Below are 55894 nucleotides of genomic sequence, written 5' to 3'. Positions count from 1 at the left end.
GCGCTCTCGGGCAGCACACAGACTTCGCCCGCGTTCTGGGTGAGCCCGCAAAACGGCGTGGAATATCCGCTCACGGTGCAAACACCGCAGTATCGCGAAACCTCCATGAACGAGGTGATGGGTACGCCTGTTTCCGCGCGCACGACGAACCCCAATGCGCCGCTGCAACTCGTGAGCAACCTCGTGCAGCTCAATCCGCATAGCGGGCCGGCCATCGTCACGCACTACAACATTCGTCCTGTGATAGACCTGCTCGTGAGCGTGGAGGGCAGCGACCTGGGCTCCGTGGGCGTGAACATCAACGACATCATCCGGCATGTCCAGGCGCATGCGCCGCGCGGCACGACTATCACCATGCGCGGGCAGATCGGCACAATGCGTTCGTCGTACGTGGGCTTGGGCGTCGGCATCGCGATGGCGGTGGTGCTCGTGTATCTGCTGATCGTCGTGAACTTCCAGTCGTGGGCCGATCCGCTCATCATCATCAGCGCGCTGCCCGCCGCGCTCGCGGGCATTGCGTGGATGCTGTTCATCACCGGCACGCATCTGAGCGTGCCCGCGCTCACCGGCGCGATCATGACCGTGGGCGTCGCGACCGCGAATAGTATTCTCGTGGTCTCGTTCGCGCGGCAGCGTCTTGCCGCCGGCGCGACGCCGCTCGCCGCCGCGCTCGAAGCGGGCGCCACCCGCATACGCCCCGTGCTCATGACGGCGTTCGCCATGATGATCGGCATGGTGCCGATGGCGCTCGGCCTCGGCGAAGGCGCGGAGCAGAATGCGCCGCTCGGGCGCGCGGTGATAGGTGGCCTGCTGTTCGCTACGGTCTCCACGCTATTGTTCGTACCTCTGATGTTTGCGACCGTGCATACCCGGCTCGCCCACCGCGCCGCCGCGAAACGCGAGCGCGAGGCGCAGCGCCGCGGCGCACGGGGCGATACCCGTTAAGTCATTATGGCCGAAGACATGAACGAACCTCACCACCATTCATCTCTCGACATTGCCGTGGGCGGCGAGCAGGGCATCGACCTGCCGGCGCGCGGCCAGGCGGGCAAGCGCGCACGCTTTGCGCTGATCGTGGTCGCGCTGCTGCTGGCTGCGGGCGCCACGCGCACGATCGTGTCGAACCTCATGAACGCCCACCATCTCGCCGACGTCACAAAGCAGAACGCGAAGCAGTATGTGAGCGTCGTGCAACCGGTGGCCGCGGGCGCGGACGGCCGCATCGTGCTGCCGGGCACGCTGCGCGGCTTTGTCGAAGCGCCGATCTACTCGCGTGCGAACGGCTACGTGCGGCGCTGGTACGCCGATATCGGCGCGCACGTGCAACAAGGGCAGTTGCTAGCCGAGATCGATACGCCCGAGATCGATCAGGAACTCGCCCAGGCGCAGGCGCAGCGCGATCAGGCCGCCTCGACGCTCGCGCTCGCGAAGACCTCGTTCGATCGCGCGCAGCAATTGCGCCAGCGCGATGCGGTCTCGCAGCAGGAACTCGACGACCGCCAGGGCGCCTTCAACACGGATCAGGCGAATCTCGCCGCCGCCGATGCGAACGTGCGCCGCCTCACGGAGATGAAGTCGTTCCAGCGCATCGTCGCGCCGATAACGGGCGTCATCACGCAGCGCAACGTCGATATTGGCGACCTCGTGAACGCGGGCAACGGCGGGGCGGGTCATGCGCTCTTTTCGATTGCGCAGTCCGACCCGCTGCGCCTCTACCTCGACGTGCCGCAGACCTACGCGCAGCAGGTAGCGGTCGGCCAGCACGTGAGCGTGACCGAGCAGGAGTTGCCGGGCGTGACGTTCGACGGCACCGTCACGCGCACGGCGCAGGCCATCAACGTGGCCACGCGCACGCTGCAGGCCGAAATCTCGCTGCCTAATCACGACGGCAAGCTGCTGCCAGGCGCCTACGTGCAGGCCGCCTTGCAGACCGACGCCAAAGGCTTGCTCACGGTGCCCGGCAACACGCTGCTGTTCCGCTCGGAAGGCCCGCGTCTTGCCGTAGTCGGCGCGGATGGCAAGATCAGGCTCAAGGCGGTGGAAATCGCGCAGGACCTCGGGCAGACGCTCGAAATCAGCCGCGGGCTCGCGCCGACCGATCGTGTCGTGCTCAACCCGAGCGACTCGATCGCGGATGGCGACAGCGTCGTCGTGGTAGCGCCGAACAAGACGGAAGCGGCGCACGAGGCCGCCAGGCGGAGCGCGACGTGACGATGCGGCAGAACACGCGGCAACGGCCGCTCGCTTACGTCACGGCGCTCGGCGCGCTCGGTCTCGCGGCTTGCACCGTAGGCCCTGACTATCACGCACCGCAAACGCAAAGTCCCGCGGCTTGGCGCGTCGATTCCGCCGATTCATACTGGCACGCGGCGCAGCCTTCGCATGCGCCGCTCGATCCGCTGTGGTGGAAGGCATTCGGCGACGCCGAGCTCGACAATCTGGAAACCGCGGCGCTCGCCGAGAACCAGACGCTGCGCGTGGCCGCCGCGCACTACGCGCAGGCTCGCGCGACGCTCGCTTCGGTGTCGTCGCAGCAAGGCCCGCAGGTCGGGCTCGACGCGGGCCTCGCGCGGGAGCGCATTTCCGCGAACCGGCCGCTCACGAACTACGGGACGCCCAACACGTCGACGGTGCAGAACCAGGTGAGCGTCGGCGCGACCGTGAGCTACGAGCTGGACCTGTTCGGGCGCATCCGGCGCATCGTGGAGTCGGCGCAGGCGTCGACGCAGCAGGCCGGCGACGATCTCGCCAACGCGCGCCTCGTGCTCACCGCCGAACTCGCCACCGACTATTTCGCCATGCGCGAACTCGACAACGAGATCGACGTGGTGAACCGCTCGGCGCAACTGCAGCAAAAGGCCCTCGATTTCGTGATCGCGCAGCACGATCTCGGCGCGGTTTCCGGTCTGGAACTGCTACAGCAAAAAGCCCAGCTCGCGGCCACGCAAACTCAGGTGCATCTGCTCGAAAACCAGCGGCAGCAGGAGCAGAACGCCATTGCAGTGCTGGTCGGCAAGCCCGCGCCGGAATTCACGATTGCGCAGAAGCTCACGCCACTGCCGGTGCCCGCGCTACCCACGGGGCTGCCGAGCGAGCTGTTGCAGCGGCGGCCCGACGTGGCCTCGGCGGAGCGCGCGATGGCCGCGGCCAATGCGCAGATCGGCGTGGCGCGCTCTGCTTACTTTCCGGATATCACGCTTTCGCCCACATTCGGGTGGGAATCGACGCGTTTTGGCGGCCTTTTTTCCGTGCCGAGCCTCATGTGGTCGGTGGGCGCGACGGCCAGCGAGGTGCTGTTAGACGGCGGCAAACGCGCGGCGGGCGTGGATTTCGCGCAGGCAGGCTACGAGTCGGCGCAGGCCTCTTATCGTCAGACCGTGCTCACCGCGTTCCAGGAGGTGCAAAATGCGGTAACCGGCCTTTCGGTGCTGGAGCGCGCCTCGACCGATGGCCAGGCGGCCGTGGACGACGCACGCAAGTCCTTCGAACTCGCCAACGACCGCTATCAGGGCGGGCTCGTCGCGTTCATCGACGTGCTCAACGCGGAGCAGCAGTTGCTTGCCAGCGAGCGCCAGGAAGTGCAGATTCACGGCCAGCAGGTCGCCACGGTAGTCTTTCTCGCGAAGGCGCTGGGCGGCGGCTGGAGCGCCGGCGATCGCGAGACGGCATGCAGCGCGGGCACCTGCCGCGAAGTGCCGAAGGCCGAGGGCAGAAGCTGAGCCCCATGCAAGGGCTGAAAGCGTGGATACAAGCGGCACGAGAGGGCTTGAGCGGGCCCGGCACCAGGGCATATAAAAGCGCGCAACGGCGGTCGCGGGCCGCATCGGCCGGCACCGCCAGGTCAGCGCGCCAAGAGGAGGGCGGGCATGAAAGTATTGGTTATCGAAGACGAACGCAAGGTCGTGGACTACTTGCGTAGCGGACTCACGGAGCAGGGCTGGGTCGTGGACGTCGCCATGGACGGCGAGGAAGGCGCGTGGATGGCCACGGAATACGACTTCGACGTGATCGTGCTCGACGTCATGCTACCGAAGCTCGACGGCTTCGGCGTGCTGCGCGCGGTGCGCACGAAGAAGGACACGCCGGTGATCATGCTGACGGCGCGCGATCGCGTGGACGATCGCGTGCATGGCCTGCGCGACGGCGCCGACGACTATCTCACGAAGCCGTTCTCGTTCCTCGAACTCGTCGAGCGGCTGCGCGCGCTCACGCGGCGCGCACGCACGCAGGAATCCACGCTGATTTCGGTGGGCGATCTGCAGGTGGACCTCATCAGCCGCCGCGCGACGCGCGACGGCGTGCGCCTCGATCTCACGGCGAAGGAATTCCAGCTGCTTTCGGTGCTCGCGCGGCGGCGCGGCGAGATTCTCTCGAAGACGCTCATCACCGAGCTGGTCTGGGACGTGAATTTCGAAAGCAATGCGAACGTCGTGGAAACGGCGATCAAGCGGCTGCGCGCCAAGCTCGACGGCCCGCACGCGGCGAAACTGCTGCACACCATACGCGGCATGGGCTACGTGCTCGAAATGCGCGAGGAAGGAGGCCAGACGTCATGAAACGCTCGATCTCGCTGCGGCTTTCGGCGATGTTCGCAGCGGTGTCGCTCATCGTGTTCACGCTCACGGGCGCGGGCCTCTTTTTCCTGATGCAGCGTCAGCTCTTCAACGAGCTGCGCGAAACGCTCGACACGCGCGCGCGCATCGCGAGCCTCATCGTTGCGCACGCACCGGACGTGCAGAAGTGGGCCTTCGTGCAGGAAAAGCTGCGCGACCTCTCGCCTGCGGATAGCCGTATGCACTACTACGTCGAAGGCCCGGATCCGCGCTTTCGTTTCGGTACGCCCATCGTCGGCAAGGTCACCGGTGACGTGGGCCCCAATCATCTGCTCGTGCGCCCGCCGGGTTGCAGCTACGACGTCATTACGACGACCTTTATCGTGCCCGCAAGCGGTGACCGGCCCCAGGTGAAACTCATGGTCGGCAGCGACTGTGTGCGCACCGAAGGCATGCTGCGGCGCTTTGGTATTGCGCTTGGCGTGCTGATCGCGCTGTCCACCATCGCGGTCGCGCTGCTGAGCCGCGCGGTGACGCGCTTCGGTCTTGCGCCGCTCACGCGGCTCTCGCGCGAGGCCTCGCAGTTGAGCCCGTCGAACCGGCGCCAGCGCCTGCATGCGGAAGAACTGCCCGAGGAACTGCACGAGCTCGCCACGTCGTTCAATGGAGCGCTCGAACGCCTCGACAAGGCCTACGAGCGGCTCGAATCGTTCAACGCCGACGTGGCGCACGAGCTGCGCACACCGGTGAGCATCCTGATTGGCCAGACCCAGGTGGCGCTCACGCGCGACCGTTCAGTCGAGCAGCTGCAACAGACGCTGCAATCGAATCTTGAGGAATTCGAACGATTGCGCGTGATCGTGAACGACATGCTGTTCCTCTCGCGCAGCGATCGCGGCGAACGCGCGACGGACCTCACGGAAGTGTCGTTGCGCGCGGAGATCGAACGCATGCTCGATTTTCTGGAGATGCCTCTCGAAGAGGCGCAACTGCGGGTGGAAGTGCAAGGCGATGCGCGCGCATGGGTGAATACGTCGCTGATCGGCCGAGCCATGAGCAATCTGTTCGTCAACGCGATCCAGCATTCGCAGCCCGGTACGACGCTGCGCGCCACGGTCGCGCCGCAGAACGGTCACGTCGAGATCGCCGTTTCGAATCCCGGCGAGCCGCTCGATCCGGTGACGCGCGAGCATATTTTCGACCGCTTCTACCGCATTCAGGAGGCTCGCTCGAACAGCCACGAAAATCACGGGCTCGGGCTGTCGATCGTCAAGGCCGTGGCGGAAATGCACGGCGGCACGGTGTTCGTGCGCAGTGCAGACGGCGTCAACACGTTCGGGTTTTCGGTGGCCGTGGACGGCGCAGAAGCACCCGAAGCGCCCGTTGCAGGGATTGCACGCCAGGGCCGCGCCGGCGTGCCGCTGCACGTTTCGCCCTAGCGCCGCACTGATGCGGCCCGGAAGCGGCGCTTACACGGGCTCGTCTTCCACGGGGGTGCTTTCGTTTTCGATGTAGTGCTGGTCCTTGCGCAGCAAGTCCCAGCAACTGATGAAAAGCGCAGCGACGAGCGGCCCGATCACGAAGCCGTTAATGCCGATGAGCGAAATGCCGCCGAGCGTCGAGATCAACACGACCCAGTCGGGCAGGCGCGTGTCCTTGCCCACGAGCAGGGGGCGCAGCACGTTGTCCACGGTGCCGATCACGACGGAGCCGAAGACGATCAGCCCGACGCCCTTCGCCACCGCGCCTGTGGAGAGGAAGTAGATCGCTATGGGTCCCCACACGAGCGCCGCGCCCACGGCGGGCAACAGCGAGAGCAGCATCATCACGAAGCCCCACAGCAGCGCGCCCTGAATTCCGAGCACCCAGAGCGCGATGCCGCCCAGGCCGCCCTGCACGACAGCCACGGCCACGTTGCCCTTCACCGTTGCGCGGATCACCGTCGTGAACTTGCGCATGAGATGCAGCTTGTGCTGTTCGTCGAGCGGAATGGCGTCGCGCACGAGCCGCGAAATTTCCCGGCCGTCGCGCACGAGGAAAAAGAACAGATAGAGCATCACGCCGAAACTCACCAGAAATTGCAGCGTGTTCTGCCCGAAGGAGAAAGCACGCGTGGCGACGAACTGGCTGATCTCTGCGGCGCCCGCCGAAAGTCGCTGCTGCAGCCCGGGCAGATCCATGAGGTCGTAGCGCGCTAGCAGGTTCTGAATCGACTCGGGCATGGCATGGACGATCTGCGTGAAGTAGGCGCCGAAGTCGAGGCTGCCGCTTCGCACCCCCTGATATGCCAAGGCGACCTGCTGCACCAGCGTGGCCGTCACCAGCGTGAGCGGAAAGATCACGATGACGAGGCAGATGGTGAGCGTAATGAGCGCGGCGATATTGCGCCGCCGCCCGAGCCGGGCAACGAGCCGGCGCTGCACTGGCTGGAAGATCAATGCGAGTATGGCGCCCCAGAGCACCGTGCTGAAGAACGGCGCGAGGATGAAGCAAAGCGCGATGGACACCGTGAACAACAGCAAATAGAACGATGTCTGGTGAAGCTGCTTGTTGCCTTCCATGTGCGATGGATTCCAGTTAAAGCGGCAGGCGGACGAACGGCGGCATCGTCCGATGATACCGGCAAGGCCGCGCGGGCCGTCGGGCGCAGCGCGCCCAGGGGTTCACTGTGCGCCCACCAGCCGCACGCGCGTGATTTCCGAAGGCGCGCCAAGGCGCTTGGGCGGCCCCCAGTAGCCCGTGCCGCGGCTCGTGTAGACCCACAGGCTGCCGAGCTTTTCGAGGCCCGCAGTGAACGGCTGCTGCAGCCGCACGAGAAAATTCCACGGGAAAATCTGGCCGCCGTGCGTGTGGCCGGAGAGTTGCAGCGTAAAGCCCGCGTCGACGGCGGCGTGGGCCGTGCGCGGCTGGTGCGCGAGCAGCACGCGCGTGTTGACGTCGGCGGGCGCGCCGCGCAGCGCTTCGGCCGGATCGCTGCGGTGCGCGGGATCGAACTGGCCGCCCGTGTAGTCGGTCACGCCGGCCAGCACGAGCCGCGCGCCGCCATGCTCGATCACCACATGCTGGTTCATCAGCACCGTGAGGCCGATGCGGCGGAACTCGGCAATCCAGGCGTCCGCGCCCGAGTAGTACTCGTGGTTGCCGGTCACGAGATACACGCCGTGATGCGCGTTGAGCTTGCCGAGCGGCGCGGTGTGCGCGGCGAGGTGCGCCACGCTGCCGTCCACCACGTCGCCCGTGATAGCGACCACGTCGGCGTCGAGCTGGTTCACGGCGCGCACGATGGCATCGACGTAGCCGTGCTTGATCGTCGGGCCGACATGGATGTCGCTCAGTTGCACGATCGTGAAGCCGTCGAGCGCGGCGGGCAGGCCGCGAATCGGCACCTCGACGTTGCGCACGCGCGCACGCCGCCGCGCGTTGAAGAAGCCGAACCCGGAGGAGAGGAACGCAAGCGCGATCACCGCGGCGGCGCTCACGGTGCGCCAGCCGGCGAGATCGATGGCTTTGGGCCACAGTGCCTCCACGGTCATGGCCGAGGCGAGCACGATGTCGCGCGCGATCGTCAGCATGAGCAGCGACGAGAAGAAGCCCATGGCGAGCATGCCGATCCAGGCGAGGCGGTCGCCGAGCGGCTGGCGCTTGAAGCGCCGCGCGAGCATGCCGGGCGGGATGAACAGCACCGAGAGCACGAGCCACAGCACGGCCAGCCATTTGCCGACGGTGGGCACCGGCAGGTCGGGAATCAGGCGAAAGCCGACATAAGCATGCAGCAGCACGCCGATGGCAATGAAGCGGACCAGAAACGAGAGTCGGGGCATGGCGGCGCAAACGGAGGGGAGCGGACCGACGCGGGCTGCCGCGCAGGGCACGGCGCGCTGCAGCAAAGTCCAATCGTCGAGGCCCGCTCGAAAATCCGGTGGAAAAGTCAGCACAGTAGGCTGCGTTGCATTTTACCGGCGCAGCAGACTTCGTGCCGTTCGGTGCGGCCGTTTCCCAAGATGCACGCCGCGATGCATCACGAAAGAGCCTACCGATTGCGCATGACATACATGCATGCGTGTATGCATGGGCCTTGACGCTCTATCGGCCGTGCTGTGGCGGTGCGGCATTTCCCTCGATTGCCAGCGTGCTCCCGCTCGTCGCACTATGTTCTCGTGGGGCCGGGCACACTCTATTAAACGTCCATTGAATCGGCCCTCGCGGTGGACTATGCTCGTAATGAGGCCCGCGCGGTTCGGGCGCTCTGGGGGAGACGGATCATGAAAGGTATCCGGCCGGTCGCACATGGGCTGCATGAGGGTCTGCATGGTCGTCACGTCGGGCACGAGGGCAGCCATGTCATGCTGCCGATGGTCGTTCTCTCGATCATGGCCATCGCGCTGTATATCGCGGTCAAGAACATCGATATTCTCGAAATTGGCCGAAGCGCGTTATTCGACGTCGTGATGGTGTTCGTCGCGCTCGGTATTGCGGGCATGTTCGGCGTACTGGGCGCCTGGCTGCGATCTCGCACCACCGACGAACCCGCCGAAGGCTTCTGCTTCGTCGGCGCGCTCATCGGCGCCGCGGTGTTCTACATCGCATTGCTCACCTGATTCGCTTGTTTGCGGTTTCGGTTGATTCGCTATCCTGCGAGAAGCGAGGGTGCGCGGCGGCCGGGTCCGCGCCATGCGAAACTGTCTGCTTTCCCGTTCGATTGAAGCACTCCCGATGTTCGATCTTTTCGACGATACGCCTGCCCCGGACGTGGCATGGCATCCGTCATGGCTCGCGCCGGAGGCGGCCGCCGAGGCGCTCGCGCGCATCATCGCCGAGGCCGACTGGCGCCAGGAACGCATTCGCACTCCCGGCGGCTGGGTAGACCAGCCGCGCCTCACGGCCTGGCAGGGCGACGAGGGTGCGGTGTACATCTACTCAGGCATCCGAAACGTCCCGCAGCCGTGGACCAGCCAGGTAGCCGAACTGCGCGACGCCATTTCGGCGCTTTGCGGCGTGCGCTTCAACAGCGTGCTGCTCAATCGTTACCGCACGGGCACGGACAGCATGGGCTGGCATGCGGACCACGAACCTGAACTCGGCCCCGAGCCGGTGATTGCCTCGCTGAGCCTCGGCGCGACGCGGCGTTTCGACTTGCGCCACAACGCGACGGGCGTGGTGCGTTCTTTTCAGTTGACGAGTGGCAGTCTGCTCGTGATGCAGGGCAAGACTCAGGCCCAATGGCGGCACCGCGTGCCAAAGGAGCCTGCGGTGAGTGGCGAGCGCGTGAACCTCACGTTTCGTGTGGTAACGCCCGATTTGCGGAAATAGACCACTGAATCGCGGAAAATAAGTGCCAATTCGCTGATTTTCGATGCGGCGGCCATGCGCGCGAGCGGCTTCGCGCAAAAAATCAAATAAGAATTTATGCGCATAAACGCCGAATTCGGCATTTGCGCTGCGATCAGGCGTCCTCGCCGAGCCGGCGCCGCACGATCGCGACAAGACGCTCCAGCGGCAAACCCGAGCCCGCGAGCGCGGTCACCTCGGGATACTGCTCGCGCGCGATGTCCGTGAGCACCTGGCCGGGCGGCGCTTCGACCAGCACGCTGGCGCCCGACTCGATCATGACCGTGAGCGCGTCGTACCAGCGCACCGTGTAGCGCATATTGGTGGCGAGATCGGTGCGGATGGCGTCGGCGTGGTAGAGCGGCCTGCCGCCGCGATTGTCGACATACACACTACGCGGCGTACGAAACGGCATGTCGCGCGCCCACTCCGTGAGCGTATCGGCGGCATCGGCCAATAGTTCGCAATGCGAAGGAACTGCCACTGCGAGCCGTTGCGCCTTGCGCGCGCCAGCGGCGAGCGCGCGGGCCGCGAAGGCTTCGAGCGCGCCATCGGCGCCGGCTACGATGATCTGGCGCGGCGCGTTGACGTTCGCCACGTACACTTGCTCGCCGCTGTCGCGTGCATGCGCATCCGCGAGCGCTTCGACCTGCGTCTCGCTCAGCCCCGCGATGGCCGTGAGGCCATAGCCCGAGGGCCATGCACTTTCCATCAGCTCGGCGCGTTTGCGTACCATATGCAGCGCGTCGCCAAACGCCAGGGCCTCGCAGCTTACTGCGGCCGCATAGGCGCCTACGGAAAGCCCTGCGCTGAATTGCGGCGTGAGTCCTTCGTGCGCGAGCGCGCGCGCCACGGCCACGCCCGCGACCGTGAGGCCGATCTGAACGGCAACCGTAGAGCGCAAGGCGTCGTCGCTATCGAGCGTAAGGATGTCAAAGCCGAGTGCCGCCGACGCCTCGTCGAGCGTCGCCCGCACGGCGTCGTGCTGCGGCAGCTTGTGGAGGAAGCCTGCGTTTTGCGCGCCTTGGCCGGGAAAGAGCAGGGCGAGCGTCATGCTGCTCGCCACGGATCGGCGACGAGTTGCGCGCCGCTGGAAGCGCGCGCCAGCACGCGCGGCTTGTGCGCCGCGAGTTCGGCGAGCGCGACCCCGCCCGCGGGCGTTTCGAGTTGCGCGTCGATGCGCGTGCCCGAGCGGCTGGCGGCTTGCGCGAGCGCCTGCGCCAGCGAATCGATCGCCGCGCGTGAGATGCGTTGCGGCAGGCGAATCAGGATGTCGAGATCGCTCGATGCCGTGAGCGTGGGAACGCCCGTGGCGAGTTCGAAACCGGCGCTGCCGGTGGGGCCCCAAACGAAATTGCGCAACGGCGCGGCGCTAGTGCGCAGGGTAGCCAGCGCGATGAATGCGGGCAGTGCGCGGCGTGCGCGAAGCGGTTCGACGCCGAGCAGATCCTCCGGACCGGAAGATGATTCGATATCCTCAGTATGGAGCCATGTGCCGAAACGCTCGGAACGTACGCCGCCGCGCACGCCCACCGCCACGAACCCCGCCGCCGCGCGCGTGCGCCGCACGACCACCCAGGGCGCGCGGGCAAGCGCGGCGCGTACCCAATCCGGCTCGTCGCCTGACGGGGTATGGCGCGCGACGCGCAGCAGGTCGTGCGCGCGCCAGCGTGCGTCGTCCATGCGCGGCTCATCCGCAGCGAACGGCGCGGCGGCGCAGACTCGCATCAGCTAGCGTCCCACTGTTGCGCCAGGCGCTTGCGCACCTCGATCGACGCCGCACGCGTGCGCTGCGCCGACTCGCCTTGCAGACGATGCGCGAGCCCGCTCGTGTCGCCGCGTGCTTCCCGCACCTTCTGTGCGAGCACATCGCGCACACGTGCGATCTGCGCAACGCTCGGCGCGTCCGCATCGACGCCTTCGATCAGCTCGTCGAGCAAACCTAGCTTGGCGAACGAAGCCATCGAATATGACATCGGTACGATCTTTTCGCCCAGCTCGTCGAGCTCCTCTACGCTGCGCCGCGTGACGCGCGCCGCCGCTTCCTTGCCCATGGCGTGGACCATCGTGCCGGGCGCATCGAGCGCGACGATGCGATTGGCCTGATAGCCGTGAGCGAGAAACGCGCCCGACATGGCGGGTCCGACGATCAGCGCCACCACGGGATGCCCCGCGAGCCGCGCGCTTGCGTAGGCGTCCACGGCCGAGGCGCAGGCGAGGTGAATGCCGAGCATCTCCTCGCGATAGCCGTAGGCCTGGCTTTTCACATCGACGATCGCGATGATGGGGCGGCGCTTGCCGCTCGCCGCGTCTTCGGCAATCGCTTCGCGCACCGCCTTCGCAAGACGCCAGCCCTGTTCGAGGCCCACCACGTTCTCGCGCGCACGCGGAAAGCGGTTCGCGGGATCGGGTGCGACAGTGATGAAGCGCGCGGTCTCGTCGTCGAGCGGCGCGTCGGCGTATCGCACGCACGCGCCTTGTGTGTCTACGCCCGCGAGGGCGCGCAGCCAGCGTACGCCGCGGCTCGTCGTCGTGTCGTTCATGCGTTTTCTCCGCGCAGGTTCAGGGGCGAAGCGGCGAACACCGCACGCATCGTTTCTGGGGTGACGCTGGCGGGATCAATCTGCGCGAGTTTCGCGAGCGTGGCATCCACATCCGCCGAGCGCGGCGTGAGCGGTGCGCCTTGTGCAAACGCCGCGCGCACGGCGGCGCGCACGTCATCCACGGCGTCTTCGACGAGCGCATCGGCGAAACCTGTTTGCGCGCGCTGCTCGCCGCCGATCAACTGCCACACCTGGCGACGGTCGCTCGAATCGAGTTCCTCGATGCCGGCTTCCTGCTCGATCACCTCCGGGCCATTCATGCCGAGGCGGCCTTGCTTCGTCATCACGAGCGTCGAACACAGGGCCGCCGCGAGCGACATGCCGCCAAAACAGCCGACCATGCCCGCGATCACGCCGACCACGGGCACATGAGCGCGCAAGGCGACGATGGCCGACTGGATCTCCGCGATCACGGCGAGGCCGAGATTGGCCTCCTGCAAGCGCACGCCCCCGGTCTCGAACAGGATGACGGGCCGCACGATCTTGCCGCGCTCGCAGTCGGCGAGCGCCAGTTCGAGTGCGGCGGCGATCTTGCTGCCCGACACTTCGCCGATGCTGCCGCCCTGGAATGCCGATTCGATCGCGGCGACGACGGCGGGCTCGCCGTCGATGGTGCCGCGCGCGATCACCGCGCCGTCGTCAGCCTGGCAGACGATGCCCTGCAACGGCAGCCACGGCGATTCGATACGGTCGAAGGGCCCAAGCAGTTCGCGGAACGTGCCCGCGTCCAGCACGGCGGCCGCGCGTTCGCGCGCGCTCAATTCGATGAAGCTTTCGCGCAGCAGTGCGCCGGGCGTCAGTTGATTCGTGCTGCTCATGACTTCGCCTCCTGCGCGGCTTCGACGGCCTCCGCGAGACGTAGCGCCACCACGCCGGGTGTGGCGCCGAAGTCGTTGATCTCGATGAGCGCCGCGCCGTCGTAGCGCGTGAAGAAGCGGTCGAGCACGCTCTTCCAGATGTGGCTATAGCCGTCCACGCTCGTATGCACGACCACGCGCGCCTGCATGTCGCTCGCGGGCTGCAGCAGCACCTCGAGATCGCCCGAGCCCACCACGCCTACGTGTGCGCGCGTCGTCACGGCGCGTTGCGCCGGATAGTCGAATGTCAGTTGTTCCATGAAACCGTCCTCCCGCCCATGCGGTGCTGAACCAGTCTGTCGATGAAGAGCGTCGCGGCGAGCAGATCGGCCGCGCCACCCGGCGATGCGTTGAGCGCGAGCAACGCGCGTTCGAGCGCATCGAACGCGGCGCGGCCGGCTTGCGTGGCAAGGCCGCCCGCGTCGCGTACGCGCTGCGCGCCCGCTTGCGCGGCCTCGCGCCCGGCGAGCCCCGCGCGGTGCAGCACGCAGGTGTCGTCGAGGGAGGCCATGATCGCGAGCAGGGCATCCACGCGTGCGTGGGCTTCGTCATGGCCCTGCGCGCGGGCGGCGTGCAGGGCGGGCAGGCCCACGCGGACGACGTGCGGAAAGCCGTCTTGCGCTTCGCTGCGCGCGCCGCCCACGTTGTAGCGCTGACGCACGCGCTCGCCGTTGCTTTGCGCGGGCTGCGCGAGCAGGTCGTCGTAGTGCGCGATCTGCGCAGCCGTTTCGCAGATGTGCGCCGCATGGGCACACTCTGTGTCGCTGCTTTGCGGCGTATGCACGATCGCCGCGGCCGCCACCAGCAGCCCGACGATCCAGATCGCGCCGCGATGTGCGTTGCTGCCTTGCGTCGCGCGCATCATGGCGGCTTCGCCGGCGCGGCCGATGCGCGCGAGATCGGTGCGCAGCGCCGTGCCCGGCGCTGCGCCGCGCGAGGCGCGCGCGAGTGCTTCGAACGTAGGCTCGAGCGCGTGCGCCGAGCGCAGCATCGTCGCGAGATCGAGATCGCTGTGCGCGCCACTCCCGCGCGCGTCCACGAGCGCGGGCTTGGGCGTGAGGCGCGCTTCTTCGATCAGCGCGTCCCGGGCGAAGCGGGCGAGTTGCGCGTCGGGGGAGGACAGCCGCGCGTCGCCCGCGTACGGAACCCGCCGCGCGAGACCCGCCGAGCCTTCGGCAAGCGCCGTAAAAGCAAGCGTACGCATTGCGCTTACCAGCTACGGAAACGGGCGGGCGGCGCATAGAGGCCGCCCGACCACGTCACCAGATCGTCGATGCTGCGCGCCGCGAGCAGCGAGCGCTTGGCCTCGCCGCGCAAGATGCCGAGATCCTCGGGGAACTGCACGATGCCGCGGCGGCGCAATTCGTCGGTTTTCTGCTGCTGTGCGCGCAGGCCGATGGGCGTCACGCCCGCCACGGCTGCGAGCGCGGCGCGGCGCTCGTCGATGCCCTCTGCGCGATGCAGGTGCGCAATGCCCTCTTCGGTCACGACATGGCTCACGTCGTCGCCATAGATCATCACGGGCGCGACAGGCATGCCGCTCTTCTGGCCTACGGCGATGGCGTCGAGTTCGTCGACGAAGGTCGGCTCGCCGCCTTTCTTCCACGTTTCCGCCAGTTGCACAACGAGCTTGTGGCCGCGCGAAACCGGGCCGTTGTCCTTGAGCAGCTTGAGCCACGCTTCGCTCGCATGGCGCCGTCCGCGCGGATCGTGGCCCATGTTCGGCGCGCCGCCAAAGCCTGCGAGCCGGCCGCGCGTGACGGTGGACGAATTCGCGTACGCGTCGATCTGCAGCGTCGAGCCGATGAAGAGATCCACTGCATATTGCCCCGCGAGCTGGCACAGCACGCGGTTCGAGCGCAGGCTGCCGTCGCTGCCGGTGAAGAACACATCGGGCCGCGCGGCGATATAGGCTTCCATGCCCACTTCGCTGCCGAAGCAATGCACGCTCTCCACCCAGCCCGATTCGATCGCGGGAATCAGCGTGGGGTGCGGATTGAGCGTCCAGTTGCGGCAGATCTTGCCCCTGAGGCCCAGCGATTCGCCGTACGTGGGGAGCAGCAATTCGATCGCGGCGGTGTCGAAGCCGATACCGTGATTGAGCGCGGCGATGCCATAGGGCGCGTAAATGCCCTTGATGACCATCATCGCGGTGAGCACCTGCAAGTCGCCGATGTGACGCGGATCGCGCGTAAAGAGCGGCTCGACCGCGAACGGGCGGTCGGCCTGCACGACCACGTCGACCCACGAGCCCGGAATGTCCACGCGCGGCAGTTCATCGACAATTTCGTTAACCTGAACGATCACGATGCCTTGACTGAACGCGGCGGCCTCGGCGATGGTCGGCGTGTCTTCGGTGTTCGGGCCGGTGTAGAGATTCCCGTGGCGGTCGGCTTTCTCCGCGCACAGTAGCGCGACCTGGGGAATCAGGTCGACGAACATGCGCGCGTACAGCTCGACATAGGTATGGATCGCGCCCACTTCGAGCTGACCGTCTTCGAGCAGTTGCGCCACGCGCAGGCTCTGCGGCCCCGCGAACGCGAAGTCCACGCGGTGCGCGATGCCGCGCTCGAACAGCGTCAGATGCTCGGGGCGGCTGATGCTCGAAATGAGCAGGTGAACGTTGTTGACCTTGGCCGGATCGGCCTTGGCCAGCGAGCGCGAGAGGAAGTCGGCCTGCTTCTGGTTGTCGCCTTCGAGCGCGACGCGGTCGCCCGGGCGGATCAGCAGTTCGAGCGCATCGGTCATGCGCGAGGCGGGCAGGACGCCGTCCTCGAGCCAGCCCGAAACGGCGGCAAGGCGGCGGGCCTTTTCGTCGCGGCGCGTGGTCCACGAGCGCGGCGCGAGGTCAGGCGAGGTTGGCGTATCAGCTTGAGGCTTCATCGGCGGTTCGGCTCCGTGAGCGGGAAGAGGCGGCGCGCGGCTTTGCGGCGGCAGTATGCACCGAAGGCGGCGCTGGGGTTGCCACTGCAGGCAGCGCGGCGCGCTCGGTCAGGAAACGGTAGATGAGTTCGCCCGTGCCGAGCAGGTGCTTGGCCACGAGTTTTTGCGCAGTGGGCACGTCGCCGCGCTTTACCGCGGCGAGAATTTCGGTGTGCTCACTATCGGATTCGCCCTTGTATTCGGGGAAGCCGAATTTCAGGCGCAGATAGCGTTCGCCGCGGCGATGGAGCGCAGCGAGCATCTCCATCAACTGCGGGCGGCCGGCGGGCGCATAGAGGCTCATATGAAAGGCCTCGTTGCGCGCGACATAAAGCGACGGATCGCGCTCGCGCTTCGCCGCGGCGGCCAGCGCGGTCACTTCGCGCAGCGTGGCGCTCGTGTGGTTCGGAATGGCGAGGCCGAGCGCGAGGCTTTCGAGCGCGGAGCGGATCTCGTAGATCTCGCGCGCTTCGTCGGCGGAGAGCGGGGCGACGCTCGCGCCCTTGTTTACCTCGATCTTCGCCCAGCCTTCGCTCGCGAGCTGGCGCAGCGCCTCGCGCACGGGGATCGCGCTGACCGAGAAATGCCGCGCGATCGCGTCCTGGCGCAGCGGCGCATTGGGCGCGAGCTTGCCCTCGACGATCGCGCTGCGCAGGGCGTCGGCGATCATGCGCGAGGTGCTGGTGCGGGGCGCTGCCGCGCCTTCCAGGGGAAAACCATTCGTTGCGTCGCTCATGAGATCAAATATTATATATAAAACGACCGGGGCGAAAGCCTCCAAAACCCGCAACACAGAAACACCAGATTCACTATAGACGGGTAAGAAGAACGGGGGCTTACAGGGAGTTCCTGAAGAGGGCCGGCACTGCCGCGGCCTGCATTTCCGCGTTTCGCGGCGCGCGTGCGCAACCTGCTGCGTGGGCTGGCGAGGCATCAATGGAGAGAGGAGCATCATGAATTCGATCACCGAGTCCGCGCGGCGAACTCGCACCAAGACACCGCTCAACCGGTCGCAGATCGCCGGTTTCTGGGGCGCCTGGGCAGGCTGGACGCTCGACGGGATGGACTCGTTCATCTACGCACTCGTGCTCACGCCCGCGCTCACGGAGCTGCTGCCGCGTTCGGGCTATGAGGCGAGCGCGGCGAACATCGGGCTTGCCGGCTCGATCCTGTTCGCGCTCTTCCTCGTCGGCTGGGGGCTGTCGTTCATCTGGGGGCCGCTCGCGGACCGCTTCGGGCGCACGCGCGTGCTGGCCGGCACTATCTTCATGTTTGCGATCTTCACGGGACTTTCGGCCACCGCGCAGAGCGTGTGGTCGCTCGGCATCTATCGCTTTCTGGCGGGCGTGGGCATCGGCGGGGAGTGGGCGCTTGCGGGCACTTACGTGGCCGAATCGTGGCCGGAGGATCGCCGCAAGATGGGCGCGGGCTATCTGCAGACCGGCTACTACGCGGGCTTCTTCATTGCGGCCGCGCTCAACTACACGGTCGGCGTGCATTTCGGCTGGCGCGCCATGTTCCTCACGGGCGCGGTGCCGGTAGTGGTGGCCATTCTCGTGCTCACGCGCGTGGAGGAGCCGGCCACGTGGCAGAAGTCGGAGGCGAGCCATGTGCACCGCGGCCGCCCGCTGCGTGAAATCTTCGGCGACGTGTACCGCCTGCGCACCGTGGTGGCGTGCGCGTTGCTGACCATCGCGATCATCGGGCTGTGGGCAGGCGCGGTTTATGAACCGTCCGCCGTGATCCAGCTGGCGACGAAGGCGGGCGCGAACAAGGCCGAGGCGATCCGCACGGCGTCTATCGCTACGGGCATCCTGTCGATCGGCACGATCCTGGGTTGCCTCGCATTGCCGCCCATGGCCGAGCGCATCGGCCGCAGGTGGACGCTCGCCGTCTATTTCACGGGCATGGCCGTAACGATCGCGGCGAGCTTCGGCTGGGCGTTCTATCTGGAGAACGGACTCGTGCCGTTCATCGCGCTGCTCTTCGTGCTGGGCTTCTTCGGCGGCAACTTCGCGCTGTTCAGCCTCTGGCTGCCCGAACAGTTCGAAACGCGTGTGCGCGCTACGGCGTTCGCGTTCTGTACGTCATTTGGCCGCTTCGTGGGTGCGGGCGTGAACTTCCTGCTTGGCGCGGCCGTGCTGCGTATGCACACGCTCGGCGTGCCGGTGGCGCTCACGGCGCTAGCCTTCGTTCTGGGACTCCTTATCATTCCGTTTGCGCCGGAAACGAAGGGTCAAACGCTGCCTTCCTGATCCCGATATGCGGCGCGTTGGCTAGCGCCGCGCCTTCACGAGCCTCGGCGGCAGCAGGCGCCAGCCGAGATTGACCCCGAGGCTCGCCGCCACGATCAGCGCCATGCCCGCAAGCTGCGGCACACTCAGCGCGCGACCGTAGACGATCGCATCGACGGCGATCGCGGTGAGCGGATACACGAACAGCAGCACGGCGATCACGGGTGTCGTCAACATCGGCAGTGCGCCGTAGATCAGCACGTACGAAAGCCCCGTGTGCAGCACCCCCATGCCCACGAGCCAGCCCCATTGCGTGGCGGAAATATGCGCGAGTTCGAGCGGCGCAAAAAACGGTGCGATGAGCGGCAGGCACACGGAGCCCACCACGCATTGCGTCAGCGTGAGCAGGTGCGGGCGAAAGTTGCGCAGGCTCTTGGCGATCAGCGTGACGCTCGCATAGAGCACCGAGCCGCCCAGCGACTCGCCAATGCCGATCATGTAGCTCGTGCGATCGGCCACATGAGTTTCCGCGAGCACACCGGAAGCGAGCACGAGCCCCACGAACGCAATGCCGATCCAGCCCAGCCGGTCGGCGCCGAGCCGCTCATGAAAGAGCGCCGCGCCCATCAGCACGACCCAGAACGGCTGCACATGGAACACGACCGTCGAAACGGCGATGCTCGTGCGATGGATCGCGTCGAAGAAAGCCACCCACTGCGTGACCATCAGCACACCTGAAATCACCGCGAGCGCGAACGTGCGGCGCGTGAACTGCCGCGGCGAGAGCCAGCCTTTGTACGCGCAGTACCCGGCGAGCGCGAGCATGCCGAAAAAGCAGCGGAAGAACACGAGCGTGAGGGCGCCGAGGCGCGCCTCCTCGACGAATACGCCGATCGTGCCCATCAGGAGGCCGCCGCCCGCGAGCATGAGGACGCCTTGCTGGCGGTTGCCGTGATGTTCGGATTGCATGGCAGGACGGGGAAAATCGAAAGGGGACAGCTTAAGTATTCGCCAGTTGCGGGGCGCGGGCAAACGAATTAAATTGAAGAATTCCATCAACTCAGCTTATGAATCGGCGTAGAGCCGGCTGAAACCCGTTTCCCCGCCAATGAACTCCGAATTCGACATCGATTTGCTGCGTACCTTCGCCGCCGTCGCAGACGCGGGCAGCTTCACGAAGGGCGCCGTGGCCGTGCATCGATCGCAGGCGGCCGTGAGCATGCAGATCAAGCGGCTCGAGCAGATGCTCGGCACCACGCTATTTACGCGCGACACGCGCAATCTCGCGCTCACGCGGCCGGGCAACACGCTGCTGGAATATGCGCGGCGCGCGCTCGATCTGCAGGAGGAGGCGTGGGCGGCGCTGGTGCGGCCCGAGGTGACGGGGCGCGTGGTGCTCGGCGCGCCCGACGACTATATGGCGTCGCTGCTCTCACCGGTGTTGCGGCGTTTTTCGACGCTTTATCCGCATGTGGAGATCGAGATCGTCTGTGCGCAGAGCGTCGCGCTGGGGCCGATGCTGGCGGACAACAAGATCGATATCGCGTTCGTCACGCGCGACCGCAAGATGCGCGGCGAGTTCGTACGCGCCGAGGAGATGGTCTGGGTGGGGTCCGCCACCGACCCCGCGCCGCTTGCCATGTCGCCGCTGCCGGTGGGGCTCTACGAACATGGCAGCGTGGCGCGCGCGCATACCGTGGCGGCGCTCGACGCCGCGCATATCCGCTACCGCGCCGCGTATAGCAGCGCGAGTTTGATGGGCTTGACGGCGACGGTGGAGGCGGGCATTGCGATCGTCGCGCTCACGCGTTGCAGCGTGCCCGCGCGTTTCGCGATCCTCGGCGAGGCGCAGGGCCTGCCGAAGATCGAGCCGCTGGAAATCGTGGTGGCGCGCAGCGTCAAATCGAACCGGCCGACTTGCGACTACCTCGCGCAGCAGATGGTGCAGGACCTTTCAGTACCGCGTCAGCGCGGATAGACGCTCACTTCGCCGCCCACCGCGAGCCGCACGCGCTCGCCTTCGCGTGGCGTGCGATAACCGGGCACGCGCGCACGGACCGTTGCGTGCGCATCGATCAGTTGCAGCGTGAGCGCGGCATCCTGACCCTGGAAGGTGATGGCCTGCACCACCGCTTCGAGCGCGCCGTCGCGCTGGGCGGTTTCGGGGAGCACGTCGATCTGCTCGGGGCGCAGCATCACGTCCACGGCGCCTTCTGCCGCGTGCTGGTCTTGCTGGATCGGCAGCGCGCCGAGCACGCAATGCGCTCGCCCATTGGCCACCGTCCCCGGCAGCAGCACCGCCTCGCCGATGAAGGCCGCGAGTTCGCGCGTGGCCGGGCGGCGATACAGCGTTTGCGGCGGCCCGCTCTGCAGCAGCTTGCCGCGCCACAGTACGGCGACCTCGTGGCCGAGCGAGAGCGCCTCAGCCTGGTCGTGCGTGACGAGCACGGCGGTCGCGCCGGCGGCGGCGAGCGCGCGCGCCACGGCTTCGCGCGTTTCGACGCGCAGCGCGGCGTCGAGCGACGAGAACGGCTCGTCGAGCATCACGAGGCCGGGGGAGGGTGCGAGCGCGCGGGCGAGCGCCACGCGCTGCTGCTGCCCACCCGAAAGTTGTTGCGGCGCGCGCGATGCATAGGATTCCGGAAGACCGACGAGTTCGAGCAATTCGGCCACGCGATGCTGCGCGCGCCGCTGCGCACGCGGCAGGCCGAACACGATGTTCTCGGCGACGGTGAGATGCGGAAAGAGCGCCCCCTCTTGCGGCACGTAGCCGATATGACGCTGCTCGGTCGGCAGATGCAGGCGATCGCCGGCGACGCGGCGGCCGTCGATCTCGATCGTGCCAGCGTCGGCGCGCTCGAAGCCGCACAGCACGCGCAGCAGCGTGGTCTTGCCGCTGCCCGAAGGCCCGAGCAGCGCGACGAGCGAACCCGAGCGCACGGAAAGGTCGATGCCGTGCAGGACCGGATGGCCGTCGAAGGCCTTCTGTAGGCCGGAAATGCGAAGTGTGCTCATGGGGCTAACTTGGGGCTAACTTGGGGCTAACTGAGGCTCAGGCGTCGTCGGGCGGCGCGTTGATCGTATCGACCGGCATGTTGACCGTTGCATGGCCCGCGAGCGCGGAGCGGCCCGCAAACGCGAACAGCAGGCCCGAAGCGGCGAGAGAAAGCGCGGTGAGCAGCGCGGCATAGGGCGCGGCAGCCGCGAAGGCGAGCGTCGACGTGTCGGTCCAGACCTGCGTGGCGAGCGTGTGCGTGCCAATCGGCGCGAGCAGCAGCGTGGCGTTCAGTTCGGTGACCACCGAGATGAACACCATCGAGGCCGCCGCGCCGAGGCCGGGACCCGCGAGCGGCAGCACGACGCGGCGCAGCGTGGCGAACCATCCCAGGCCGAGCGCGCGCGCCGTGTCTTCGAGGCGCTGCTGCGCCTGCAGGAGCGCCGCGCGCACGCTCACGAGCGCCAGCGGCAGGCAGAGGATCGCGTAGGCCGTAATCAGCAGCGTGGTGCCCTGGTAGAGCGGTTCGAGCGCTCGCACAGCGAGCGAGACGATGGCAAGCGCGATGACGAGACTGGGCACGCCCTGGGCGATGAAGGCGGTGCGTTCGAGAAACGTCGCGGCGCGGCCGGGATAGCGTGCAAGCAGGTACGCGAGCGGCAGCGCGAGCAGTGTGGTGAAAAACGCGGCGGTAAGGCCGAGGCGCAGCGAGGCGAACGTGGTCGAAACCAGCAACTCCGGCGAGACTTCGGCGGGCGTGATGGCCGCCGCGCCGGGCTGCGTGAGCCAGTAGCCGATCATCGCGAGTGGCACGCCGAGCGTCGCCACATTGAGCGCGACGAAGGCCGCCGCCACAGGCCAGCGCCAGCGGCCGAGCGCATGGCGCACGCTCGCGCGGCGCGCGCCGCGATCCACACGCTCGTAGCGCGCGCGCCCGCGCACGCGGAACTCGAGCACGAGGCATACAAGGCAGAGCAGGATCAGCACGCAGGCCAGCAGCGAGGCGCCGCCGCCATCGAAGCTCGTGCGGTATTCCGCGTAGATCTCCGTGGTGAAGGTGCGAAAGCGCAGCAGCGTGAATGCGCCGAATTCGGAGAGCACGCCAAGCGCGACGAGCAGCATCGAGCCGAACAGTGCGGGTCGCAATTGCGGCAGCACGACGCGCACGAAAACGGCCCAGCGATTGCAGCCGAGCGCGCGCGCTGATTCTTCGAGCGCGGGGTCGAGGCCGCGTAGCGCGGCGGCCGCGGGCAGGTAGACGAGCGGGAAGTAGGCCGTCGTGATGACGATGAACGCGCCGAGAAAGTCCTGCAAATCGAGGCTCAACGAGACCCAGGCGTAGCTCGTGACAAACGCGGGCATGGCGAGCGGCGCCGCGGCGAGCAGCGCCCAGGCGCGCCGCCCCGGCACGTCGGTTCGCTCGACGAGCCACGCCACCGCTGTGCCGAGCACGGCGCAAGCGAGCGTGGCCGAAACGGTAATCGACAGCGTGTTGACGAGCAACTCGCCAACCAGCGGCCGGAAGATCAGCTCGGCGGCGTCGGCGAGGCCGAAGGACAGCGCGCGCCAGAACGTCAGCGCGAGCGGCAGCAGCACCAGCAGCGGGCCGAGCGCGGCGGCGGCGAAGAGCGCGCGCGGCGCACGCCGCCGCGCGCGCAGGGGAGGGCCCCCCGCGGCATCGACTTGATGAGACTCTGGCACGGCCTGCGCCGTCGTAACTGCTTCGCTCACGATCTTGCTTCGTACTCCATGCCGATCACAGCAGGCCAGCCTGACGCAGCAGCTTGCCCGCCTGGCTGTCGTCGCCGAGCTGCTGGATGGTCAGCGCGGGCGGCTTCAGCTGGTCGAACGGCTTGTTGATGGGATCGCTCGCCACACCGGGCCGCAGCGGGTACTCGAAGCTGATGTGGTTCTGCGCCATCAGCTTCTGCGCGCGCTCGCTCACGAGATAGGCGAGGAACTTCTGTGCCCCGTCCACATTGTGCGCGGACTTCATTACGGCGGCACCCGAAACATTGACGAGCGCGCCCACGTCGCCATCGGCGAAATGCGCGACGGCACTCTGCGTTTTCTTGTCGCCGATCTCGGCGTGCAGGCGGTCCCAATAGTAGTTGTTGATGATGCCGGTGGCGACCGCGCCGCGATTCACGGCGGCGACCACGCCTTCGTCGTCGTCGAAGATCTGCGAGTTGGTTTTCAGACCCTTGAGCCATTCGAGCGTGGCGGCTTCGCCCTTCACGGCGAGCACGGCGTCGACGAGCGGCAGGAAGTCGGCGTCGCTCGGCGCGAGGCCGACCTTGCCTTTCCACTCGGGTCTGGCGAGATCGAAAATCGACTTCGGCAATTGCGCGGGCTGGACCTTGGCCGTGTTGTACGCGAGCACGTTCTCGCGCGCGGTCACGCCCACCCATTGCCCTTGCGGCGAGTTGAAGCGTTCGGGCACGACCGCGAGCGTCGCTTTCTGCACGGGGGCGAGCAGCCCCTTTTCTTCCAGCAGCATCAGTTCAGGCGAGTTCTCCGTGAAGTAGACGTCGGCGGGCGTCTTCTCGCCTTCGGCGACGAGTTGCGCAGCGAGCGCCGGGCCTTCGCCGCTGCGGATCTTCACGTCGATGCCGGTCTGCTGCTGAAAGTCCTTCGCGAGCTGGTTCACGACCTGCTCGTGCTGTGCGTTGTAGAGCGTGATCGAGGCCGCGTGCGCGGCGAGCGGCAGCATGCCGGCAAGCGCGAGCGAGAGGGCGGCGGCGCGCAGCGGCGCGCGCATCATGGAAATTTTCATATTGCTTCGTTGTCCGTTGTTATCTGTGAATCTCAGGCGCTGAACAGCTCCGCGCCGATGAACGAGCCCGCTTTCGCGCCGGGCGGGCATGCGAAGACTGCGCTGCCCACGTGCGTCGTGAACTGGTTCATCATGTCGAACTTCGCGAGGCGCTCGTTGATCGGAATGAAGCCCGTACGCGGGTCGCCCTGGTGGGCGATGAAGATGAGCCCCGCGTCATATTCGGTTTCCTGGCGCCACGGCGGCCAGCGCTCGATATAGAAGTCCGTGCTGTCGTTGTACGAATACGAGCGGCGCAGGATCTGCGCGCCGTTGTTCGATGCGCGGTTCGAGAGACGCACGTGCGAGTTCTCGGGAATCTGCGGATTGCCGTCCTTATCTTGCGCGTTGAGATCGACGTTGTCGAACTCTTTCTTCTGGCCGAGAGGCGCGCCGCTGTACTTGTGGCGGCCGAACACCTGCTCCTGGAAGCCCAGTTCCATCTGGTCCCAGTGCTCCAGCGTAATGCGGATGCGGCGTACCACCGTATAGGTGCCGCCCTGCATCCACGGCGCGTCGGCGGCGGTCGCCCAGACGAACTGGTTCATCGCCTTCGGGTCCGTGGTCGGCGGGTTGTTCGTGCCGTCCTTGAAGCCCATGAGGTTGCGCGGCGTCTGCGCGCGCGGGCCCGAGAGAAAGCCCGCCTGGCCCCAGCGCATCGTCAGGATGCCATACCCCTGGCGCGCGAGCTGGCGCACCGCGTGGAAGGCGACTTGCGCGTCGTTGGCGCACGCCTGCACGAAGAGATCGCCGCCGGTCTTTTGAGCGATCAGCTGGTCGCCGTTGAAGCGCGGCAGGTCGACGAGCGCGGCGGGGCGCTTGTGCGCGAGACCGTAGCGGTCCTTGTCCTGCGACGTGAAGAGGCCGGGGCCGAAGCCGAAGGTGACCGTGAGGCCCGCCGGGCCGAGACCCAGCACGTCGCCGGAGTCGGCCGCGGGGTGGTCGTCGCCAGAATAGTCGAGCGCGGCAGCGGGATGCGCCTGGCTCATGCGCGCCGCGGACTCGGTCCACTTGCGCAGCAAGTTGATGACGTCGTCGCGCGAGATCGTCGTGAGATCAAAGGCCGCGACATACGTGTGCGCCTGCTGCGGCGTCACGATGCCGCCCTGGTGCTCGCCGTAGAACGGCTCGACGGCGAGCATCGGGTCGGCGGACATCGCGTGGTGCTTTGCCTCGGCGGCCTGAGCGAGGCCGCTCGTGGCCGCGCCCGCGCCGAGGCTCGCACCGAGCGCGGCGCCGGCTTTCAGGAAGCCGCGACGCGCAGGGCGCGATGGTTGGTTAGGGGTATCGTCGGAGGACATGATTATTTAGCCAGCACGAGAGTGTTTACGTCGTCTTCCACGTAGTAGAAGCCGTCGCCTGCCGGGGTCAGCGCGATGCCGAACAGGTCGCCGTTGCCCGGAGGCGTTTGCGCCTTGTCGGTATCGATCCAGCGCGCGTAGAGCTGCTTTGCCGCGGCCGGGTCGATCTCGACGACCTGGCCGTTCAAGGCATTCGTCACGAGCAGGTGGCCCTGCGGCGTGGTGATCATGGCGAGCGGACGGTGCAGCAGGCCGTCGGCGGTGAGCTGGCGGCCCACGCCCGCGCTGGTGTCGCGCGTGAGCGGGTCTTCGATCACGTTGATGCGGTTGCCGATCGCGTCGGACACGTAGAGCAGCTTGTCGTCCGCCGAAAGCGCGAGGCCGGTCGGGCCGACGAGGAACACGCCTTTGTCCGCCTGCGCGCCGAAACCGCTCGCCACCACGGTCTCGCTCTTCAGGACCGGCGCCTGGCCGCTCTGGAGGTCGAGGTCGAGCCGCAGCACCGTGGCCTGCTTGAAAACGGGCGGATTGCCGTCCGCGCCGCCCACGCCGAAGCCCGCGTTGCTCACGAACAGCGTGGCCTGGTCGCCATTGTCGACCACAGCCATGTTGCCCCACGGATCATTGATATTCGGACTGCTGATGACCTTGGCAATCTTGCCGCTGCTGTCGAGCACGATCATGCAGCCCGCACCCTTGGTGTTGGTCGTGCCGTCGTTGCTCGGCGTGCTGCCCACGATGACCCAGCCCGATTTGAGCATCGTCATCGCGGTCGAAAGCCCAACGCCGCCCGGGCATTCCTTGAGATCACGCGGAATCGTCGCGAACAGCGTCATCTGCTTCGTGTCGGGGTGATAGTCGACGATCGTGCTGCCGGTGCCCTGCAGATTGGCCGCGTTGTTGAAGTTGTCGACCAGCACGTCGCCTTCCTTCACCGAGCCGGAGGAGACCGGCGCGACGAAGATCGCATACGGGTTCTGATCGCCGTTGTCGGGCACGGTGTTGATGAGCGTGGTGTGGTGCTTGACGGTCTCGAGCAGGCCCTGCGGGTCGGCGCGAGCGGCGAGCGGGGCACCGGCGAGCGCCGCCGCGGCGGCAAGCGCGAGCGCGGAGCGGACCGCGTGGGCCGTGCATTGCAGGAGCGTGCGCGTAGCGTGTTTCATACTGAATCTCCGTGCCTCGCGCGGCCGGCGCGCACGCTGGCAGGAAAACGCGAGGACTTGGTGTTGGACATGGTGTCGATTGCGAGGCTTAGAACGTGATGTTGGTCCGCACGCCAATTACGAACGTGTTGCGCAGCGGCGCGGTCGGATCCTGCGGATTCTGGCCGGCACCCGCATTGAACGTGTATTGCGCGTCCGCCTGGAGAATCCACCACGGCGTGACCTGATACTGATAGGTGGCTTCGAGTGCGGTTTCCTGCGTGCGCACGCCGTAAGGACCGCCGGTGAACATCTGTTGATCGAGGTCGAGGTTGTGCACGTTATTGCCGACCTTGATGTAGGTGGCGGCAAGGCCCACGCTGTCGTTATCGCGGCCCTTGAACGGCGCCTTCATCACGATGCCGAGGTTGGCCGCGAGGCTCACGAGATTGCGGTCGCCGGGCGCACCCATCACGCGTGCGAATACGCCGATGCTGCGCGGCTCGTCCGGGTCGGGACGCCAGATCATCTGGTCCGCCACCGCATAGAAGCTGTAGTTGCCCTGGTGCTGCGCCGGAATGCCGGTCGAAGCCGGATTCGCGAGCGAAAGGCCTGTGTTGTCGAAACGCTGGTCGGCGAACGAGTTGTTGTTGTACCAGAACCCAACCTTGTAGGTGCCGGGCAGGCCGTGATTGTCTGCACTGACGAGCTCGCCTTCTGACGGCTGGTTGATGGCGTATTGCAGCTCGCCGATCCACAACGTGCCGTTGTGCAGATTGAAGTTCGTCCCACTAAGGTTATTCGGATCGTTGCCGAGCGGATCGCCCGAGAACACGCCTGCGAGTGCCGTCAACGAAGGCGTGATCTGCCCACGCACGCGCACGCCTAGACCGGCGAGCGGGTAGGCGGGGCCGCCCGAGGGCATGTCGTACGAAGGCAGCGCCGGCCAACCGAACATCGTGTTGATGAAGAGCGCCCCGTACTGGCTCACGATGAATTCCTGATCGAGACTCTGCTGACCGATCTTCACGTCGAGGCGCTTGTTGAAGAACGATTGCTGGTACCACAGCTCCCACAGGCGCGTGGTCGGCGTGGCTTCGATGCCGCTTGCCGTGTTCAGCGTCCCGAGGTTCGACGTGCTCAGGTTGGTGCCGTGGATCTGCAGGGCGCTCACATTGAAGAGGCCGCCCGGAATGCCGAGAGCCTTGCTCGTATCGACCTGAACCGTCGCCGTCGTGAGGCCGTCGTACGCACCGCCCGTCTTGAGACCGCCGCGCAGGTTCGCGAGGTACTCGCTCGTCTCCGTGAGCTGGAATGTGACGCCGTATTTGCCGAGCCACGGCCGCAGGCCGCCCATGTCGCCGAGCATGTTCTGGCGCGTCCAGAAGCCGGTCCAGAAGTTCGACGGCTGCGCCTGAATGGCCAGGTCGGCTTCCGGCGCCTCAGGCGCGGCGTCGGGGTTCGCGTTGCTCTGTGCGCGTGCGGCTCCGCACGCGAAAGTCGCGCTCGCGGCAAGCACGGCAATGGCGCGCAAGGCCGGTGCGCGCCGCCGCGCCGGCCGGCCCGGCGCTGCTCCGCGCGAGCAGGCCAGCGCGCGCACGCGGACGGTTCGGGTCAATTCCATCGTATTCCTTACTTATTGAAAGTTTGCTTGATTGATCGCATTGGCGCTTATTATTCGCAAGCCGCTGAATACCCGATATCTCCAGACGGCGCCATCGTACTCACAGTGAATGCGAGCGTCAACAAAAACGAGAATGATTCGCAACTGTTTTACGCTTGCTTTACGCCGGATCACAGACATCCTTGCGAAGTGCGTTCATTCGCGCATTCACACATTACAGGTTGTTAGTTTTGGAGAACCAGTCAGGCGAATGAAGTCGCTTATCATCACGTTGCGTGACCGCGCGTTCCGCCGCTCGAACTTCCAGGCAAACTGGCTCCATGACCGACATTTCCCCAAGCTACGAACTCGATCTCGACTCGTACTTCGACCGCATCCGTTATCGCGGTCCGCGCGCGGCGACACTCGCCGTGCTGCGCGAGCTGCAGCGACTGCATCCGCTTGCGATTCCGTTCGAGAATCTCGATCCTCTCGCGGGGCGGCGCGTGTCGATCAAACTGCCGGACATCGTCGCGAAGCTCGTGACGCAACGGCGCGGCGGCTACTGCTTCGAGCACAACACCTTGCTCGCGCACGTGCTCATGCAACTTGGTTTTACGGTGACCCCGCTCGCCGCACGCGTGCTGTACGGGCGTGAGCCCGGCGCGCGCACGCCGCGCACGCATATGCTGCTGCGCGTGGAGGCGCAGGGCGATGCGTGGCTCGTCGACGGGGGCTTCGGTGCTGCGACGCTGCGCGCGCCGCTCTCGTTCTCGACAGGGGCGGAGCAGCCGACGCCGCACGAACCGGCGCGGCTCGTGACGTTGTCGCCGAACGAGCGCAAGCTGCAATTGCACGATGGCGAGAAGTGGTTCGATCTCTATCGCTTTGAATTGACGCCTGCGGAGTGGGTCGATTACGAAGTGGCGAACTGGTACACCTCGGCGTCGCCCGAGTCGTTTTTCACGTTCAGCCTGATCGCGTGCATCGCGCGCGAAGGCGGCCGTGCGATCCTGTTCAATGAGCGCTTTACCGAGCGCGACGCACAAGGCCAGGTGAGCGAGGAGCGTACGCTCGCAAATGGAGCGGAACTCGCGCAGTGTCTGCGCGAACGCTTCGGCATCGATCTCGCGCGCGGCGACGCGGCGCAGCGTATCGATGCCGACGCGCTATATGCGCGCATGACGTCGCACAGCGCCACGCAGTAGGCGCGAGCGAACGCGAGTCAGCGTCCCCGCGCGCAAGGAGGGCATCATGACTGAGCTGAAAATGACGAAAGCGCTGATGGCGAAGCTGTTCGTGCAAGTCGTGGTCTGGTTCGGATTGATGGGCGTGCTGTTATTCGTTTCGGCGGGCACGCTGGCGTGGACGGCGGCGTGGCTCTGGCTCATCGAGTGGGCGTTGTGCGGCGTGTGGATCGGCCTGTGGCTCGGGCGCGAAGATCCGGGCCTCCTGGTCGAGCGGCTCGCGCCGTTTGCGCAACGTACGCAGCAACCGTGGGACCGCGTGTTCATGCTGTGCGTCTCGGTGGGTTTTTGCGCGTGGCTGTGCCTGATGGGAATCGACGCCGTGCGCATGGGCTGGTCGCGCGTGCCGCTGTGGCTCAGCGTGCTCGGCGCCATCTTCATCTTCGTCGACATCTACGCGACGCGCGCCGTCTTCGCCGCGAACCGCTTTGCGGCGCCCGTGGTTAAGATTCAGAGCGAACGCGGGCACACAGTCAGCGACACCGGCCCGTATGCGTACGTGCGTCACCCGATGTATGGCTTCGCGCTGCTCTTTCTCGTCGGCACGCCGCTCATGCTCGGTTCGTGGTGGGGGCTCGCTTGCGTGCCCGTGATGGTCGTGGGGATCGGCTATCGCGCAGTGCGCGAAGAACAAACGCTGGCGGAGAATCTGCCCGGCTACCGCGAGTATCTGGCGCGTGTGCGTTATCGCTTCGTGCCGGGCATCTGGTAGTGCGAGATCAGTTCGGGGAGGGCGAAGCCAGGGCTTGCGCGTAACGGCGATAAAGCCAGGCGAGTGCCGTGGTGGTGAGCAGCGCAAATACGATATTGCCGATGCTCTGACCTATGGCGAGCGCGGTTAGCCAACCCGGCTGCCGCACGGTCTCAGGCGTGACGCCCGCGAGGCCCATGCCGATCAGCACGATCAGGCCGCACACCGCAATGGGCAGCGCGGCGACGAAGGTGACGCCAAAGAGGCTCCAGAAGTGCCCGCGGCTGTCGCGCCATGCGGCGCCGAAGGCGATCTTGCTGCCGACGGCGAGCGCCGGAAAGAGCAGCGAGAGGCGCACAGCCACGAACATCCAGATCGCGACGACCACCAGAAAGAGGAACGCGGCGCCGCCCTGGTATTGCGGCCGCAGCACGACCCACAGCAACAGCGCGAATGCGCCGAGCGCGACCGCCAGAATGAAGCCAACCGCAAAAATACGCAGGAACGGTTTCGCCCCTGCCGGCATGAGCGGCGCGCTGCGCTCGCCTAGCAGCACGAAGCGCGAGATCTTGAGCGTGAACCAGAGGTAGAGAAGCGAATTCAGGAGCGAGGCGAGATTGCCGAGCAAATTGAGCCCGGCGGAGGGGGCCGCGCCTTCGGCCGCCACGGGCCGCCCGGCGAGCCCGAACCAGCCGAGCGCCGCGTAGATCACAAACGTCACCGCAATCAGAACCGGCATTTGCACGGCGGCCTGCCAGGCGCTCGCCCATGCGCGCTTGACGCATTCCATGAAGGTCATCTGTTGCATGAGGTTTTCGCACGGGTGACAAAGAGCCTACAGTCTAACGCGGCGCCGTGAAATCGAGCGCGCTCGTGCGATTGCGCTTGTGCACATCACTTCACGGCGAACAGCGTGAGGTTCATGAAAACCTTGAAGACGAATCCGAGCGACACGGCCGCGCCCACGCCCGCACACCAGAGGACTACGAACCAGAGCCAGCCGGGCAGCGCGCGGCGCGCAGTGTTAGTGGTAGTGATGGGTGTCGCCATGACGCACCTTGCCTCTAAAGACCCAGTATCCGAGCATTGTGTACGCGAGGATGATCGGCAGTATGAACGCTGCGCCAGCGAGCGTGAACATCTGGCTCTCGCGCGGCGCGGCCGCTTCCCACAGGGTGAGGCCCTGCGGAATCGCGTACGGCCACAGGCTCACGAGCAGCCCCGCATAGCCGAGCAGCACGAGCCCGATGGCCGCGATGAAGGGCGTCTTGTGATGGCGCGCATGCACGGCCCAGCGCATCCATGCGGCGCAGGCGAGCACGAGCAGCGGCACCGGCGCCAGACGCCAGAAGAGGCCCGAGCGGAACCAGCGTTCGGCAATGGCCGGGTCCTGCAGCGGCGTCCACAGGCTGACGAGCGCGATGAAGCCGAGCAGCATGACCGTGAGCGGCCAGACGAGCTTGCGCAGGCGGCGCTGCAGGTCGCCCTCGGTCTTCGCGACGAGCCAGCAGCAGCCGAGCAGCGCATAGGTCGCGACGAGGCCGAAACCGGAGAGCAGGCTGAAGGGCGTGAGCCAGCCGAAGGCGTCGCCGGCGAACTGGCCGCCGTCCATTGGAATGCCTTGCAGGAATGCGCCGAGCGCGATCCCCTGGAAAAACGCCGCGCCCGTCGAGCCGCCGATGAACGCGAGGTCCCACAAATGCTTCGTGCGATTGGCCTTGGCGCGAATCTCGAACGACACGCCGCGGAAGATCAGGCACGCGAGCATGAACACGAGCGGCAGGTAGAGTGCGGAGAGCACGGTCGAATACACCACGGGGAACACGGCGAAGAGTCCTGCGCCGCCGAGCACGAGCCAGGTCTCGTTGCCGTCCCAAACGGGGGCGACGGTGTTCATCATGAGATCGCGCTCGTCCTCGTCGGGAAAGAGCGGAAACACGATGCCGATGCCGAGATCGAAGCCGTCCAGCACCACGTAGAGAAGAACGCCGAGCGCGATGATCGCGGCCCAGATGACGGTGACATCCATTTGCTTTCTAGCCTCGTAACGATGAATGCGGAGAGCCTCAGGCGTCGATCAGCTGATCGGCGGCGGACATGGGGCGGCGTGCGGTCTGACTCATGGCGAGCGCAGGGTGGGCCATGCGCGGTTCACGTGGCTCGCGGGGCGCATCCGGCTTCGGGTCGGGCAGTGCGGGACCCTTGCGCAGAAGCTTGAGCAGGTAGTAGATGCCCGTGCCGAACACGAGGAAATACACCGCCACGAATGCCATCAGCGAAATGCCCACCTGCTGGGCGGTGAGCGGCGACACTGCCTGCGCCGTGCGCATCACGCCGTAGACCACCCAGGGCTGACGTCCGGCTTCGGTCGTGACCCAGCCCGCCAGCAGCGTGATGAAGCCCGTCGGTCCCATTAGGAGCACGAAGCGCTGGAAACCGCGCGATTCGTAGAGCGTGCCGCGGCGGCGCAGCACCCAACCGATCACGCCGAGCAGAATCATCAGGATGCCTAAGCCGACCATCACGCGGAAGCTCCAGAACAGCAGCGGCGAATTGGGCCGCTCGTCGGCGGGGAAGGACTTGAGTCCCTTGATCTCGCCGTCCCAGCTATGCGTGAGGATCAGGCTGCCCAGATGCGGAATGGAAACGGCGTAGCGCGTCGTCTCGGCCTGCATGTCGGGAATGCCGAACAGATTGAGCGCGGTGCCGCCTTGTTCGGTGTCCCAGATGCCTTCGATCGCGGCGATCTTGGCGGGCTGGTATTCGCGCGTATTCAGGCCGTGCGCATCGCCCACGAAGGCTTGCACCGGCGCGAGCACGAGCAGCAGGCCGAGCGCCATCGAGAACATCTTCTTGATGGCGGGGTCGCGCCGCCCCTTGAGCAGATGCCATGCGCCGCTCGCAGCCACCACGAGCGCGGCCACGATGAACGCGGCGATCGCCATGTGCGCAAGACGATATGGGAACGACGGATTGAAGATGATCTTGAACCAGTCCACCGGTACGACATGGCCATCGACGATCTTGAAGCCTTGCGGCGTCTGCATCCAGCTATTCGAGGCGAGGATCCAGAACGTGGAGATGAGCGTGCCGATGGCGACCATCAGCGTCGCGCCGAAGTGGGCGCGCGGGCTCACGCGGTTCCAGCCGAACAGCATGATGCCGAGGAAGCCCGCTTCCAGAAAGAACGCGGTCATGACTTCGTACATCAGCAGCGGTCCGGTGATGGGGCCCGCGAACGACGAAAAGCCCGACCAGTTGGTGCCGAACTCGTAGCTCATGACGACGCCGGACACGACGCCCATGCCGAAGGCCACGGCGAAGACCTTCGACCAGAACAGGCAGAGGTCCTTGTAGAACGGCTGGCGCGTTTTGAGCCAGCAGGCTTCGAGCACGGCGATGAAGCTCGCGAGGCCGATGGAGAGCGCCGGAAAGACGATGTGAAACGAAACGGTGAAGGCGAACTGCAGCCGGGCCAGGTCGAAGGCGGAAAGTGACGTGTGCATGTACGTGCCTGTTGCTTGCTTACCGGGAAAAGCGCGGAAGAAACGTCGCACGGCGAGGCAGTGGGGGCGCTGCGCTTCTCGTGCGATGGACGTAAGCGTAGGGGAACGGCGAAGGTTTTGCTGCGCTGCGACGTGCGCCAGCGTGTCGCAGTCGTCAATATCAAAGGGATGAAAATCTGCGCTAAAGCATTGATGCAGATCAATTTAGATTAAGCACTCGTTGCGCAGCGGGGATGTGCGCAGAGCGTCGCGATGCGTCAATACACCGCGCTGCCGCATCGGGTGCGGCAACGTGCCTCGGCGTGCGACGTCAGGATTCGTGCGGGGGAGAGTTCAGGCGCGCCTGGCGGCGCGAGCGACGCGTACGGCGCCAGGCGGAAAAGATCAGGAATGCGATGGAAATGGCGTCAGCGCGGATCGCTCCACAGCTTGCCGGCCGTCGCCCAGTTTTCCGGCTTCACGTCGTGGAAGATGATGTCGACGGATTGCGGCTCGACGCCGAGCACCTTGCAGGTGGTCTCGGTCAGGGCGGCGGCGAGCTGGCGTTTTTGTTCGACGCTGCGTCCTTCGAACATTTCGATGTGGAATGTCGGCATGCGGGTCTCCTTGAGAAAGTGAGTGAAGCGATGGATGGGCGCGATCAGTCGCGGTACGACGAATCGATGCGATCGAGCTTGCGCAACAGCGCGGGCCATTCGAGCACGCCTTCGATCGCGCCGCCGTCGCGCAACTGCTCGGCCGTGCGTTCGGCTACCCCGGGCGGCGGCACGACGAGCGGCGCGCCGCCGGCCTGCGCCTGCAGCTGGATTTCGCAGGCCTTGATGAGCGTCGCCATCAGCACGTAGGCTTCGGCCACTGTGCGGCCGGTGGTGAGCGTGCCGTGATTGCGCAGCAGCATGGCCGGGTGCGCGCCGAGGCTTGCCGTGAGGCGCGTGCCTTCGGCAGGCGTGAAGGCGAGGCCTTCATAGTCGTGCCACGCGAGCTGGCCGTAAAAACGCAGCGCGTGCTGCGAGGCGGGCAGGAGGCCGTCGCGCTGGATCGATACGGCAATGCCCGCCGTATTGTGCAGATGCATCACGCACACGGCGTCGGGCCGCGCAAGATGCACGGCCGCGTGCAGCGCGAAGCCGGTGGCGTTCACGGGGTGCTCGCTTGCGCCGACGATACGGCCTTCGGTGTCGATCTTCACGAGGTTCGAGGCACGCACTTCGTCGAAGGCGAGGCCGAACGGATTGATTAGAAAGCGGCCCGCCTCGCCCGGTACGGCGGCGGAAACATGCGTGTAGATCAGGTCGTCCCAGCCGTTGAGTGCGATGAGGCGGTAAGCGGCGGCGAGATCGACGCGCAGTTGCTGCTCGGCGGCGGAGCGCGGCGCGGTCTCGGCGCAGGTGCTCGTCGGGCGATGGGCGAAAGACATGGCGATTCCTTCAGCGGACGATGGGCTCTTCAGGCGGCGTGGATGACGCAGGGCGCAGGCGTCGCGCCGCCGCGTGCACACTCCAGCTTGCCAGCACGAACGGCGCGGTCAGCGCGGGCAGTCCGCAGCGCACGGCGGCCAGATGCACGGCCGCGGCGAGCATGGTCGCACAGATCGCGGCGCGCGTGCCGAGCGCGCAGACCGCGAGCGCGGCAAGCGCGCCGTTGAAGCCGGCGAGGCCCGCGCCGAAGGCGTCCGGGCTCGCGCCGCACGCGAGTTCGAGCGTGCTCGCGAGCGCCGCGCCGCCGAGCGCATAGGCGGCCGCGCGCCGCGACGACCAGGCGAGGCCAGCGAGCACGCACAGGCCCGCCGCTGCGTCCGAGGCAAAGGTGGTCTGCGCGAGGCCGCTCAACACGCCGGCGGCGGCGTGTGCGGCCGCGGCGAGCGGTGTGCCGCGCGGGGCCAGCGGGGCTGCGGCGATTGCGCTGGCGACGGGAGCGCTGCCCGGGTGCAGCGGCAGCCAGATCCAGGTCGCGATGAGGCAGGGGACGGAATACAGCCCGAGCCGGGCGCGCGCGAGGCGGCGGTCCAACGGCCCGGCGATCCACGCGCTCGCGCCGCCCGCGATGAGGGCAAGCGCGGCTGCCGTGCGCGCATCGCCGACGAAGGTGAACGCCGCGAGCGCGGCGAGTGCGCCGTTGTAGCCGGCGAGGCCGTCGCGGATCGCCGCGTCTGCATGGCCTGCCACGACCGCGCAGACATTGGCAGCCGCCGCGCCGAGCAGGGCGGCGAGAGCCAGCCGCCAGTCGGTGAGCGCGAGCGCCGCGAGCAGGCACGCGCCCGTTCCCGCATGCGCCTGCAGCACGATCTGGCCGAGGCTGCGCAAAAGGGCACCGACGGCGGCGGTATCGGCGGTACGGGCGGTGGCGCCGGAAGCGGCGCAAAATCGGGCGGACATGGCGAAGGCGTGGCGGGCGGGTGCGGGCCGGTGCGGCCCCCGTGCGAGGCGCAGGGCCGGCCAGAGTGCGAGCATAGGGGATGCGGACCGCCTCGCGCATGCGCGTGGGTTGATAGTCGCTATTTGTTGACGGGTTACGATACGCGCAAGGCGGTTGTCATGATTATCCAGAGACAGTCTGGATGGGAGGCGAACGATGCGTGAAGTGCGTTGGGCATCCGAGACGGGCGAGGGTATCGAGCATCTGGCGTTCGATGCGCATTGCGGCCCGAAGTTTGGCGAAAAAGGCGACACGATCCGCGCGGAAAGCGTGGTCATCGGCGAGCGCTACGGCAAGTCCTATGGCCTGTGCTACGCCATCGAGTGCGACGCGCACTGGCGCGTGCGCTGGGCGGCGTTTCGCGTGATGGGCGGCGGCTCGCTCGTGCTCCACAGCGACGGCAAGGGCCACTGGACCGACGGCGAGGGGCGCGCACTGGAGGCGCTCGACGGCTGCATCGACATCGACATCGCCGCGACGCCGTACACGAACACGCTGCCGATCCGGCGTCTGGGCCTCGCGCGCGGCGAGCGCCAGCCGATCCGTGTGGTGTACATCGCCGCGCCCGAACTGGAGCCCAAGCCTGTCGAGCAGGCCTATGTGTGCATCGAGCGCGACCGCGAGTATCGCTACGAAGGCATCTTTCGCGACTTCACGGCGAACCTGCGCGTGGATGAAGATGGGCTCGTGATCGACTATCCGACGCTGTTCCGGCGTCTGCCGCCGCCGGACCGATAGCACGCGGCGACACCACGCTTACACCGCGCCGCCTGGGCTCTTGCCGAACAGCAGTTGTTCGACCAGCGTGTTGTCGATGGTTTCGTTGTTCAGCGTGCGAGCGAGCAGTTCGCCCGCGAGCAGTTGCGGCGAAAACACCATATCCGGCTGCAACAGGCGCAGCCGCTGCAGGTTGCGGCTGTCGTTGACGAGCGCCACGGTGCGCACCTTCGGCGCGATCTCCTTGATGGCGAGAATCACGAAGGCATTCTCGGCGTCGTCCGAGCGCAGCGCGAGCGCGGCGAGCGCGGTTTCCGCGCCCGCGTTGTGCAGCGTGGCGGTGTCGCTCGCATCGCCGACGATGAGATCGGCCTCCGGTGGATAGTTGTGCGGAATATTCGGCGCGACGATCACGGTCGCCGCGTAGCCGCGCTTGAGGAGCCCTGCGTACACGCTATGTGCGAGCGGCGACGCACCGACGATCAAATAGTGGTTCTTGCGGGTCACGTTGGAAATGCCTCCCTTCACGATGCGTTTCAAATGGCCGCCGATCACGGGCCCGATCACAGCGCTGATCGACGTCGCGAACACGGTGATGCCGAGCACGATGATCGAAGCCGTAAAGAGCCGCGCGGTGTCCGAGCGCGGCACGATATCGCCGTAGCCGACCGTGGACATCGACACGATCGAGAAGTAGAACGCCGTGACGAGGTTGCGGATAGGCGGGTCGAAGTCGTCGCCGAGATACAGCGAGCCGAACACCGCGTAGACGACCAACGAGCCAATGCTCAGGAATGCGAACAGCGAGCCTGCGGCGACGCTCGCGCGATCGAAGCGGCGCCAGTAGTAGATCAGTGCGCAGGCCAGTGCGAGCGAGAAGCCGGCGAGCGCGTGGCTGCGATAGTCGCCCCACAGACAGATGCTGGCTGCGCCGGCGAGCAGCACCAGTGAAAGCACCCAAGCCACGCGCGCCCGCAGCGCGATGCCGAACGACATCATCGTGAGGCCGGTCGCGACGAGCGCCTGGGGCAGCGCGAGCACGCCGAACGCGTTGATGAGCGTGATCCAGTCGTCGAACCAGTTGCCGCGCGCGTGTTCGAGCGCTTTCTGCGCGACCGGGCGCACCAGCAGCAGGCCGTCGATCACCAGCAGCACGGCCAGGTAGCCGTGCGGCACGAGCCCTCTGGCGTAGCCGCGCAGGCGGCGCGCGTACGCGCTCATTGCTGCGCGTGTTGCGTCGGTTGTGTCGGTTGCTCGGGTTCCGCCGGTTGCGTCTGCACGATGTGCAGCTCGCGCGTGCGCAGGGGCAGCGAGCAGTGCGCGTCATTGAGCACCTGGCGGACCTTGCGCGACAGCTCCCAGCGCATCTCCCAGAAGGTGTCGATGTTCGACCACACGCGCACATTGAGCACGGCGGTGCTGTCGTCGAAACGCGTCACCATCACCTGCGGCGCGGGCGAGGCCAGCACGCGCGGGTCGGCGGCGGCGAGCGTGCGCAATGCGTCGATGGCGCGGTTCACGTCGTCGCGCACCGACACTTCCACTTCGAGGTCGAGCCGGCGCGTGGGATTGCGGCTGTAGTTGCGGATCGAATTGCTCCACAGCGCGCTGTTCGGCACGTATTCGCAGATGCCGTCCGGTTTCGTGAGGCGTGTAGTGAAGAGGTTCACTTCCTCGACGGTGCCCGCGACGCTGGCGCCGGCGCTGCCATCGATATAGTCGCCCACCTTGAACGGCCGCAGCAGCAACAGCATGATGCCGGCCGCGATGTTCTGCAGCGTGCCTTGCAGCGCGAGACCGATGGCGAGACCGGCCGCGCCGAGCACCGCGACGATGCTGGCGGTCTGGATGCCGATTTGCGAGAGAGCGCCGATCACGGCGACGAGGCGCACGCCCCACACGGCGGTGTCGCGCACGATCGGGCGCAGCGTGGGGTCGATGCCGCCGCCTCGCCGCTTGATCCAGTTGCCCACGCGCCGGGAGAGCCACCAACCGAACCAGAGGATCGCGAAGGCCGCGCACAATCGCAGCGCGAGCGCGGAGAGCGCGTCCCACAGGAAGCCCCAGTTGGACGGGTGCAGGTGTTCGAGGAGGGGTTGCATGGCGAATCAGTCCTTGTCTGCGGAGCCGTGGGTCCGGCTCCGTTGCGAAAGGACGTATTGTACGAGCGGCGTTTCGCTGGCGGCGCGCGTGTGGCGTGCCGCCATGCTGCTGAGCGTCGTGCGTCAGACCTTGGGCGGTGTGTCCGCGCCCGGCCCGAGCGTGCGCTGCATAAGTGCGGTGTCGCGCCACTCGCCGTGTTTGAAGCCGACGCCGCGCAGCGTGCCGGTCAGCGTGAAGCCCAGGCGCTCGTGCAATTTGAGCGAGCCGCCGCGCGGGTCGGCGACCACGGCGATCATCTGCCGCCACGGGCCGGCCTCGCAACGCTCGATCAGTGCGTTGAGCAGCGTGTGGCCGAGTCCGCGGCCGCGAAACGCCTCGTCGATATAGATCGAATCTTCGACCGTGAAGCGGTATGCCGGACGCGGCCGGTAGGGCGTGGCGTAGCAGTAGCCCGCCACCTGGCCGTCGATCTCGGCGACGAGCCAGGGCAGGCCGTGCTCGCGCACGGCGGCGTGGCGACGCAGGAGTTCGTCGAGCGTGGGCGGCGTCTCCTCGAACGACGCCGTGCCGTGCAGCACGTGGTGTGCGTAGATCGCGGCGATGGCGGGAAAGTCGTCGGCAGTGGCGTCGCGCACGTGCGCGTCGGAGTGTGGGTTCATCGGTTGGATCGAGGCGCGAAGGCAAAGGAGAAGGAGGTTTGCGTTCCTCACTATGCCTTGCGCAGGCGTCCTTTTGAAGCGCGCCAAAAATCCTGACCTAGACGCGCTGCGTGCCCGCGCGATTCGCGACAGGGGAAGCGCCGCCCGCGCGCCCGAAGCGCCGCGCGCCCGCCACGCACGCGATCACCACCGCGGTGACGGCAATCATCGCGGGCGGCACGGACTCGTGCAGCAGGAGCGCAGCGAGCACGAAGCCGAAGAACGGCTGCAGCAACTGCAGCTGCCCGACGCCCGCAATGCCGCCGAGCGCGAGCCCGCGATACCAGAAGACGAAGCCGATCAGCATGCTGAAGACCGACACATAGGCGAACCCCCACCACGAGGCCGCGCCCACCGCGGCGAACGACGCAGGCCGCAGCCACCACGCGAGCGGCGCCATTACGGGCAGCGAGATCACGAGCGCCCAGCAGATCACCTGCCAGCCGCCGAGGCGCCGCGAGAGCCGCGCGCCTTCCGCATAGCCGAGCCCGCACGCGACGATCGCGCCGAGCATGAGCGCGTCGCCGAGCGGCGAGGCGTCGATGCCGTGGCGCAGCGCGAACGCCACTACGGCGGCGCTGCCCGCCGCGGAAAAGATCCAGAAGGCCGGCTGCGGACGCTCGCCCGCACGCAGCACGCCGAACACGGCCGTGGCGAGCGGCAGCAAGCCGACGAACACGATGGCGTGCGCCGAACTCACGCGCTGGAGCGCGAGCGCCGTGAGGAGCGGGAAGCCCACCACCACGCCGAGCGCGACGATGACGAGCGGCCACAGCTCGGCGCGCGCCGGCCGCGCCGCGCGCAGCCCAAGGAGCAGCAGCACGCCGAGCCCGCCCGCGATGCTCGCCCGCGCGACGGTGAGGAACACTGGGTCGAGGTCGAGCACGGCGAGTCGCGTCGCGGGCAGCGAGCCGCTGAAGATGAGGACGCCTGCGAGACCGCAGAGCCAGCCGTCGGTGGTGGAATCGAGCGTTTTGCGCATGGGCTTTGGCAAGAGGAAACATCGGTGATCGATCCGCAGATGATGCGCGTCCCGCCGCGGGAAGGTAAGCTACAGAACAGTACAATTTGTTCAAACTGTGTTGAACACGGAGCAGTACAGATGAAAGACAGATCGAGGACGCAAGCCTTGCCCATGACGCGCGTCGAGCAGGTGATGCAGGCGCTGCGCGAGCGCATTGCCGCGCGCTCGCTGGCCGCAGGCGCCCGTGTGCCGTCCATCCGGGCGATGAGCGGGCAGCTTGGCGTGTCGAATTCGACGGTGGTGGAGGCCTACGAGCGCCTCGTTGCCGAAGGCGTGCTCGTTGCGCGGCGCGGCGCCGGATTTTTCGTGGCCGGACACGCGCCGCCGCTCGCGCTCGCCGCGCTCGGGCCGCAACTCGACCGCGAGATCGACCCGCTTTGGCTCACGCGCCAGTCGCTGCAGAGCGAGGCCGACGCGCTGCGGCCCGGCTGCGGCTGGCTGCCCGCCTCGTGGCTGCCGCAGGACGCCGTGCGGCGCGCGCTGCGCGCTCTCGCACGCGACCCGCGCGCACCGCTCACCGATTACGCGTCGCCGCTCGGCCTGCCGGCGCTGCGCCAGCAACTGGCATGGCGGCTCGGCCAGCACGGCGTGGACGCCGCGCCGGAGCAGATCGTGCTCACCGACGGGGGCACCCAGGCCCTCGACCTGCTGTGCCGCTTTCTGCTGGAACCGGGCGATACCGTGCTCGTGGACGACCCGTGCTACTTCAATTTCCAGGCGCTGCTGCGCGCGCATCGCGTGCGCGTGGTCGGCGTGCCGTATACGCCGACGGGCCCGGATCTCGCCGCGTTCGAGCGCACGCTGGCCGATTCGCGCCCGCGCCTTTACGTGACGAACTCGGCGGTCCACAACCCCACTGGCGCGACGCTCGCGCCCGCCGTCGCGCATCGCCTGCTCAAGCTCGCGGAGGAGCATGACCTCCTGATCGTTGAGGACGACATCTTCGCCGACTTCGAGATCGAGCCCGCGCCGCGCCTCGCGGCCTTCGACGGGCTCGCGCGCGTCGTGACGATCGGCAGCTTCTCGAAGACGATGTCGGCGGCGGCGCGCTGCGGTTTCATCGCGGCGCGCGCCGACTGGATCGAGCCGCTCGTGGATCTGAAGCTCGCGGTCTCGTTCGGCAACGGGGAGATGGTGGCGGAACTCGTGCACCGCCTGCTCGTCGACGGCACGTATCGGCGGCACCTGGACGGCTTGCGCTCGAAGCTCGCCGACGCGATGGGCGAAACGCTGCGGCGGCTCTCGGCGCTTGGCCTGAGCGCGTGGACGCGGCCGCAGGCGGGACTGTTCGTGTGGGCGCAGCTCCCGGACGGACTCGACGCCGCGCAGGTCGCGCGCGAGGCGCTGGGGGAAGGCGTGGTGCTCGCGCCGGGCAATGTGTTCAGCGTGTCGCGCAGCGCGAGCGATTTTCTGCGTTTCAATGTTTCGCAGTGCAATCGTCCGAAGGTCTACGAAACATTGCAGCGTGCGATGGAGCGGGTGGCGCAGCCGGCATGAAGCGGCCGCGCCTATGCATCACAGATAGCCTTCCTTCGAAGGACCGCGCATGCGCCACGAGACGATCAGCGAAATCGCGCACAGCGCGCTCACGTACCGGTAGAACATGGACTGGCTGCCGGCCGCCTTGAACCGAAAAGCATGGGAAATGCGCTCAATGCTGCTTGCGCAGCGGCACGTCGCGCAGCAGCCACGACAGCGCGAACGAGAACACCACCACGACGGCAGCCGACAGATAAACCGTGTGCAGCGCGCCAGCGAACGCATCGAGATACTGCGCGTGGAGCGTAGGCGGCAGGTGGTGGATCACGTCGGGCGTGAGCGGCTGCGGCAGTTCCACGTCGGCGGTGAGCACCTTTTCGAGCCGCGCGTGCAGCCCATGCGAGAACACGGCGCCGAACGCGGCCACACCCACCGAGCCGCCGATCGAGCGGAACAGCGTCGCACCCGACGTGGCCACGCCCATGTAGCGAAACTCCACGGCGTTCTGCACGGCGAGGATCAGCACCTGCATCACCATGCCGAGGCCACAGCCGAGCAGGCCCATGTAGAGATACATGAGGTGAATCGGCGTATCGATCTGCAGGCGCGCGAGCAGCATCATCGCCACGGCCACGAGCGCCGTGCCCACGATCGGGAACATGCGGTACTTGCCGATCTTGCTGATGACGCGGCCCGTGATGATCGACATCACGAGCACGCCGCCCATCATCGGCAGCATCTGCATGCCGGCCTGCGAAGGCGTCGAGCCCTTCACCACCTGCAGATAGAGCGGCAGGAACGTGACCGAGCCGAACAGCGACACGCCCACGATGAAGCCGATCAGGCTCGCGAGCACGAAGGTGCGCTCGCGAAAGAGCTCGAGCGGGATGATGGGCTCGGCAGCGTGCTTTTCCTCGTGGATGAAGCCTGCCACAGCGACGATGCCGAGCAGCAGCGTGAGCCAGAGCGTAGGTGAAGTCCACGGCAGCAGCGAGCCGCCCTCGCTCGTGAAGAGGATCAGGCAGGTGAGGGCGGCGGCCAGCCAGCCCGCGCCCATATAGTCGATCACGTGCTTCACGTGCGAGGCCCGCGGCTTGAACACCGCGCCGATCACCACGAGCGCGATCGCGCCGAGCGGCAGGTTGATGTAGAAAATCCAGCGCCACGACAGATGCTCGACCAGAAAGCCGCCGAGCAGCGGGCCGATCACCGTGGCGATGCCGAACACGCCGCCGAACATACCTTGGTACTTGCCGCGCTGCGCGGGCGGGATCACGTCGCCGATGGCGGCCATCGTCACGACCATCAGGCCACCGCCGCCGATGCCCTGCAGGGCGCGCAGCACGATCAGCTGCTCCATGTTCTGCGCCACGCCGCAAAGCGCCGAACCGATCAGGAAGATCACGATGGCGGCCTGCAGCACGATCTTGCGCCCGAACAAGTCGCCGAACTTGCCATAGAGCGGCACGACGATCGTTGACGTGAGCAGGTAGGCCGTGACGACCCACGATAGCCGGTCGAGGCCGCCCAGCTCGCCGACGATGGTGGGCAGCGCCGTCGAGACGATGGTCTGGTCGAGCGCGGCCAGCAGCATCACGAGCAGCAGCGCCGGAAACAGCAGCCGGATCGGCGGATGGCCGCCCCGCGGATGGCCGCCGACATCGGCAGCCGCCGGGCCCGACGTCGGCGTCGCTGCGTTCGCGTGAGCGCCGAGCCCCGCCGTAGCGGGCACAGGGTGTTTCGTGCTGGGTTTCATCGTGTCCGTCTATCTTGAAATTAATTAATTCGGAGGTTAATATTAGGACAATTATTCCAGTTGGTCAAAATTCATTTCGCCACCGATAGAACGCCTATGAAAGTGCCAGAACCCACCCGCGACAGCGCAGGCGGCACGCCAAGCCGCGCCGCGGCGCGCCGTCCCGGCCGGCCGAGCGGCGGCGCGGGCGGGGCGGAGCAACGCGCGCGTCTGATCGAAGCCGCACTTGCGCTGTTCGCGCGCCAGGGCATCCTCGACACCTCGCTTGCCGCCATCGCCCGCGAGGCAGGCGTGACGCCGGCGATGGTCCACTACTACTTCAAGACCCGCGATCAACTGATCGACGTGCTGATCGACGAGCGTTTCGTGCCGCTGCGCGAGTCGCTTGGCGACATCTTCGCGGAGCATCCCGACGATCCCGTGGCGGCGCTCACCGCGCTGGTGCAGCGCTTCGTGGCGTTGGGGCAGCACAATCCGTGGTTTCCGCCGCTGTGGGTGCGCGACGTCATCAGCGAGGGCGGCGTGCTGCGCCAGCGCATGCTCGAGCGCCTCGGACGCGAGCACCAGGAGGAGGCCCACACGGCAATTGCGCGGTGGCAGCGCGAGGGCCGGCTCAACGCGGCACTGGAGCCTGCGCTGCTGTTCCAGTCGCTGATGGGCCTCACATTGCTGCCGCTCGCCACCAGCCAGATGTGGCGCGGCGACGCGCAGCAGCCTCACGTGGGCGTCGAGGCCATCGCGCGGCATGCGGTCGCGCTCATCACCGAAGGCGTGGGGCCAGGCCGCCTCGACGCACGCGCCGATGCAGGCGTCGAAACGGGCAGTGATACGGGCATTGATACGGATTAGTCGCCAGCGTGCGCCGTGGTACGCTGCGGGACCTTTGCGGCATGGCCCATGCGTTGTGCCGCGCGAATGTTTCCCGGTCGAGGTCCGGTCTGCCTTATTCTTCCGCTTCTTCCCGCGCTTTTGCGCATCGAGCCCCTGCCATCGTCTGGTTTCGCGACGATCTCCGGCTCGCCGACCAGCCTGCGCTCGCGCAGGCCGCGGCGAGCGGCCTGCCGCTGATCTGCGTCTGGATCCACGATCCGAACGCATCCGGCGAGCGCCCGCAGGGCGGGGCGGCGCGCTGGTGGCGCCATGAATCGCTGCGCGCGCTCGAAGCGGCGTTGGCTGCGCGCGGCGGCCGCCTGCTGCTCCTGCAGGGCGATGAAGCGGCGACGCTCGACGCCCTCGTCACGGAAACCGGCGCGCAAGCCGTGTACTGGAGCCGCCGCTACGGTGCGGCGCACCGCGAGGTCGATAGCGCCCTCAAAGCTTCGCTGCGCGAGCGCGGCGTCACTGTCGAGAGCTTCAGCGCTCAGCTCCTCAACGAGCCGTGGACGGTGCTCAATCAGTCCGGCGAGCCGTTCCGCGTGTTTAGCGCCTATTGGCGCGCCTGCCTGCGTATGGGCGATCCGCCGCCGCCGGAAGGCGAACCCGAACGGATGATTTTTCAATCGCTGCCAGCACGTCTTACCCAGCGCGCATCCAGGCTCGAGGCGCTCGGTCTCGCGCCACACGCGCCCGACTGGTCGGGCGGCTTGCGCGAGGCCTGGCCCGCGGGCGAGGAAGCCGCGCTGGAGCGCCTGCGCGCGTTCCTCGCCACAGACCTCGACTACGCCGGCGAGCGCGATGAACCCGGCGGCGCGGCCACGAGTCGCCTCTCCCCGTATCTCGCCGTCGGGGCGATTTCGCCGCGCCAGGTCTGGGCGGCGCTCAAGGCGGCGCAGCACGCGCACGGACGCGGTTCGGCGCGCCGCGCCGCGAGCGCCGAAAAGTTCGCGAGCGAGCTTGGCTGGCGGGAGTTTTGTCATTACCAGCGCTTCCACTACGCCGATCTGACAACGCGCAACCTGCGTCCCGCTTTCGACGCCATGCCGTGGCGCAAGGACGCCGCCGGCCTCAAAGCGTGGCAGCGCGGGCTGACCGGCTATCCGCTCGTCGATGCCGGCATGCGCGAGCTTTGGCACACGGGCTGGATGCACAACCGCGTGCGCATGGTCGTGGCGTCGTTTCTGAGCAAGCATCTGCTGATCGACTGGCGCGCGGGCGAGTCCTGGTTCTGGGACACGCTCGTCGACGCCGACCCGGCCAGCAATCCGGCCAACTGGCAGTGGGTGGCGGGCTCGGGCGTGGATGCCGCGCCGTATTTCCGCATCTTCAATCCGGTGCTGCAGGGCCAGAAGTTCGACCCGCGCGGCGCGTATGTGCGGCACTGGGTGCCCGAGCTTGCGGGCCTGCCCGATGCGCTCGTGCACCAGCCGTGGAAGGCCAGCGCGCAGCAACTCGATGCGGCGGGCGTGCGCCTCGGCAAAAATTATCCGGAACCTGTCGTCGAGCACGAACTGGCGCGCCAGCGTGCACTCGAAGCCTATGCACAAACCGGCAGAGCCAAGGGGCTCGCGGCTTCGGGACAAGGCTCGAAGCAGGACGAGAAACAGGACCCAAAGCAGGACCCAAAGCAGGACAAAAAACAGGGCGGCAAAGCGTGAGCGCGGCCGTCATCGGGCTGTCTTGTGATGCGGCTATCGTGCGCGGCGCGGATAGGCGCACGCGAGGCACGCAGGAACCGGACGGCATCAAGATTGCTCTATCAGGACGGCCCGCGTTGCCGTGCGCCCGGCGTGACTCCGGGCTCGCAGCCTTGCGGCACTCGGCCTGACAGACAGAAAGGCATGTAAGCAAACACAATGAACGCAGTACACAAACTCGACCGGACGACCATCGTCCTCGTCGAAGACGACCCGCACAGCCGGGCGTCACTGACTTCGCTGCTCGAGGCGGAAGGTGCGCATGTCGTGGCAGTCGAAGACGCCGAAACCGGCGTCGAAGCAGCCCTGAGCCTGCACCCCGACGCCGTGGTCTGCGATCTCGACCTCCCGGCCATGGACGGCTTCTACCTGATCCAGCGCCTGCGCGACTACGAAATCCGCGGCGATCACGCACCGACCGTCGCGGTCGCGCTCACGGGCCATACCGACGAAAGCTGGCGTTTGCGCAGCATCGGCGAAGGCTTCCAGCACTTCATGACCAAGCCGGCCCGGCCGGAAGAACTGGTGACGCTGCTGAGCGATGCGATCGACGCGCGCCAGCCGTAGTGACGCCGCGCGCGTAGCGCGGCGGCAAAGGTGCGGGTGCGGATGGACTGAAGCGCCGCGGCATGCGGCGCGGCCGGTCTGTTGCCCGCGCTAATCGGCGGGCAAGAACCGTTAGCTCACGGACGAGGACTGCGCGGTGGCTTCCGGCGCCGCAGCGGCGCCCGGCTGTGCAGCCTTGTCGGCCGAATTGGCCTGAATCTCCTGGCATTGCGCGCAGAGACCCTTGAGCTCGATGCCGTCGCCGGCGAGCCGGTAGCCCGCGGCCTCGATCTGCGCGACCAACGCCTGGCGCAGCTTGGGCTCGTGCAGCTCGGTGACGTTGCCGCACTGCTGGCACACCACGAGAATGCCGTGCTGACACTGCGTGAGGTCGTGGCAAACGGCGAACGCGTTGATCGACTCGATGCGGTGGATGAGCCCCGCCGACAGCAAAAAGTCGAGCGCCCGATAGACCGTGGGCGGCGCCGAACCCGGATGGATCTGGCGCATTTCGTCGAGCAGCGAATACGCCTTGGTCGCGCGTCCGGAGGCGAGCAGCAGCTCCAGCACCTTGCGGCGGATCGGCGTGAGCTTTTCGCCGCGCTGGCGGCAATAGGCCTCGGCCATCGCGAGGGCGGACTCGACCGGAGCACCCTCTACACCGTCATGCGAGTGGGCGTGGCCGTGATCGTGTGCGTGGTCGTGCGCCTCGCCGTGCGTGTCGCTATGCAAGGCCGGGGCGTCCGGGGACGGTTTTGCTGTCTTCATCCTTGCGATTATACGGGGCGCGCCGCCGGCCCGCCCGCGCCGCCATGGAGCGCAAGCTCAGGTGAGCGGCAGATCGATGTACTTGCGGAAGCCCTGGCGCTGAGCGATGCGCTGATACCAGCGCTCGACATTCGGCAGCGGCTCGCGCTCCACGCCTTCGAGTCCGAACCAGCGGCGCGCGTACGCGCCGAGCACGATGTCGGCGAGCGAGAAGCGCTCGTTTTCCATGAAGAAGCGGCCTTGCAGATGGTGGTCGAGCAGCCTCCAAAGCGGGGTCAGCTGATCGAAGTCGGCCGCGAGCTTCGCCGTGTCGCGCTGTTCGGGCGGCGTGCGCACGAGCGCGAGGAACACGGGACGCTCGACGGGCGCGAGCGTGCCGATCGACCAGTCGAGCCAGCGCTCGATCGAGGCGCGCACCTTCGGGTCGGTCGGGTACAGCAGGCTCGAAGGGCCGTACTCCATTGCCAGATAGCGCAGAATCGCGTTCGACTCCCAGAGCACGAACGTGCCGTCGGTGATCGTCGGGATTTTGCCGTTCGGATTCATGGCGAGATAGGAAGACTCGTTGAGATGGCCGAACGAGCCGCCCGCGTCAATGCGCTGGAACGGCAGCACGAGTTCATCGCAACACCACAGGACTTTCTGGACATTCACCGAATTGGCGCGTCCCCAGATCGTGATCATCTGGCGCGTACTCCTTGCAAGAGGAAAAAGGGTCAAGCCTGGCGCAGGCCGCCACAATACACGATTCTCGCGTGGTTTATTTGTGCAGCCATGCATTTCGTAGAATAGGCGCTGCGCGGCGCCGGGAGTTCCGTCGCCGCGCCCGCTTCGTGCGGCACCGCTCCCTCGCTTGTCCGTGCGGCCGCCACGAACCTCCCCATCCGTCCGAGACCCGCCCATGGCCCGCATTGTCCCCGACGACTGGCAGCATCTCGAAGCCACCGGCGCCGCCGCGCGCGAGCGCGAAACGCTCGCCGCGCTCGCACGCGGTTTGCCGAACGGCTACACCGTCTATCACGGCGTGCACTGGACGCGGCTTTCCGAAGGCTTTTCTGTCTTCGGCGAGGCCGATTTCGTGATCGTCAGCCCGGCCGGGCGCGTGATGATTGTCGAGCAGAAAACCGGCTTTTTACGCGAAACGGCCGGCGGGCTCGTCAAGGCGTACATGCAAACCGAGCGCAACGTCGCGATCGCGCTCGCGCGCACGGTCGAAGGGCTGCACCGGCGCTTTACGGCGTCGTTCGGCGCGGGCACCTACGTGCTCGAAGAGCTGTTCTACTGCCCCGACCACGTGGTGCGCGAGCCAGCCATCGCGGGAGTGAATCCGGCGCGCATCGTCGACGCCACGCGCAAGGCGCAGCTCGCCGCCATCGTGCTCGAAGCCATGCCCGCCGACGAGCCGCGCCTGCCGTGCGCCGCCAAGATCCATCACTTTCTCGCCGACGAACTTTCGCTCACGCCTGACACCAGCGCGCTGCTCGGCGCGGCCGGCACGCTCGTCACGCGGCTCGCGGGCGGCCTCGCCACGTGGGCGCGGCGGCTCGAATTCGCCCCGTTCCGCCTGCGCGTGACGGGCACGGCGGGCTCGGGCAAGACGCAACTGGCCGTCCAGGTCATGAAGGACGCTGTGGCGGGCGGCGCGCGCACGCTCTACGTGTGCTTCAACCGTCCGCTCGCGGATCACATCGCGCAGCTCGCGCCGCCCGGGGCGAAAGTGGCGACCTATCACCAGCTTTGCGACTGGGTAGCGCGCGACGGCGGCCACGTCCCCGAATTCGGAAGCCCCGGCGCGTTCGAGGACCTCGTGCGGCGCTTCGGCGAGATGCCGATTGCCGAACGCTGGCAGTTCGACGTGCTGATCGTCGACGAAGGGCAGGACTTCAATGAGCCGTGGGTCGGTGCGCTCGAGCGTCTGCTGCGGCCGGGCGCAGCATGGTGGTGGCTCGAAGATCCGCTGCAGAACCTGTACGTGCGCGAGCCGCTCGCGCTGGCGGGCTGGACCGTGCTGCGCGAGAACACGAACTACCGCAGCCCGCGCGACATCCTCGCATTCCTGCGCGACGTGGCCGGACCGACCGTGCCCGCCATCGCGCAGCTCGCGGCGGGGAGTCCGTTCGACGGCTCCGAGGTGACGGTGGCGAGCTGGGACGAGCATGAAACCGGACCGGGCGCGGAACCCGGAGTAGTTCTGGCCACGAAACGTGCGATTACGCAGGCGCTTTCGCTCGGCTTTCGCAAGCAGGACATCGTCGTGCTTTCCTGGCGCGGACGCGAGCATTCGCTGTTCGCGACACTCGATCAGCTCGGCCCGCACCGGCTGCGCAGTTTCACCGGCCAGTACGACCTGTTCGGCAATCCGCAGTACCGCGAGGGCGACGTGCTGCTCGATTCGATCTACCGCTTCAAGGGCCAGTCCGCGCCGTGCGTGATCCTGACCGAGGTGCAGTTCGAGTCATTCGACGAGCGCGCCGCGCGCAAACTCTTTGTCGGCGCGACGCGTGCGGCCATGAAGCTCATTGTGGTGGCGTCGCCGCGCGCCGCGCGGTTCATCGAGGGCCGGCGCGGCGGCTTCTGAGCGAGCTCGCTCAGCTCCACGCCGAGGCGCCGATCAGCGTGCCCGTGCGCGCCTGGGCGTTCCACCAGATCACGCGCAGGAGCGGCGCAGTCTGGGCGATCAGGATGGCCTGCACCGGATCGCTCTCGATGAAGTGCGTGACGCCGCTGCGGATGGCCGCCGCGGCCTTGTGAGCAGCCACGGCCGTGGCCGTGTCGTCATGCGCGTCCGGCGTGCGCATGATCAGTTCCAGGTGCCCGAAGCCGTGGCGGTCGAGCCAGGCCAGCGTCCGCTCGCGGTCGATCTCCGGACGCCCCGTGATGATCGCGCGCGTGCGTTTGATGTCGATGCCCGGCAGGCGCTCGAACGGCACCAGCTCGTCGCGCTCGGCGAGCGCGGCGACGAGGTCTTCGTCGTAGCGTGCAATCGGGATGTCGGGCAGCAGGACGCCGTCGAGATCGATGGCGTAGACGGCGTACTCGTGGTCGTCGGCCATGCGCGTGCCTTCGCCTTTGCCGTCGCGGACCCAGTCGGCGCGATAGCGGTCGGTATAGGCCTGGCGCTCCCACGGGAACAGCGCGAAATAGCCGCTCGCGTCGATTGAATAATCGGGGCGCAAACGGCTGAGGTCGTCGTAGGCGCCGGTGAGCGTGCGCACGACGAGCCCGTGCTCGCTCAGGAACGCGATGCAGTCCACGAGCGTATGGCCGCGCCCCGCGATGTCCTCGCAGAGCAGCACTTTCGAGCCCGGTTCGGGCAGCGGCAGCGTGGAATCCCAACGCACCTCGCGCGTGGCGCGGTCATAGCGCAGGAACGCGACAGCCGCACCCGTTGCGTGCGAAACCATGAGCGCGAGCGGCGCGCCGCCGCGCAGGATGCCGACCACGAGGTCGAATTCCTCTGCGATCAGCGCCGGTTGCAGCGACTCGACCCAGTGATCGAGCTGTTCGTAGGTGAGCGGAACGACAGGTTTATCCATGGGGCGAAATGGGTGACGAAGCGCGTAATCGGCAACCGCGCGGCGCGCGTTTCCGATGCCGGTGTACGAGAAAAAGACGGCTATTGTCAGCACAATGTTTGACGATATTATGCCTATGCTCACCAGCGCCTGCTGGCATGGCGGGTGGAGGGAGCAGGAAAACGAGGGAAACGCAGCAGGAAAAAGCGGCGCATGGCCGCAAAACGCGACGTAGCGCCGCGCGAAGACACACGAAAACGACGCGAATCATCGCGCGAAAGGGCTCGGGCAAGATGTGGCATAAGATGGGATGGCCAGGCTGGCGGCACTGCGCCGCCGTGGTGGCGCTCGCGGGCGCGGCGCCGTTTTTTGCACCTTCCGCGCAAGCGGCGGGATCTACCGGTTCGCTTTCGCTGGACGTCGATGGCGGGGTGCGCGTGACCAACGACGCGTCCCACACGGCGTATCACTTCAGCGAGGCGCAGCTGCTCGCGCTGCCCGCGCATTCGATCACGACGGCCACGACGTGGACTCCGCGCTCGACCTTCACGGGCCCGCTGCTTTCGGACGTGCTCAAGGCCGTGGGCGCCGACGGCAGCCAGATCGAGATCCATACGCTCGACGACTACACCTGTGTCGTGCCCGTGGCGGACGCCGCGCGCTATGGCGTGGTGCTCGCCTATGAGATGAACGGCCAGCGCCTGAAGGTGAGCAATTTCGGCCCGTTGTTTCTGATCTATCCACGCGACCAGCATCCGCTCGAGCTCGACGGCGCGGCCGGCGACTCGAAGTTCGCGTGGCAGATCAAGTCGATGACGATCAAGCGGTGAGTAGCGGGTGATACAACGTCCCTTGCGACGCCTGCTGCAGGCGATCATCTGGATGGCGGCGCTCGCGCCGCCCGTGGTGGCGGTCGGCTATCTGCTCTACGCGAACCTGCTCAATCCGCAGGTCGTGCAGCGCATCACGGGCAATTACGACGGCCTGTACTGGGACGCCGCGCAGCTCCAGATCGCCTACGCGCGCTTCGAGAGCCAGTTGCTGATGTTCGCAGACGGCATCGACCGCGATCTCGACAAAGTGCGCCTGCGCTACGAGGTGCTGCAGTCGAAGCTCAACGTGATGAAGGGCTCGACGCTCTCCCTCGACTCGACGCCGGGCCTGAAGGGCCGCCAGGACGCCGACCTCGCCATTCTGGCCGCGACGATCTCGCCATTCGAGGCCGAAATCGCGACGCTTGCGGACAACCCCGAACGCGCGGTGCCGATGCTCATGGCGCTCGACCTGCACTGGACCCAGGTGACCGACCTCGCGCTGAACCGGCGTTTCGCCGACGTGACCGAGCGCGAGGCGATCCGGCACGACTTCATCGCCAAACGCCGCGAACTGTTCGCCTCGGGGCTCGTGCTGCTCGTGCTTTCGGCGGCGGCGGGCGTGCTGCTCGTGATGAACGGCTACCGGCGCACGCGCCTGCTGCACCAGCAGCGCGCGGCGCTCGAAGCCGAGCACCAGGCGAGCCGAGCCGCGCGCGAGGCGAGCATGGCGAAGGACGCCTTCCTCGGCATGATCAGCCACGAACTGCGTACGCCGCTGCACGCGATCGTCTCGTCGATCGAGCTGCTTGGCTTCAACTCGCATTCGGAAGCCGACCGCAAGGTGATCCAGCGCCTCGAAACCGCCGCGCGCCAGCTCGAAGCGCAAATGAAGGATCTTACCGACTACGCGCGTCTCGGCGCGGGCAAGCTCGAATTGCGCCAGGAAGAGTTCGAGCCGCGCGAACTGCTGCAGTCGATAGTCGACGAGAACGAGCAGGCGGCGCGCTCGCGCGGGCTCGTGTTCGAGCATGCTTGGGTGGGACCGCAGCGGCGCGTGGTGGCCGACCCGCATCGGATTCGCCAGATCGCCGGCAACCTCGTCACGAACGCGATCCGCTACACGGAGCGCGGCAAGGTGCGGCTCGAATTCTGGCTGCAGGCGCCCGGGCGGGTCTCGCGGCCATCGCAGGACGAAGAGGGCGCGCCGAAGCCCGCTGGCGGCGACACGCTCGTGATCGTCGTCGGCGACACCGGGCCTGGCGTCGCGCCGGACCAGATTCCGCTCATCTTCAAGGAGTTCACGCAGCTCGACACGTCGCGCTCGCGGCGCTACGAGGGCGCGGGGATGGGGCTCGCGATCGTGCGCGGCCTCGTCGAGCTGTTCGGCGGCACGATCGAGACGCAAAGCCGCGTGGGTAAAGGCACGACCTTCACCGTGCGCATTCCCGTCACGCCGGTCGAGCCGCCGGCGCCCGCGGCCGTCGCTGAAGCGGCGCTGCCTGCGCGGGCGCTGCCGCAGGTGCTCGTCGTCGACGACAACCCGCTCGTGCGCGATTCGCTCTGCGAGATGGTCGCGCATATGGGCTACCGCGCGCTCGCGGCCGGCGACGCCGACAGCGCGCTAGCGCTGCTCGCGCACGAGGCGTGCGACGTGGTGCTGCTCGACCTGCACATGCCGGGCCGCGACGGCTACGACTTCGTGGCGGGGCTCGAAACCGCGCGGGGCGTGCTCGCGCAGCCGCGCGTGATTGCGGTGAGCGCAGACGTCGCGGGGCTGGCGGCGCTTCCGGATAATGCGGGCAAGACGCCGGGCGCCGAGGGTGCGCCGTTCTTCGACCGGCTCACGAAGCCGGTGCATTACGAGGTGCTGCGCACGGCGTTGCAGCGCGCGCTGAGCGCGCCGCGCGCAGCGGCCTGAAAGCCGTGGAAGGGCGCTGAGCGGGGCGAGCGGGTTGAGCGAGCAATGCGCGGCGCTAACCGCGATTGAGCCGCTTCGAAAGATCGGCGACCAGAATCGCCATGCGCGCCGGCTTTTCGTAGCAGGCCACGTTGTAGTGGCGCACGACCTGGCTAATCTCCGACTCGCTGGCCTTGCCGGTCAGCAGTTCGCCGGTGAGCACGAAGATGGGCGCATCGGGGTTCTCCGAGGCGCGCACGCTGCGGATCGCCTCGGCGGCGGTCTGGCTGCCGAACAGCCAGTCGATCACCACGCCGTCAAACACGTTGTTTTCGAGCGCTTCGTTGAACGCCGCGAGGCCGTAGAGCGCGAGTGCCGTGTAGCCGCTGTGCTCGAGGTAGTCGCGCAAGTTGTCGGCGGAGGAGCGGTCGTCGTCCACGACGGCGATGAGCGGCTTGTCGGACTCGGCGCGGCGCGGGTAGATCTCGATCTTGTGGACTTCGCGCGCGTTCTGGTAGAGCGCGCCGTCCGGGCGCACCACGCGCCATTGGCCCTGCTTTTCGTAGGCGACGAAGTCGGGCCGGCTGCCCGCCTCGACCGGTGCGCCGATCCACGCGGTGCAGGGCAGTTCGGCGGCGCTGACGCAGAGCATCGCCTCCTGAGCGCTGGCGCCGACCATGCCGGGGTCGAGCAACTGCGCGCCGAACAGCTGGCCTGCGGGTTCGCCGAACGCTTCGGCCACTTTCTTGATCTGCGCGAGCGTCCACGGACTGTTGCCGCGCAGCTTGCGGTGCCCCTGTGAAAAGCTCAGCTCAAGAATCCGGCACAGCTCGGTCGTTTGCTGGCGCTTGCCGATGCCGTGACGGCTCATCAGCTCGCGTACGCGCTCCGCCACCGAGGCCGAGTCGGTTGTGTATGCAACGTTCGACATACTGCTCAAAGGAGGGGTTCGTGGATTCAGTTTGTGATTGATCATGCCGTGGCGCCGTGAGGCCGGTCTGACCGGACCTCGCGCGGGCCGCACACGGGAGCACGATATTCTAAACGCATAAAATGCCAAACGACGGCGCTATCTTAGCTAAATGTAATCCGGCGCCAAATAACGGGAATGTCGGCGTATATTCGGCTTCGTTTACACATGGCTTGCGATATTCGCGGCATTGCGGGGACGGCAGCTCGGCTGCGAAGATGCACGATTTTGAACGCCGTGCGCTCGCGCGCGGAAGATCAACCTTACTCCGGCGAGGGGTATCGTTTGGACGATGTGCGCAACGGCGGGACATGGCGGCATGAAGGCGTGCCGTATTACAGCCAGTGGGGCAGTGCGCACTGGGTGGCGCCCATAGTCGAGCGCGGCGCCGACCCGTGCGACGACCCGCACTGGCGGGCGAGCGGCTTCACCAGGCCGACGCCTATCGCTTCTGGGCCAAGCGCCTGTGCGGCCTGACCTGCCTCGAATCGGCGCTCGACTATTGGGGCGTCGCGCATGCGCCGCGTGCGCGGATGCTGGAAGCCTGGTGGCCTTTGGCCTTTACTTGTGTCCGCGTCGGTATGCCTGGGTTGCCCCTGTGCGGGGCGGCACCTACTTTCTTTGCGGCGGCAAAGAAAGCAACTGTATTGAAGGTCAAGGGGCAAGCCCCAAGAAATCACGCTTTGGGGGGATTCCAGGGAATGGCATCCCGCATCATGGCGTTGAGTTGGGTGAGCAGCTTGCGCATGCCGGCGATGAATGCGACCTTGGTCTTTTTGCCTCTGGCGCGTAACTGATCGCAAAACGCCTTGATCTGGGGA

At 67.0% G+C, this 55894-nt stretch carries 52 protein-coding genes and 1 pseudogene (1 of these 53 cut by a window edge); 20 read left to right on the top strand and 33 right to left on the bottom strand.

The window, feature by feature from the left end:
• The 5 genes from M3I53_RS30685 to M3I53_RS30665 form a co-directional block, all read left to right on the top strand.
• Nucleotides 1-945: the end of an efflux RND transporter permease subunit gene (locus M3I53_RS30685; protein ID WP_254319580.1), read on the top strand. Its footprint begins 2265 nt before the window's first position; only the last 945 of its 3210 coding nucleotides appear in the window; its start codon lies off the left edge, out of view; it ends in the stop codon at nt 943-945.
• Between the two features lie 18 nt (nt 946-963).
• Nucleotides 964-2211, top strand: coding sequence for an efflux RND transporter periplasmic adaptor subunit (locus M3I53_RS30680; RefSeq protein WP_254319579.1), 1248 nt, complete (start codon nt 964-966; stop codon nt 2209-2211).
• 2 nt (nt 2212-2213) lie between these two features.
• Nucleotides 2214-3719 (top strand): efflux transporter outer membrane subunit, encoded by a 1506-nt coding sequence (locus tag M3I53_RS30675; protein ID WP_254319591.1) that lies wholly within the window; start codon nt 2214-2216, stop codon nt 3717-3719.
• Between the two features lie 147 nt (nt 3720-3866).
• Nucleotides 3867-4556, top strand: coding sequence for a heavy metal response regulator transcription factor (locus tag M3I53_RS30670; protein ID WP_028205637.1), 690 nt, complete (start codon nt 3867-3869; stop codon nt 4554-4556).
• Nucleotides 4553-5992, top strand: a complete 1440-nt coding sequence (locus M3I53_RS30665) for a heavy metal sensor histidine kinase (RefSeq protein WP_254319578.1) — start codon at nt 4553-4555, stop codon at nt 5990-5992. Before M3I53_RS30670 ends, M3I53_RS30665 begins: the two co-directional genes overlap by 4 nt.
• A 30-nt stretch (nt 5993-6022) precedes the next feature.
• On the opposite strand, the gene M3I53_RS30660 is transcribed toward M3I53_RS30665, so the two are convergent.
• Nucleotides 6023-7114 carry an AI-2E family transporter gene (locus M3I53_RS30660; RefSeq protein ID WP_254319576.1) on the bottom strand — a complete coding sequence of 364 codons (1092 nt, stop codon included), beginning with the start codon at nt 7112-7114 and terminating at the stop codon, nt 6023-6025.
• A 102-nt stretch (nt 7115-7216) separates the two neighbouring features.
• A complete protein-coding gene (locus tag M3I53_RS30655; RefSeq protein ID WP_254319574.1) occupies nt 7217-8374 on the bottom strand; it encodes a metallophosphoesterase in 1158 nt (385 codons plus the stop codon).
• A gap of 441 nt (nt 8375-8815) precedes the next feature.
• Between M3I53_RS30655 and M3I53_RS30650 the strand changes: the two genes are divergently transcribed.
• Together M3I53_RS30650 and M3I53_RS30645 are read left to right on the top strand one after the other, a co-directional pair.
• Entirely contained in the window at nt 8816-9151 is a 336-nt protein-coding gene (locus M3I53_RS30650; protein WP_069268713.1) for a hypothetical protein, read from the top strand.
• Nucleotides 9152-9266: 115 nt separating this feature from the next.
• Complete coding sequence (locus M3I53_RS30645; protein ID WP_254319572.1) at nt 9267-9863, top strand: alpha-ketoglutarate-dependent dioxygenase AlkB; 597 nt, start codon at nt 9267-9269, stop codon at nt 9861-9863.
• A 133-nt stretch (nt 9864-9996) separates the two neighbouring features.
• Here the strand turns inward: M3I53_RS30645 and mdcH are convergent, their stop codons facing one another.
• Genes mdcH through M3I53_RS30605 form a run of 8 tightly spaced genes read right to left on the bottom strand, consistent with a single transcriptional unit; the run spans nt 9997 to nt 16999 of the window.
• Nucleotides 9997-10935, bottom strand: a complete 939-nt coding sequence (gene mdcH / locus M3I53_RS30640; protein WP_254319571.1) for a malonate decarboxylase subunit epsilon — start codon at nt 10933-10935, stop codon at nt 9997-9999.
• Nucleotides 10932-11564, bottom strand: a complete 633-nt coding sequence (locus tag M3I53_RS30635; RefSeq protein WP_309249556.1) for a malonate decarboxylase holo-ACP synthase — start codon at nt 11562-11564, stop codon at nt 10932-10934. The genes mdcH and M3I53_RS30635 overlap by 4 nt, the downstream gene beginning before the upstream one ends.
• Nucleotides 11565-11608: 44 nt before the next feature.
• On the bottom strand, nt 11609-12424 hold the full coding sequence (gene mdcE, locus M3I53_RS30630; RefSeq protein WP_254319568.1) for a biotin-independent malonate decarboxylase subunit gamma: 816 nt from the start codon (nt 12422-12424) through the stop codon (nt 11609-11611).
• Nucleotides 12421-13302 (bottom strand): biotin-independent malonate decarboxylase subunit beta, encoded by an 882-nt coding sequence (locus M3I53_RS30625; protein ID WP_254319566.1) that lies wholly within the window; start codon nt 13300-13302, stop codon nt 12421-12423. The genes mdcE and M3I53_RS30625 overlap by 4 nt, the downstream gene beginning before the upstream one ends.
• A complete protein-coding gene (locus tag M3I53_RS30620; RefSeq protein ID WP_254319561.1) occupies nt 13299-13601 on the bottom strand; it encodes a malonate decarboxylase subunit delta in 303 nt (100 codons plus the stop codon). Before M3I53_RS30620 ends, M3I53_RS30625 begins: the two co-directional genes overlap by 4 nt.
• On the bottom strand, nt 13589-14545 hold the full coding sequence (locus tag M3I53_RS30615; protein ID WP_254319560.1) for a triphosphoribosyl-dephospho-CoA synthase: 957 nt from the start codon (nt 14543-14545) through the stop codon (nt 13589-13591). Before M3I53_RS30615 ends, M3I53_RS30620 begins: the two co-directional genes overlap by 13 nt.
• A 5-nt stretch (nt 14546-14550) precedes the next feature.
• Nucleotides 14551-16224, bottom strand: coding sequence for a malonate decarboxylase subunit alpha (gene mdcA, locus M3I53_RS30610; RefSeq protein ID WP_254319555.1), 1674 nt, complete (start codon nt 16222-16224; stop codon nt 14551-14553).
• A complete protein-coding gene (locus M3I53_RS30605; protein ID WP_254319553.1) occupies nt 16208-16999 on the bottom strand; it encodes a GntR family transcriptional regulator in 792 nt (263 codons plus the stop codon). Before M3I53_RS30605 ends, mdcA begins: the two co-directional genes overlap by 17 nt.
• Nucleotides 17000-17216: 217 nt before the next feature.
• Here M3I53_RS30605 and M3I53_RS30600 point away from each other — a divergent pair, with 217 nt between their 5' ends.
• Entirely contained in the window at nt 17217-18518 is a 1302-nt protein-coding gene (locus M3I53_RS30600) for an MFS transporter (protein ID WP_254319552.1), read from the top strand.
• Nucleotides 18519-18539: 21 nt separating this feature from the next.
• Here M3I53_RS30600 and M3I53_RS30595 read toward each other — a convergent pair whose 3' ends face one another.
• Nucleotides 18540-19466, bottom strand: coding sequence for a DMT family transporter (locus tag M3I53_RS30595; protein WP_254319550.1), 927 nt, complete (start codon nt 19464-19466; stop codon nt 18540-18542).
• Between the two features lie 139 nt (nt 19467-19605).
• Between M3I53_RS30595 and M3I53_RS30590 the strand changes: the two genes are divergently transcribed.
• Complete coding sequence (locus tag M3I53_RS30590) at nt 19606-20475, top strand: LysR family transcriptional regulator (RefSeq protein ID WP_254319548.1); 870 nt, start codon at nt 19606-19608, stop codon at nt 20473-20475.
• Here the strand turns inward: M3I53_RS30590 and M3I53_RS30585 are convergent.
• From M3I53_RS30585 to M3I53_RS30560, 6 genes are all read right to left on the bottom strand, one after another.
• The gene (locus M3I53_RS30585) at nt 20463-21512 is read right to left on the bottom strand and encodes an ABC transporter ATP-binding protein (RefSeq protein WP_254319547.1); all 1050 of its coding nucleotides are present in this window, start codon (nt 21510-21512) and stop codon (nt 20463-20465) included. The two genes, M3I53_RS30590 and M3I53_RS30585, sit on opposite strands and share 13 nt — an antisense overlap.
• Before the next feature lie 37 nt (nt 21513-21549).
• Nucleotides 21550-23193 carry an iron ABC transporter permease gene (locus M3I53_RS30580; RefSeq protein ID WP_254319590.1) on the bottom strand — a complete coding sequence of 548 codons (1644 nt, stop codon included), beginning with the start codon at nt 23191-23193 and terminating at the stop codon, nt 21550-21552.
• A gap of 55 nt (nt 23194-23248) precedes the next feature.
• Nucleotides 23249-24268 (bottom strand): iron ABC transporter substrate-binding protein, encoded by a 1020-nt coding sequence (locus M3I53_RS30575; RefSeq protein ID WP_254319546.1) that lies wholly within the window; start codon nt 24266-24268, stop codon nt 23249-23251.
• Nucleotides 24269-24300: 32 nt separating this feature from the next.
• Nucleotides 24301-25608: an iron uptake transporter deferrochelatase/peroxidase subunit gene (efeB, locus tag M3I53_RS30570; RefSeq protein WP_254319544.1), complete on the bottom strand. Its 1308-nt coding sequence runs from the start codon at nt 25606-25608 to the stop codon at nt 24301-24303.
• Between the two features lie 2 nt (nt 25609-25610).
• Nucleotides 25611-26771 (bottom strand): hypothetical protein, encoded by a 1161-nt coding sequence (locus M3I53_RS30565; protein WP_254319543.1) that lies wholly within the window; start codon nt 26769-26771, stop codon nt 25611-25613.
• An 88-nt stretch (nt 26772-26859) separates the two neighbouring features.
• Nucleotides 26860-28374: a carbohydrate porin gene (locus M3I53_RS30560; RefSeq protein WP_254319541.1), complete on the bottom strand. Its 1515-nt coding sequence runs from the start codon at nt 28372-28374 to the stop codon at nt 26860-26862.
• A gap of 320 nt (nt 28375-28694) precedes the next feature.
• On the opposite strand from M3I53_RS30560, the gene M3I53_RS30555 reads away from it, so the two are divergent.
• Complete coding sequence (locus M3I53_RS30555) at nt 28695-29561, top strand: arylamine N-acetyltransferase (protein ID WP_254319540.1); 867 nt, start codon at nt 28695-28697, stop codon at nt 29559-29561.
• A 73-nt stretch (nt 29562-29634) separates the two neighbouring features.
• Entirely contained in the window at nt 29635-30312 is a 678-nt protein-coding gene (locus M3I53_RS30550) for an isoprenylcysteine carboxylmethyltransferase family protein (RefSeq protein ID WP_254319589.1), read from the top strand.
• A gap of 7 nt (nt 30313-30319) precedes the next feature.
• Here M3I53_RS30550 and M3I53_RS30545 read toward each other — a convergent pair whose 3' ends face one another.
• From M3I53_RS30545 to M3I53_RS30515, 7 genes are all read right to left on the bottom strand, one after another.
• The gene (locus tag M3I53_RS30545) at nt 30320-31099 is read right to left on the bottom strand and encodes a hypothetical protein (RefSeq protein ID WP_254319539.1); all 780 of its coding nucleotides are present in this window, start codon (nt 31097-31099) and stop codon (nt 30320-30322) included.
• 86 nt (nt 31100-31185) lie between these two features.
• Nucleotides 31186-31341 (bottom strand): hypothetical protein, encoded by a 156-nt coding sequence (locus tag M3I53_RS30540; RefSeq protein ID WP_254319538.1) that lies wholly within the window; start codon nt 31339-31341, stop codon nt 31186-31188.
• Complete coding sequence (cydB, locus tag M3I53_RS30535; RefSeq protein WP_254319536.1) at nt 31316-32320, bottom strand: cytochrome d ubiquinol oxidase subunit II; 1005 nt, start codon at nt 32318-32320, stop codon at nt 31316-31318. Before cydB ends, M3I53_RS30540 begins: the two co-directional genes overlap by 26 nt.
• Before the next feature lie 37 nt (nt 32321-32357).
• Nucleotides 32358-33797 carry a cytochrome ubiquinol oxidase subunit I gene (locus M3I53_RS30530; RefSeq protein WP_254319535.1) on the bottom strand — a complete coding sequence of 480 codons (1440 nt, stop codon included), beginning with the start codon at nt 33795-33797 and terminating at the stop codon, nt 32358-32360.
• 407 nt (nt 33798-34204) lie between these two features.
• Nucleotides 34205-34492, bottom strand: coding sequence for a 4-oxalocrotonate tautomerase (locus tag M3I53_RS30525; protein ID WP_302057899.1), 288 nt, complete (start codon nt 34490-34492; stop codon nt 34205-34207).
• Nucleotides 34438-35214 carry a class II aldolase/adducin family protein gene (locus M3I53_RS30520; protein WP_254319534.1) on the bottom strand — a complete coding sequence of 259 codons (777 nt, stop codon included), beginning with the start codon at nt 35212-35214 and terminating at the stop codon, nt 34438-34440. The genes M3I53_RS30525 and M3I53_RS30520 overlap by 55 nt, the downstream gene beginning before the upstream one ends.
• 10 nt (nt 35215-35224) lie before the next feature.
• Entirely contained in the window at nt 35225-36172 is a 948-nt protein-coding gene (locus tag M3I53_RS30515) for an urea transporter (RefSeq protein WP_254319532.1), read from the bottom strand.
• A 196-nt stretch (nt 36173-36368) separates the two neighbouring features.
• On the opposite strand from M3I53_RS30515, the gene M3I53_RS30510 reads away from it, so the two are divergent.
• Nucleotides 36369-36950 carry a putative glycolipid-binding domain-containing protein gene (locus M3I53_RS30510; RefSeq protein WP_254319531.1) on the top strand — a complete coding sequence of 194 codons (582 nt, stop codon included), beginning with the start codon at nt 36369-36371 and terminating at the stop codon, nt 36948-36950.
• A gap of 18 nt (nt 36951-36968) precedes the next feature.
• Here M3I53_RS30510 and kch read toward each other — a convergent pair whose 3' ends face one another.
• The 4 genes from kch to M3I53_RS30490 all read right to left on the bottom strand — a co-directional run bounded on the left by kch (nt 36969) and on the right by M3I53_RS30490 (nt 40712).
• Entirely contained in the window at nt 36969-38150 is a 1182-nt protein-coding gene (kch, locus tag M3I53_RS30505; protein WP_254319529.1) for a voltage-gated potassium channel protein, read from the bottom strand.
• Nucleotides 38147-39031 (bottom strand): mechanosensitive ion channel family protein, encoded by an 885-nt coding sequence (locus tag M3I53_RS30500; protein WP_254319528.1) that lies wholly within the window; start codon nt 39029-39031, stop codon nt 38147-38149. Before M3I53_RS30500 ends, kch begins: the two co-directional genes overlap by 4 nt.
• 123 nt (nt 39032-39154) lie before the next feature.
• Nucleotides 39155-39691, bottom strand: coding sequence for a GNAT family N-acetyltransferase (locus M3I53_RS30495; RefSeq protein ID WP_254319526.1), 537 nt, complete (start codon nt 39689-39691; stop codon nt 39155-39157).
• A 97-nt stretch (nt 39692-39788) separates the two neighbouring features.
• Complete coding sequence (locus tag M3I53_RS30490) at nt 39789-40712, bottom strand: DMT family transporter (protein ID WP_254319588.1); 924 nt, start codon at nt 40710-40712, stop codon at nt 39789-39791.
• 120 nt (nt 40713-40832) lie between these two features.
• Here M3I53_RS30490 and M3I53_RS30485 point away from each other — a divergent pair, with 120 nt between their 5' ends.
• Complete coding sequence (locus tag M3I53_RS30485; protein WP_254319524.1) at nt 40833-42251, top strand: PLP-dependent aminotransferase family protein; 1419 nt, start codon at nt 40833-40835, stop codon at nt 42249-42251.
• Between the two features lie 154 nt (nt 42252-42405).
• Here the strand turns inward: M3I53_RS30485 and M3I53_RS30480 are convergent, their stop codons facing one another.
• Entirely contained in the window at nt 42406-43989 is a 1584-nt protein-coding gene (locus M3I53_RS30480) for an MDR family MFS transporter (protein WP_254319522.1), read from the bottom strand.
• Between the two features lie 96 nt (nt 43990-44085).
• Here M3I53_RS30480 and M3I53_RS30475 point away from each other — a divergent pair, with 96 nt between their 5' ends.
• From M3I53_RS30475 to M3I53_RS30465, 3 genes are all read left to right on the top strand, one after another.
• Entirely contained in the window at nt 44086-44838 is a 753-nt protein-coding gene (locus M3I53_RS30475; protein ID WP_254319521.1) for a TetR/AcrR family transcriptional regulator, read from the top strand.
• Nucleotides 44839-44879: 41 nt separating this feature from the next.
• The gene (locus M3I53_RS30470) at nt 44880-46523 is read left to right on the top strand and encodes a deoxyribodipyrimidine photo-lyase (RefSeq protein WP_254319520.1); all 1644 of its coding nucleotides are present in this window, start codon (nt 44880-44882) and stop codon (nt 46521-46523) included.
• 198 nt (nt 46524-46721) lie between these two features.
• Entirely contained in the window at nt 46722-47129 is a 408-nt protein-coding gene (locus M3I53_RS30465) for a response regulator (protein ID WP_254319519.1), read from the top strand.
• A 111-nt stretch (nt 47130-47240) separates the two neighbouring features.
• On the opposite strand, the gene M3I53_RS30460 is transcribed toward M3I53_RS30465, so the two are convergent.
• Both M3I53_RS30460 and M3I53_RS30455 read right to left on the bottom strand, forming a co-directional pair.
• On the bottom strand, nt 47241-47876 hold the full coding sequence (locus M3I53_RS30460) for a Fur family transcriptional regulator (protein WP_254319517.1): 636 nt from the start codon (nt 47874-47876) through the stop codon (nt 47241-47243).
• A gap of 57 nt (nt 47877-47933) precedes the next feature.
• Complete coding sequence (locus tag M3I53_RS30455) at nt 47934-48560, bottom strand: glutathione S-transferase family protein (protein WP_254319515.1); 627 nt, start codon at nt 48558-48560, stop codon at nt 47934-47936.
• A 217-nt stretch (nt 48561-48777) separates the two neighbouring features.
• Between M3I53_RS30455 and M3I53_RS30450 the strand changes: the two genes are divergently transcribed.
• Nucleotides 48778-50454 carry an ATP-dependent helicase gene (locus M3I53_RS30450; protein WP_254319514.1) on the top strand — a complete coding sequence of 559 codons (1677 nt, stop codon included), beginning with the start codon at nt 48778-48780 and terminating at the stop codon, nt 50452-50454.
• A gap of 10 nt (nt 50455-50464) precedes the next feature.
• Here the strand turns inward: M3I53_RS30450 and M3I53_RS30445 are convergent, their stop codons facing one another.
• Nucleotides 50465-51412, bottom strand: a complete 948-nt coding sequence (locus tag M3I53_RS30445; protein ID WP_254319513.1) for a phosphoribosyltransferase — start codon at nt 51410-51412, stop codon at nt 50465-50467.
• A 272-nt stretch (nt 51413-51684) separates the two neighbouring features.
• On the opposite strand from M3I53_RS30445, the gene M3I53_RS30440 reads away from it, so the two are divergent.
• Entirely contained in the window at nt 51685-52221 is a 537-nt protein-coding gene (locus M3I53_RS30440) for a molybdopterin-dependent oxidoreductase (protein ID WP_254319512.1), read from the top strand.
• A 52-nt stretch (nt 52222-52273) separates the two neighbouring features.
• Nucleotides 52274-54124, top strand: a complete 1851-nt coding sequence (locus tag M3I53_RS30435; protein ID WP_254319587.1) for an ATP-binding protein — start codon at nt 52274-52276, stop codon at nt 54122-54124.
• Nucleotides 54125-54179: 55 nt separating this feature from the next.
• Here M3I53_RS30435 and M3I53_RS30430 read toward each other — a convergent pair whose 3' ends face one another.
• Nucleotides 54180-55034, bottom strand: a complete 855-nt coding sequence (locus tag M3I53_RS30430; protein WP_254319511.1) for a helix-turn-helix domain-containing protein — start codon at nt 55032-55034, stop codon at nt 54180-54182.
• A 333-nt stretch (nt 55035-55367) separates the two neighbouring features.
• Between M3I53_RS30430 and M3I53_RS30425 the strand changes: the two are divergent.
• A pseudogene (locus M3I53_RS30425) lies at nt 55368-55615 on the top strand (hypothetical protein); the annotation flags it as partial.
• Nucleotides 55616-55894: the final 279 nt, after the last annotated feature.

The organism is Paraburkholderia sp. CNPSo 3272 (genome assembly GCF_024206495.1).
GTDB lineage: Bacteria > Pseudomonadota > Gammaproteobacteria > Burkholderiales > Burkholderiaceae > Paraburkholderia.
This window is presented reverse-complemented; position numbering and strand designations above follow the sequence as displayed.

Bases quoted from the DNA above. Each gene is read 5' to 3' on its own strand.
- M3I53_RS30680 (WP_254319579.1), top strand. From the start codon at position 964: ATGAACGAACCTCACCACCATTCATCTCTCGACATTGCCGTGGGCGGC.
- M3I53_RS30675 (WP_254319591.1), top strand. From the start codon at position 2,214: ATGCGGCAGAACACGCGGCAACGGCCGCTCGCTTACGTCACGGCGCTC.
- M3I53_RS30670 (WP_028205637.1), top strand. From the start codon at position 3,867: ATGAAAGTATTGGTTATCGAAGACGAACGCAAGGTCGTGGACTACTTG.
- M3I53_RS30665 (WP_254319578.1), top strand. From the start codon at position 4,553: ATGAAACGCTCGATCTCGCTGCGGCTTTCGGCGATGTTCGCAGCGGTG.
- M3I53_RS30660 (WP_254319576.1), bottom strand. From the start codon at position 7,114: ATGGAAGGCAACAAGCAGCTTCACCAGACATCGTTCTATTTGCTGTTG.
- M3I53_RS30655 (WP_254319574.1), bottom strand. From the start codon at position 8,374: ATGCCCCGACTCTCGTTTCTGGTCCGCTTCATTGCCATCGGCGTGCTG.
- M3I53_RS30650 (WP_069268713.1), top strand. From the start codon at position 8,816: ATGAAAGGTATCCGGCCGGTCGCACATGGGCTGCATGAGGGTCTGCAT.
- M3I53_RS30645 (WP_254319572.1), top strand. From the start codon at position 9,267: ATGTTCGATCTTTTCGACGATACGCCTGCCCCGGACGTGGCATGGCAT.
- mdcH (WP_254319571.1), bottom strand. From the start codon at position 10,935: ATGACGCTCGCCCTGCTCTTTCCCGGCCAAGGCGCGCAAAACGCAGGC.
- M3I53_RS30635 (WP_309249556.1), bottom strand. From the start codon at position 11,564: ATGGACGACGCACGCTGGCGCGCGCACGACCTGCTGCGCGTCGCGCGC.
- mdcE (WP_254319568.1), bottom strand. From the start codon at position 12,424: ATGAACGACACGACGACGAGCCGCGGCGTACGCTGGCTGCGCGCCCTC.
- M3I53_RS30625 (WP_254319566.1), bottom strand. From the start codon at position 13,302: ATGAGCAGCACGAATCAACTGACGCCCGGCGCACTGCTGCGCGAAAGC.
- M3I53_RS30620 (WP_254319561.1), bottom strand. From the start codon at position 13,601: ATGGAACAACTGACATTCGACTATCCGGCGCAACGCGCCGTGACGACG.
- M3I53_RS30615 (WP_254319560.1), bottom strand. From the start codon at position 14,545: ATGCGTACGCTTGCTTTTACGGCGCTTGCCGAAGGCTCGGCGGGTCTC.
- mdcA (WP_254319555.1), bottom strand. From the start codon at position 16,224: ATGAAGCCTCAAGCTGATACGCCAACCTCGCCTGACCTCGCGCCGCGC.
- M3I53_RS30605 (WP_254319553.1), bottom strand. From the start codon at position 16,999: ATGAGCGACGCAACGAATGGTTTTCCCCTGGAAGGCGCGGCAGCGCCC.
- M3I53_RS30600 (WP_254319552.1), top strand. From the start codon at position 17,217: ATGAATTCGATCACCGAGTCCGCGCGGCGAACTCGCACCAAGACACCG.
- M3I53_RS30595 (WP_254319550.1), bottom strand. From the start codon at position 19,466: ATGCAATCCGAACATCACGGCAACCGCCAGCAAGGCGTCCTCATGCTC.
- M3I53_RS30590 (WP_254319548.1), top strand. From the start codon at position 19,606: ATGAACTCCGAATTCGACATCGATTTGCTGCGTACCTTCGCCGCCGTC.
- M3I53_RS30585 (WP_254319547.1), bottom strand. From the start codon at position 21,512: ATGAGCACACTTCGCATTTCCGGCCTACAGAAGGCCTTCGACGGCCAT.
- M3I53_RS30575 (WP_254319546.1), bottom strand. From the start codon at position 24,268: ATGAAAATTTCCATGATGCGCGCGCCGCTGCGCGCCGCCGCCCTCTCG.
- efeB (WP_254319544.1), bottom strand. From the start codon at position 25,608: ATGTCCTCCGACGATACCCCTAACCAACCATCGCGCCCTGCGCGTCGC.
- M3I53_RS30565 (WP_254319543.1), bottom strand. From the start codon at position 26,771: ATGAAACACGCTACGCGCACGCTCCTGCAATGCACGGCCCACGCGGTC.
- M3I53_RS30560 (WP_254319541.1), bottom strand. From the start codon at position 28,374: ATGGAATTGACCCGAACCGTCCGCGTGCGCGCGCTGGCCTGCTCGCGC.
- M3I53_RS30555 (WP_254319540.1), top strand. From the start codon at position 28,695: ATGACCGACATTTCCCCAAGCTACGAACTCGATCTCGACTCGTACTTC.
- M3I53_RS30545 (WP_254319539.1), bottom strand. From the start codon at position 31,099: ATGCAACAGATGACCTTCATGGAATGCGTCAAGCGCGCATGGGCGAGC.
- M3I53_RS30540 (WP_254319538.1), bottom strand. From the start codon at position 31,341: ATGGCGACACCCATCACTACCACTAACACTGCGCGCCGCGCGCTGCCC.
- cydB (WP_254319536.1), bottom strand. From the start codon at position 32,320: ATGGATGTCACCGTCATCTGGGCCGCGATCATCGCGCTCGGCGTTCTT.
- M3I53_RS30530 (WP_254319535.1), bottom strand. From the start codon at position 33,797: ATGCACACGTCACTTTCCGCCTTCGACCTGGCCCGGCTGCAGTTCGCC.
- M3I53_RS30525 (WP_302057899.1), bottom strand. From the start codon at position 34,492: ATGGCCCGCGCTGTTGCGCAAGCTCGATCGCATCGATTCGTCGTACCG.
- M3I53_RS30520 (WP_254319534.1), bottom strand. From the start codon at position 35,214: ATGTCTTTCGCCCATCGCCCGACGAGCACCTGCGCCGAGACCGCGCCG.
- M3I53_RS30515 (WP_254319532.1), bottom strand. From the start codon at position 36,172: ATGTCCGCCCGATTTTGCGCCGCTTCCGGCGCCACCGCCCGTACCGCC.
- M3I53_RS30510 (WP_254319531.1), top strand. From the start codon at position 36,369: ATGCGTGAAGTGCGTTGGGCATCCGAGACGGGCGAGGGTATCGAGCAT.
- kch (WP_254319529.1), bottom strand. From the start codon at position 38,150: ATGAGCGCGTACGCGCGCCGCCTGCGCGGCTACGCCAGAGGGCTCGTG.
- M3I53_RS30500 (WP_254319528.1), bottom strand. From the start codon at position 39,031: ATGCAACCCCTCCTCGAACACCTGCACCCGTCCAACTGGGGCTTCCTG.
- M3I53_RS30495 (WP_254319526.1), bottom strand. From the start codon at position 39,691: ATGAACCCACACTCCGACGCGCACGTGCGCGACGCCACTGCCGACGAC.
- M3I53_RS30490 (WP_254319588.1), bottom strand. From the start codon at position 40,712: ATGCGCAAAACGCTCGATTCCACCACCGACGGCTGGCTCTGCGGTCTC.
- M3I53_RS30485 (WP_254319524.1), top strand. From the start codon at position 40,833: ATGAAAGACAGATCGAGGACGCAAGCCTTGCCCATGACGCGCGTCGAG.
- M3I53_RS30480 (WP_254319522.1), bottom strand. From the start codon at position 43,989: ATGAAACCCAGCACGAAACACCCTGTGCCCGCTACGGCGGGGCTCGGC.
- M3I53_RS30475 (WP_254319521.1), top strand. From the start codon at position 44,086: ATGAAAGTGCCAGAACCCACCCGCGACAGCGCAGGCGGCACGCCAAGC.
- M3I53_RS30470 (WP_254319520.1), top strand. From the start codon at position 44,880: ATGGCCCATGCGTTGTGCCGCGCGAATGTTTCCCGGTCGAGGTCCGGT.
- M3I53_RS30465 (WP_254319519.1), top strand. From the start codon at position 46,722: ATGAACGCAGTACACAAACTCGACCGGACGACCATCGTCCTCGTCGAA.
- M3I53_RS30460 (WP_254319517.1), bottom strand. From the start codon at position 47,876: ATGAAGACAGCAAAACCGTCCCCGGACGCCCCGGCCTTGCATAGCGAC.
- M3I53_RS30455 (WP_254319515.1), bottom strand. From the start codon at position 48,560: ATGATCACGATCTGGGGACGCGCCAATTCGGTGAATGTCCAGAAAGTC.
- M3I53_RS30450 (WP_254319514.1), top strand. From the start codon at position 48,778: ATGGCCCGCATTGTCCCCGACGACTGGCAGCATCTCGAAGCCACCGGC.
- M3I53_RS30445 (WP_254319513.1), bottom strand. From the start codon at position 51,412: ATGGATAAACCTGTCGTTCCGCTCACCTACGAACAGCTCGATCACTGG.
- M3I53_RS30440 (WP_254319512.1), top strand. From the start codon at position 51,685: ATGTGGCATAAGATGGGATGGCCAGGCTGGCGGCACTGCGCCGCCGTG.
- M3I53_RS30435 (WP_254319587.1), top strand. From the start codon at position 52,274: ATGGCGGCGCTCGCGCCGCCCGTGGTGGCGGTCGGCTATCTGCTCTAC.
- M3I53_RS30430 (WP_254319511.1), bottom strand. From the start codon at position 55,034: ATGTCGAACGTTGCATACACAACCGACTCGGCCTCGGTGGCGGAGCGC.